This window comes from Pseudomonas sp. PIC25 (genome assembly GCF_002286785.1).
Lineage (GTDB): Bacteria > Pseudomonadota > Gammaproteobacteria > Pseudomonadales > Pseudomonadaceae > Pseudomonas_M.
In genome coordinates, this window is record NZ_MUJY01000186.1 from 1 (window position 1) to 54084 (window position 54084).

Annotated in this window: 58 protein-coding genes, 1 tRNA gene and 1 pseudogene (1 of these 60 only partly in view); 29 read left to right on the plus strand and 31 right to left on the minus strand. The window is 63.3% G+C overall.

Translation table 11 applies throughout. The features are described 5' to 3' along the window. Positions 1-133: 133 nt before the first annotated feature. On the plus strand, positions 134-325 hold the full coding sequence (locus tag BZL41_RS25640; protein ID WP_095601875.1) for a hypothetical protein: 192 nt from the start codon (positions 134-136) through the stop codon (positions 323-325). Between the two features lie 34 nt (positions 326-359). On the opposite strand, the gene BZL41_RS25645 is transcribed toward BZL41_RS25640, so the two are convergent. Continuing rightward, on the minus strand, positions 360-761 hold the full coding sequence (locus BZL41_RS25645) for a quorum-sensing-regulated virulence factor family protein (protein WP_084334728.1): 402 nt from the start codon (positions 759-761) through the stop codon (positions 360-362). A gap of 320 nt (positions 762-1081) precedes the next feature. On the opposite strand from BZL41_RS25645, the gene BZL41_RS25650 reads away from it, so the two are divergent. Together BZL41_RS25650 and BZL41_RS25655 are read left to right on the plus strand one after the other, a co-directional pair. Next, complete coding sequence (locus BZL41_RS25650) at positions 1082-2749, plus strand: OmpP1/FadL family transporter (protein ID WP_095601876.1); 1668 nt, start codon at positions 1082-1084, stop codon at positions 2747-2749. A 58-nt stretch (positions 2750-2807) separates the two neighbouring features. Beyond that, positions 2808-3554 carry a tRNA-uridine aminocarboxypropyltransferase gene (locus BZL41_RS25655; RefSeq protein ID WP_095601877.1) on the plus strand — a complete coding sequence of 249 codons (747 nt, stop codon included), beginning with the start codon at positions 2808-2810 and terminating at the stop codon, positions 3552-3554. Here BZL41_RS25655 and BZL41_RS25660 read toward each other — a convergent pair. Continuing rightward, positions 3528-4547: a DMT family transporter gene (locus BZL41_RS25660; RefSeq protein ID WP_371916571.1), complete on the minus strand. Its 1020-nt coding sequence runs from the start codon at positions 4545-4547 to the stop codon at positions 3528-3530. The two genes, BZL41_RS25655 and BZL41_RS25660, sit on opposite strands and share 27 nt — an antisense overlap. Before the next feature lie 162 nt (positions 4548-4709). Between BZL41_RS25660 and erdR the strand changes: the two genes are divergently transcribed. Continuing rightward, the gene (gene erdR / locus BZL41_RS25665; RefSeq protein WP_084334723.1) at positions 4710-5363 is read left to right on the plus strand and encodes a response regulator transcription factor ErdR; all 654 of its coding nucleotides are present in this window, start codon (positions 4710-4712) and stop codon (positions 5361-5363) included. A gap of 90 nt (positions 5364-5453) precedes the next feature. Next, the gene (locus tag BZL41_RS25670; protein WP_170837174.1) at positions 5454-5825 is read left to right on the plus strand and encodes a diacylglycerol kinase; all 372 of its coding nucleotides are present in this window, start codon (positions 5454-5456) and stop codon (positions 5823-5825) included. Positions 5826-5830: 5 nt separating this feature from the next. On the opposite strand, the gene BZL41_RS25675 is transcribed toward BZL41_RS25670, so the two are convergent. Then, entirely contained in the window at positions 5831-6757 is a 927-nt protein-coding gene (locus BZL41_RS25675) for a LysR family transcriptional regulator (protein WP_095601879.1), read from the minus strand. A 117-nt stretch (positions 6758-6874) separates the two neighbouring features. Here BZL41_RS25675 and fpr point away from each other — a divergent pair, with 117 nt between their 5' ends. Beyond that, complete coding sequence (gene fpr, locus BZL41_RS25680) at positions 6875-7651, plus strand: ferredoxin-NADP reductase (protein WP_095601880.1); 777 nt, start codon at positions 6875-6877, stop codon at positions 7649-7651. 497 nt (positions 7652-8148) lie between these two features. Here the strand turns inward: fpr and tsaA are convergent, their stop codons facing one another. The 7 genes from tsaA to dinB all read right to left on the minus strand — a co-directional run bounded on the left by tsaA (position 8149) and on the right by dinB (position 13901). Continuing rightward, positions 8149-8841, minus strand: coding sequence for a tRNA (N6-threonylcarbamoyladenosine(37)-N6)-methyltransferase TrmO (gene tsaA / locus BZL41_RS25685; protein ID WP_095601881.1), 693 nt, complete (start codon positions 8839-8841; stop codon positions 8149-8151). 42 nt (positions 8842-8883) lie between these two features. Further along, positions 8884-9081, minus strand: a complete 198-nt coding sequence (locus BZL41_RS25690; protein WP_095601882.1) for a hypothetical protein — start codon at positions 9079-9081, stop codon at positions 8884-8886. A gap of 48 nt (positions 9082-9129) precedes the next feature. Beyond that, positions 9130-9918 (minus strand): DUF2182 domain-containing protein, encoded by a 789-nt coding sequence (locus BZL41_RS25695; protein ID WP_095601883.1) that lies wholly within the window; start codon positions 9916-9918, stop codon positions 9130-9132. Between the two features lie 2 nt (positions 9919-9920). Then, positions 9921-10556 carry a DUF1326 domain-containing protein gene (locus tag BZL41_RS25700; RefSeq protein WP_095601884.1) on the minus strand — a complete coding sequence of 212 codons (636 nt, stop codon included), beginning with the start codon at positions 10554-10556 and terminating at the stop codon, positions 9921-9923. Between the two features lie 111 nt (positions 10557-10667). Then, entirely contained in the window at positions 10668-11438 is a 771-nt protein-coding gene (locus tag BZL41_RS25705) for an SDR family oxidoreductase (RefSeq protein WP_095601885.1), read from the minus strand. A 118-nt stretch (positions 11439-11556) separates the two neighbouring features. Then, positions 11557-12771 (minus strand): MFS transporter, encoded by a 1215-nt coding sequence (locus BZL41_RS25710; protein ID WP_095601886.1) that lies wholly within the window; start codon positions 12769-12771, stop codon positions 11557-11559. A 74-nt stretch (positions 12772-12845) separates the two neighbouring features. Continuing rightward, complete coding sequence (gene dinB, locus BZL41_RS25715; RefSeq protein ID WP_095601887.1) at positions 12846-13901, minus strand: DNA polymerase IV; 1056 nt, start codon at positions 13899-13901, stop codon at positions 12846-12848. Positions 13902-14045: 144 nt separating this feature from the next. Between dinB and BZL41_RS25720 the strand changes: the two genes are divergently transcribed. The 4 genes from BZL41_RS25720 to rimO all read left to right on the plus strand — a co-directional run bounded on the left by BZL41_RS25720 (position 14046) and on the right by rimO (position 19644). Then, positions 14046-14122: transfer RNA gene (locus BZL41_RS25720), tRNA-Met, on the plus strand. A 168-nt stretch (positions 14123-14290) separates the two neighbouring features. Next, positions 14291-16927: a bifunctional lysylphosphatidylglycerol flippase/synthetase MprF gene (gene mprF, locus BZL41_RS25725; protein ID WP_095601888.1), complete on the plus strand. Its 2637-nt coding sequence runs from the start codon at positions 14291-14293 to the stop codon at positions 16925-16927. After that, the gene (locus BZL41_RS25730) at positions 16927-18189 is read left to right on the plus strand and encodes a virulence factor family protein (RefSeq protein WP_095601889.1); all 1263 of its coding nucleotides are present in this window, start codon (positions 16927-16929) and stop codon (positions 18187-18189) included. The genes mprF and BZL41_RS25730 overlap by 1 nt, the downstream gene beginning before the upstream one ends. 129 nt (positions 18190-18318) lie before the next feature. After that, entirely contained in the window at positions 18319-19644 is a 1326-nt protein-coding gene (gene rimO, locus BZL41_RS25735; protein ID WP_095601890.1) for a 30S ribosomal protein S12 methylthiotransferase RimO, read from the plus strand. A 57-nt stretch (positions 19645-19701) separates the two neighbouring features. Here the strand turns inward: rimO and BZL41_RS25740 are convergent, their stop codons facing one another. From BZL41_RS25740 to BZL41_RS25750, 3 genes are all read right to left on the minus strand, one after another. After that, positions 19702-20103, minus strand: a complete 402-nt coding sequence (locus BZL41_RS25740; RefSeq protein ID WP_095601891.1) for an META domain-containing protein — start codon at positions 20101-20103, stop codon at positions 19702-19704. After that, positions 20100-20537, minus strand: a complete 438-nt coding sequence (locus tag BZL41_RS25745) for a hypothetical protein (protein WP_095601932.1) — start codon at positions 20535-20537, stop codon at positions 20100-20102. The genes BZL41_RS25740 and BZL41_RS25745 overlap by 4 nt, the downstream gene beginning before the upstream one ends. Positions 20538-20642: 105 nt before the next feature. Next, complete coding sequence (locus BZL41_RS25750) at positions 20643-23402, minus strand: response regulator (protein WP_095601892.1); 2760 nt, start codon at positions 23400-23402, stop codon at positions 20643-20645. A 168-nt stretch (positions 23403-23570) separates the two neighbouring features. Between BZL41_RS25750 and cysM the strand changes: the two genes are divergently transcribed. From cysM to BZL41_RS25775, 5 genes are all read left to right on the plus strand, one after another. Next, on the plus strand, positions 23571-24476 hold the full coding sequence (cysM, locus tag BZL41_RS25755) for a cysteine synthase CysM (protein ID WP_095601893.1): 906 nt from the start codon (positions 23571-23573) through the stop codon (positions 24474-24476). Positions 24477-24542: 66 nt separating this feature from the next. Further along, on the plus strand, positions 24543-25895 hold the full coding sequence (gene rlmD / locus BZL41_RS25760; RefSeq protein WP_095601894.1) for a 23S rRNA (uracil(1939)-C(5))-methyltransferase RlmD: 1353 nt from the start codon (positions 24543-24545) through the stop codon (positions 25893-25895). Between the two features lie 83 nt (positions 25896-25978). Continuing rightward, positions 25979-28222, plus strand: a complete 2244-nt coding sequence (relA, locus tag BZL41_RS25765) for a GTP diphosphokinase (RefSeq protein WP_084334689.1) — start codon at positions 25979-25981, stop codon at positions 28220-28222. 52 nt (positions 28223-28274) lie between these two features. Next, positions 28275-29108, plus strand: coding sequence for a nucleoside triphosphate pyrophosphohydrolase (gene mazG, locus BZL41_RS25770; protein ID WP_095601895.1), 834 nt, complete (start codon positions 28275-28277; stop codon positions 29106-29108). A gap of 65 nt (positions 29109-29173) precedes the next feature. Further along, a complete protein-coding gene (locus BZL41_RS25775; RefSeq protein WP_095601896.1) occupies positions 29174-29713 on the plus strand; it encodes a DUF2058 domain-containing protein in 540 nt (179 codons plus the stop codon). A 49-nt stretch (positions 29714-29762) separates the two neighbouring features. On the opposite strand, the gene BZL41_RS25780 is transcribed toward BZL41_RS25775, so the two are convergent. Together BZL41_RS25780 and BZL41_RS25785 are read right to left on the minus strand one after the other, a co-directional pair. Further along, positions 29763-30023 carry a Rho-binding antiterminator gene (locus tag BZL41_RS25780; protein ID WP_095601897.1) on the minus strand — a complete coding sequence of 87 codons (261 nt, stop codon included), beginning with the start codon at positions 30021-30023 and terminating at the stop codon, positions 29763-29765. Positions 30024-30046: 23 nt separating this feature from the next. After that, entirely contained in the window at positions 30047-30280 is a 234-nt protein-coding gene (locus BZL41_RS25785) for a thioredoxin family protein (RefSeq protein WP_095601898.1), read from the minus strand. Between the two features lie 110 nt (positions 30281-30390). Between BZL41_RS25785 and BZL41_RS25790 the strand changes: the two genes are divergently transcribed. Then, a complete protein-coding gene (locus BZL41_RS25790) occupies positions 30391-30948 on the plus strand; it encodes a MarR family winged helix-turn-helix transcriptional regulator (RefSeq protein WP_095601899.1) in 558 nt (185 codons plus the stop codon). 43 nt (positions 30949-30991) lie between these two features. On the opposite strand, the gene BZL41_RS25795 is transcribed toward BZL41_RS25790, so the two are convergent. The 3 genes from BZL41_RS25795 to purM are packed head-to-tail and all read right to left on the minus strand — an operon-like array spanning position 30992 to position 33425. Further along, complete coding sequence (locus BZL41_RS25795; RefSeq protein ID WP_084334677.1) at positions 30992-31708, minus strand: DUF3108 domain-containing protein; 717 nt, start codon at positions 31706-31708, stop codon at positions 30992-30994. 8 nt (positions 31709-31716) lie between these two features. Continuing rightward, entirely contained in the window at positions 31717-32367 is a 651-nt protein-coding gene (gene purN / locus BZL41_RS25800) for a phosphoribosylglycinamide formyltransferase (protein ID WP_095601900.1), read from the minus strand. Beyond that, entirely contained in the window at positions 32367-33425 is a 1059-nt protein-coding gene (gene purM / locus BZL41_RS25805) for a phosphoribosylformylglycinamidine cyclo-ligase (RefSeq protein ID WP_095601901.1), read from the minus strand. Before purM ends, purN begins: the two co-directional genes overlap by 1 nt. A gap of 193 nt (positions 33426-33618) precedes the next feature. Between purM and BZL41_RS25810 the strand changes: the two genes are divergently transcribed. The 4 genes from BZL41_RS25810 (at position 33619) to hda (ending at position 37060) form a co-directional block, all read left to right on the plus strand. Beyond that, entirely contained in the window at positions 33619-34638 is a 1020-nt protein-coding gene (locus tag BZL41_RS25810) for a DUF2066 domain-containing protein (protein WP_095601902.1), read from the plus strand. A 75-nt stretch (positions 34639-34713) separates the two neighbouring features. After that, positions 34714-35268: a CDP-alcohol phosphatidyltransferase family protein gene (locus BZL41_RS25815; protein ID WP_095601903.1), complete on the plus strand. Its 555-nt coding sequence runs from the start codon at positions 34714-34716 to the stop codon at positions 35266-35268. Then, the gene (locus BZL41_RS25820) at positions 35265-36359 is read left to right on the plus strand and encodes an AI-2E family transporter (RefSeq protein ID WP_095601904.1); all 1095 of its coding nucleotides are present in this window, start codon (positions 35265-35267) and stop codon (positions 36357-36359) included. The genes BZL41_RS25815 and BZL41_RS25820 overlap by 4 nt, the downstream gene beginning before the upstream one ends. Then, positions 36356-37060, plus strand: coding sequence for a DnaA regulatory inactivator Hda (hda, locus tag BZL41_RS25825; protein ID WP_095601905.1), 705 nt, complete (start codon positions 36356-36358; stop codon positions 37058-37060). The genes BZL41_RS25820 and hda overlap by 4 nt, the downstream gene beginning before the upstream one ends. Positions 37061-37106: 46 nt before the next feature. On the opposite strand, the gene BZL41_RS25830 is transcribed toward hda, so the two are convergent. From BZL41_RS25830 to arsC, 3 genes are read right to left on the minus strand one after another with little or no spacing between them, the layout of a single operon-like run. Continuing rightward, complete coding sequence (locus BZL41_RS25830) at positions 37107-37517, minus strand: DUF2069 domain-containing protein (RefSeq protein WP_095601906.1); 411 nt, start codon at positions 37515-37517, stop codon at positions 37107-37109. Continuing rightward, the gene (gene wrbA, locus BZL41_RS25835) at positions 37510-38115 is read right to left on the minus strand and encodes an NAD(P)H:quinone oxidoreductase (RefSeq protein WP_095601907.1); all 606 of its coding nucleotides are present in this window, start codon (positions 38113-38115) and stop codon (positions 37510-37512) included. Before wrbA ends, BZL41_RS25830 begins: the two co-directional genes overlap by 8 nt. Further along, the gene (gene arsC, locus BZL41_RS25840; RefSeq protein ID WP_095601908.1) at positions 38112-38465 is read right to left on the minus strand and encodes an arsenate reductase (glutaredoxin); all 354 of its coding nucleotides are present in this window, start codon (positions 38463-38465) and stop codon (positions 38112-38114) included. The genes wrbA and arsC overlap by 4 nt, the downstream gene beginning before the upstream one ends. A 119-nt stretch (positions 38466-38584) precedes the next feature. Here arsC and BZL41_RS25845 point away from each other — a divergent pair, with 119 nt between their 5' ends. Both BZL41_RS25845 and BZL41_RS25850 read left to right on the plus strand, forming a co-directional pair. Further along, entirely contained in the window at positions 38585-39805 is a 1221-nt protein-coding gene (locus BZL41_RS25845; RefSeq protein WP_095601909.1) for a virulence factor BrkB family protein, read from the plus strand. Positions 39806-39971: 166 nt separating this feature from the next. Further along, positions 39972-40169 carry a hypothetical protein gene (locus BZL41_RS25850; protein WP_143518160.1) on the plus strand — a complete coding sequence of 66 codons (198 nt, stop codon included), beginning with the start codon at positions 39972-39974 and terminating at the stop codon, positions 40167-40169. A gap of 48 nt (positions 40170-40217) precedes the next feature. Here the strand turns inward: BZL41_RS25850 and BZL41_RS25855 are convergent, their stop codons facing one another. Both BZL41_RS25855 and BZL41_RS25860 read right to left on the minus strand, forming a co-directional pair. Then, on the minus strand, positions 40218-40610 hold the full coding sequence (locus BZL41_RS25855) for a hypothetical protein (protein WP_095601911.1): 393 nt from the start codon (positions 40608-40610) through the stop codon (positions 40218-40220). Positions 40611-40731: 121 nt separating this feature from the next. Next, positions 40732-42123, minus strand: a complete 1392-nt coding sequence (locus tag BZL41_RS25860; protein WP_095601912.1) for a PilZ domain-containing protein — start codon at positions 42121-42123, stop codon at positions 40732-40734. Between the two features lie 29 nt (positions 42124-42152). Here BZL41_RS25860 and BZL41_RS25865 point away from each other — a divergent pair, with 29 nt between their 5' ends. Together BZL41_RS25865 and BZL41_RS25870 are read left to right on the plus strand one after the other, a co-directional pair. Next, positions 42153-42620, plus strand: a complete 468-nt coding sequence (locus tag BZL41_RS25865) for a TlpA disulfide reductase family protein (RefSeq protein ID WP_256578243.1) — start codon at positions 42153-42155, stop codon at positions 42618-42620. Positions 42621-42622: 2 nt separating this feature from the next. Continuing rightward, entirely contained in the window at positions 42623-42898 is a 276-nt protein-coding gene (locus BZL41_RS25870) for an acylphosphatase (RefSeq protein ID WP_095601913.1), read from the plus strand. Positions 42899-42923: 25 nt separating this feature from the next. Here BZL41_RS25870 and BZL41_RS25875 read toward each other — a convergent pair whose 3' ends face one another. Together BZL41_RS25875 and BZL41_RS25880 are read right to left on the minus strand one after the other, a co-directional pair. Continuing rightward, the gene (locus tag BZL41_RS25875; protein WP_095601914.1) at positions 42924-43877 is read right to left on the minus strand and encodes a hypothetical protein; all 954 of its coding nucleotides are present in this window, start codon (positions 43875-43877) and stop codon (positions 42924-42926) included. Positions 43878-43887: 10 nt separating this feature from the next. After that, entirely contained in the window at positions 43888-45603 is a 1716-nt protein-coding gene (locus tag BZL41_RS25880; protein WP_095601915.1) for a proline--tRNA ligase, read from the minus strand. Positions 45604-45717: 114 nt separating this feature from the next. Between BZL41_RS25880 and BZL41_RS25885 the strand changes: the two genes are divergently transcribed. Beyond that, entirely contained in the window at positions 45718-46125 is a 408-nt protein-coding gene (locus tag BZL41_RS25885) for a PaaI family thioesterase (RefSeq protein ID WP_095601934.1), read from the plus strand. Between the two features lie 62 nt (positions 46126-46187). Here the strand turns inward: BZL41_RS25885 and BZL41_RS25890 are convergent, their stop codons facing one another. Beyond that, positions 46188-47465 carry an OprD family porin gene (locus BZL41_RS25890; protein WP_095601916.1) on the minus strand — a complete coding sequence of 426 codons (1278 nt, stop codon included), beginning with the start codon at positions 47463-47465 and terminating at the stop codon, positions 46188-46190. Between the two features lie 763 nt (positions 47466-48228). On the opposite strand from BZL41_RS25890, the gene BZL41_RS25895 reads away from it, so the two are divergent. After that, complete coding sequence (locus BZL41_RS25895) at positions 48229-48657, plus strand: HIT domain-containing protein (RefSeq protein WP_095601917.1); 429 nt, start codon at positions 48229-48231, stop codon at positions 48655-48657. Continuing rightward, positions 48654-48860 (plus strand): SlyX family protein, encoded by a 207-nt coding sequence (locus BZL41_RS25900; RefSeq protein WP_084334641.1) that lies wholly within the window; start codon positions 48654-48656, stop codon positions 48858-48860. The genes BZL41_RS25895 and BZL41_RS25900 overlap by 4 nt, the downstream gene beginning before the upstream one ends. A 46-nt stretch (positions 48861-48906) precedes the next feature. Here the strand turns inward: BZL41_RS25900 and BZL41_RS29220 are convergent, their stop codons facing one another. The 5 genes and pseudogenes from BZL41_RS29220 to BZL41_RS25920 all read right to left on the minus strand — a co-directional run bounded on the left by BZL41_RS29220 (position 48907) and on the right by BZL41_RS25920 (position 52261). Further along, entirely contained in the window at positions 48907-49137 is a 231-nt protein-coding gene (locus BZL41_RS29220) for a cold-shock protein (RefSeq protein WP_256578244.1), read from the minus strand. Between the two features lie 54 nt (positions 49138-49191). Beyond that, positions 49192-49581, minus strand: a pseudogene (locus BZL41_RS29305) (cold shock domain-containing protein membrane protein); the annotation flags it as partial. A 97-nt stretch (positions 49582-49678) separates the two neighbouring features. Further along, positions 49679-50743: a GGDEF domain-containing protein gene (locus BZL41_RS25910; protein ID WP_095601919.1), complete on the minus strand. Its 1065-nt coding sequence runs from the start codon at positions 50741-50743 to the stop codon at positions 49679-49681. A 108-nt stretch (positions 50744-50851) separates the two neighbouring features. Beyond that, positions 50852-51322 carry a Dps family protein gene (locus tag BZL41_RS25915; RefSeq protein ID WP_084334635.1) on the minus strand — a complete coding sequence of 157 codons (471 nt, stop codon included), beginning with the start codon at positions 51320-51322 and terminating at the stop codon, positions 50852-50854. Between the two features lie 120 nt (positions 51323-51442). Continuing rightward, the gene (locus tag BZL41_RS25920) at positions 51443-52261 is read right to left on the minus strand and encodes an SDR family oxidoreductase (RefSeq protein ID WP_095601920.1); all 819 of its coding nucleotides are present in this window, start codon (positions 52259-52261) and stop codon (positions 51443-51445) included. Positions 52262-52511: 250 nt separating this feature from the next. On the opposite strand from BZL41_RS25920, the gene BZL41_RS25925 reads away from it, so the two are divergent. Both BZL41_RS25925 and aspS read left to right on the plus strand, forming a co-directional pair. Further along, a complete protein-coding gene (locus tag BZL41_RS25925) occupies positions 52512-52781 on the plus strand; it encodes an FmdB family zinc ribbon protein (RefSeq protein ID WP_095601921.1) in 270 nt (89 codons plus the stop codon). 44 nt (positions 52782-52825) lie between these two features. After that, a protein-coding gene (gene aspS, locus BZL41_RS25930; protein WP_095601922.1) for an aspartate--tRNA ligase crosses the window boundary here: on the plus strand, positions 52826-54084 show its 5' portion. The gene runs 517 nt beyond the window's last position; the window shows 1259 of its 1776 coding nt (coding positions 1-1259); the start codon lies at positions 52826-52828; its stop codon lies beyond the right edge, outside the window.

The following is a 54084-nucleotide window of genomic DNA, read 5'->3' on the forward strand; positions in this document are numbered from 1 at the left end:
ATCGGTGAGGAAGCGGAGTTTACGAGTTGTAAATGAGCATTCCGAACCGATTTTTAACGACGCATCACCGAGCGCAGGCACTTTTCGTACAGAGCCTAAGCAAGTCGGCGGCATTCGGAGACAGGGAGGGACCATGCCGAAGATCACTCTGGAGATCGATGTGCAGCTTTACCGCCTGCTGCAACAGGCAGCACGAGAAAGCGGCCACAGCCTGGAAGAAGAGTGCCTTCGTCGTCTGGAAAGCGAGGGGCGGCGCTCCCGTCATATCGAAGCCCTGCTCGCCGACCTGCGCGCGCAGGCCGAACCACAGCGCTCGCGGGGCTGAGAGCCCTACGATCTGGTTCTGAGCGCCGCGTGCGTCACTGCAACCCGCAATCCGCCTTGTTGAAGCGCTCGGTGGCCACCGGGCGATTGCTCTTGTATTCGCTGAACTGATAACGCAGCACCGCCCCCCTCGCCAGCAACTGGCGGTACCCGGTGTTGCGGCAGACGCTGGCGGCGAGCTGCTTGCGGACCGCTTCCGGGTTGGCGCGCATCTGCTCGGCGTGACTGGCGCGCACGCTCAGATGGTTGATCAGTTCGCTGCCTTCCACGGTGTAACCCTGGTCGAGAATGTCCTCGTTGATCGCTCGCGGCGTGCCGACGCTGCTTTCCTGCGCCACCTTCTCGAGCATGCTGTTCAGCTCGAAATCCTTGAGCGAGGCGGCCTGGACGCCGAACGGCAGGGCGAGGCAGAGGGCGAGGGTGGTAAAGCGACGCATGGGGTTCTCCTGAACGATTCGAAAGCCGTTTGACCGGCCGCAGCATTGTGCGTTCTCCGGCGGCGGATGTCGCCTGCCGGAAGGTGTTACCGATAGGGACAACACACTCTCCGGCCGTCAGGACGGGCACGACCAAAGATCGGGGAAAGCCTGCCGGCAGCGGACAGTCTCAACTGTGCGCCGTCCGTCGGCGTTGCACCCCAGGAGCCGCCATCCCCGCCGCGCAAGGCGGGACAAGGAGCGTTTTCTTCTCCGCCCAGCGGAGTGGCGGCCTATTGCCTGGCCGGTGCCCATTCCGCTCGTTGCAGGAGTCGAGAACAATGACAAGAACTCTCCAACCCCGTTCGCTGGCCTTTCTTGCCGGTGCTTTGCTGATTTTGCCGGCTGCCCACTCTCAGGCGTCGGGTTACCACTTCGGGTCTCAGTCCGTGTCGGCACAAGGCACCGCCCACGCCAATGCCGCCGAGGCCGCGGACCCTTCGACGATTTTCTACAACCCCGCCGGCCTGGCGCGCCTGCCCGGCACCCAGGTGACCGGCGGCATGAGCATCCTGCTGCCGCGCGGCGATTACGAGGATGACGGCAGCACCGATGTGTTCGGCAATCCGGTGGAAGGCGATGCGGGGTCTTATCTGCCGGATGCCGCCGCCGCGCCGAATTTCTATTTTTCCCGCCAGCTCAACGACAACGTCACCGTCGGCCTGGGCATCTTCGTGCCGTTCGGCGCCAAGCTGGATTACAAGGAGGATTGGAGCGGCCGTTATGGCATTCAGTCGGCCAGCCTGGAAACGGTCAACTTCAACCCGAGCATCGCCTACCGCTTCAACGAGCATCACAGCATCGGCTTCGGCATATCGGCGCAGTACATCCGCTCCATCCAGCGCGGCGCGGCGGACGTGAAAGGCGCTTCGCGCCAGTTGGCCGGACAGTTCGTCGATGAAAACTACAACGAGACCCGGCTGGCCGCGACGGTGCCCGGCCTGGTGGAACTGATCTACGGCGTGCCGGTGCCGGAGCAGATTACCGACTGCCAGGGCGTGGCCGACCGCGATGGCTTCGTCGACTGCGTGGCGAGCAATTTCGCCGATAACGTGGAGGGCGACGGCTACTTCCGCGCCAAAGGCGACGATTGGGGCTTCGGCTGGAACATCGGCTACCTCTGGGAACCCACCGAGAACACCCGCTTCGGCATCTCCTACCGCTCCAACATCCGCCACACCCTGGAGGGCAAGACCAAATGGAGCTTCGCCGATGTGAACGGCAGCGTACCGTCGCCGGATGTCGACCTGGGGGGTGGCCTGCTGCCGGATCGCGATGCCATCCACCAGATTTTCGACCCGGACAACTGGATCAACCCCGGCGATTTCGCCGCAGCGCGCCTGCATCCCAACTCCAACGGCAAGACCGCCATCGATACGCCGGAAATGCTCTCGATCAGCGCCTTCCACCAGCTCAACCGCAAGGTGGCACTGATGGCGGATGTCACCTGGACCCGCCATTCGCGGTTGGACGAGGTACGGATCGGCATCGATCAGGTGGCTGGCTATCCCTACTTCAATGGTGTCACCGAGGGCGACCTGGCGGTCCAGCAGGACTGGAAGGACACCTACAAGATTTCCCTCGGCATGAACTACCAGTACAGCGACGACCTGCTGCTGCGCACCGGGGTGGCCTACGACAAGTCGCCGGTCAGCAGCACCCAGCTACGTCATCCGGCCTTCCCGGATGCCGACCGCTACTGGCTGTCGTTCGGCGCCAATTACAAGCTGACCCCGGACACCTCGGTGGACCTGGCCTACAGCTTCGTGCAGTTCGACAGCGGCAAGATGGAATACACCGACAACTGCTCGCCGGCCGGCTGGGTGCCCGGCAGCGGTGGGCTGTACGAGGACAGCGGCGTGCGTTGCACCGGTAACGGCGGCACCTACAAGGGCGAGTACAAGACGCATATCCACTTCTTCGGGCTGGCGCTCAACCATAGCTTCTGAAGTGGGGTCGACATGGGCTCTGGTAGACTGTCGGCTTTTCCTCTCCGTGGTTTCGCCGATGTCCGCCGTGTTCCCCGATCGCTCCCGGGTCCATGCCGTTGCGCGCTTGCGCGCCGAGCGCCTGGCCCGTGCCAGCAAACCCTTCCTGGCGCGCGGTTCGCGGGGGGAGCGCTGTCCGGGCTGCCGGGTGCCGTCCAGCCATTGCCTGTGCGCCTGGCGACCGGAGGTGCCGGCGCGCTCCGGCGTCTGTCTGCTGATGCACGACGTGGAGCCGCTGAAGCCGAGCAATACGGGCTGGCTGATCGCCGACGTGGTGGCCGATACCGAGGCGTTCGGCTGGTTGCGCACGGCCGTCGATCCGGCCTTGCCGAGCCTGCTCGCCGATCCGCGCTGGCAGCCGTTCCTGGTGTTTCCGGGCGAGTACGCGGCACCGGAGCGGGTGGTGAATGAGGTGGTGGTGGATGAGGGGCGGCGACCGCTGTTCGTCCTGCTCGATGCCACCTGGACCGAAGCGCGCAAGATGTTCCGCAAGAGCCCCTATCTCGACCGCCTGCCTGTCCTGAGCCTGCAACCGGAGCAACTGTCGCGCTACCGGTTGCGGCGTTCGAAGCGCGACGATCATCTCTGCACCGCCGAAGTCGCCGCGCTTTGCCTCGATCTTGCCGGCGACCGGGACGCGGCCGAGGCGTTGGACGCCTATCTCGACGTATTCACCGATCATTACCTCGGCGCCAAGCATCGCTGGCCGGTCGACGCCCACGACGAAGCACACCGTCGTCTATCGGCTTTCCTGCCGACCGACTAGCTCAGGTGCAGAGGGCCGGGCGTCAGTGTCCTCGGGCTGTACCACGACCTTCTTCGGCCACAACTGGGCCAGCAGCATGCCGGCGAACATCAGGGCGCAGCCGACATAGCCTTTCAGCGGCAGGCTTTCGCCGAGGATCAGCGCGCCGGCGAGGGCGGCGAACACGGCTTCGAGGGACAGGATGATCGCCGCGTGGGACGCGATGGCGTGCTTCTGCGCCACCACCTGCAGGGTGAAACCGACGCCGACGGCGAGGATGCCGCCGTAGAGGATCGCCGGCATGGCCTGGCCGATGGCCGCCAGGTCGAACGTCTCGAAGACCAGTGCCAGCGGCAGGCTGAGCAGCGAGCAGGTGAGGAATTGCAGGAAGGCCAGGCTGATCGGGTCGTGCCGGCTGGCCAGCGCGCTGACCAGCAGCACATGCACGCCCCAGACCAGCGCGCCGGCCAGTTGCAGCCAGTCGCCGGACGCCACGCTGAAGCCTTCGCCGATACTCAGCAGGGCCATGCCGACCACCGCCAGGCAGGCGCCGAGCCAGGTGCCGAGGCCGGTGCGCTGGCCGATCAGCAGGCCGAGCAGGGGCACCATGATCACATAGAGACCGGTGATGAAGCCGGAGTTGGTCACGCTGGTGAACAGCAGACCCACCTGCTGCAGGTTGATGCCGATGGCCAGCACCACGCCGAGCAGCATGCCGTTCCACAGCAGCGGCCGGCTGAAGGCCAGGCGTCCGCCGGTGCTGCGACGGGCCAGGAGGAGCAGCGGGACCAGCACCAGGGCCCCGAGGGCAAAGCGCAGGCCGGAATAGAGGAACGGGCCGATGGCCTCCATACCCAGGCGTTGGGCGACGAAGGCGCTGCCCCAGATCATGGCGGTCAGCAGCATCAGGAGGTCGGCGCGCAGGGCTGGGTTTCGCATCGTTCTTCTCGGCGGGAAAAGCCGCTGACTTTGCCGCAAAGCGTCGAACTTGACCACCCCGTCACGTCTCGGCATGCTGGGCGCCGCTTCGTGGGCACGAATCGGCAGAAACGACCGGCACCGGTTGCGAGGACGGCCCGCCGCGAGGCGGCACGTATCTATGTGGAAGCGTTAGGCCGACAGAGCCAGCCAAATGACGGCATAATGACGCATACATAACAAAAAACAGGATCTGCCATGGCTGCTTACGAAATCCTGATTGCCGACGATCACCCGTTGTTCCGCAGCGCCTTGCAACAGGCGCTCACCCTGGGCCTGGGGCCTGATGTCCGTCTGGTCGAGGCTGCCAGCATCGCCGAGCTGGAGGCGCGCCTGGCGGAAAAGACCGATTGGGACCTGGTCCTGCTCGACCTGAACATGCCCGGTGCCTATGGCTTCTCCGGTCTGGTGCTGTTGCGTGGCCAATATCCGCAGATTCCGGTGGTAATGATCTCGGCCCAGGAAGAGGCGGCGGTGGTCGCCCGGGCGCGGGAATTCGGCGCCAGTGGTTTCATCCCCAAGTCCAGCCCGCTGGAAACCATCCAGCAGGCGGTGCGCGCGGTGCTCGACGGCGACGCCTGGTGGCCGCCTCAGGCCCAGGAAGAGGTGCGTGTGCCGGACGAAGCGAAGGCCGCCAGCGCCGGCCTGGCCAGCCTGACGCCGCAGCAGTTCCGCGTGCTCACCATGGTCTGCGAAGGGCTGCTGAACAAGCAGATCGCCTATGAGCTGAGCGTGTCCGAGGCCACGGTGAAAGCCCACGTCACGGCGATCTTCCGCAAGCTCGGCGTGCGCACCCGGACCCAGGCCGCACTGCTGCTGCAACAGATGGAGTCGATTCCCCCCGCCGGTTGAGCGCCTGCCCGGCAGCGTGGGAGATTTCACGCTTTTTTGACGCGGGCTGGCATAGGCTCCGGTCCCGTTCTCCCCACCCCCTGGTAGTCGTTGCGCATGTCGCCATTCAAGGGCCAGACCGGCCTCAAACGCATCTTCAATGCCACTGGTTATTCGCTGGATGGGCTGCGCGCCGCTTTCCAGGGCGAGGCGGCCTTCCGTCAACTGGTGCTGCTCAATCTGGTGCTGATCCCGTTGTCCTTCGTCGTCGAGGTCAGCCGTGGCGAGCGCGCGCTGCTGATCGCCGTGTGCCTGTTGGCGCTGATCGTGGAGCTGTTCAATTCGGCGGTGGAGGCGGCCATCGACCGGATTTCCCTGGAGCGCCACCCGCTGTCGAAGAACGCCAAGGATATGGGCAGTGCCGCGCAACTGATGACCCTGGGATTGATCGCGGCGGTCTGGTCGGTGATTTTGCTGGGATAACGCTCTCAGGCGATGGTCGGCAGCACGATCTGATCGCTACGTTTAACACCGGCGGTGAGCTGGCGGCACTGGTCGAGAAACTCGCGCATGGCCGCGGTCTGGTATTTCTGCCGGTGCCAGATGAAGTAGAACTGGCGGGTGAGGTCCAGTTCCGGGGTTTCCACCGGCACCAGGCTGCCGCGCCGGAAGGCGTCGCGCAGCGCCAGGCGCGAGATGCAGCCGATCCCCAGGCCCGACTCCACGGCCCGCTTGATCGCCTCCGTGTGCTCCAACTCCAGACGGATGTTCAGGGCAGTGGGGTGGTGACGCATGGCCTGGTCGAAGGTCAGGCGGGTGCCGGAGCCCTGTTCACGGAGAATCCAGGCCTCGCGGGTCAGTTCGTCGAGGCTCGCCTGGCCGCGGCTGGCCAGCGGGTGCTGGGGTGCGCAGAACACCACCAGTTCATCTTCCACCCAGCGCTGGATGTCGATGTCCGGGTGCTGGCAGTCGCCTTCGATCAGGCCCAGGTCCAGTTCGTAATGCGCCACTTGGTGAACCACGTGAGCGGTGTTGTGCACGTGCAGTTTTACCCGGCATTCGGGGTGCCGTTGCATGAAGTTGCCGATCAGCAGGGTGGCGAGGTAGTTGCCCACCGTCAGGGTGGCGCCGACCGCCAGGGAGCCGAAGCCGCTCTTGCCGTTGAGCAGGTCCTCGATCTCCTTGGCTTGGTCGAGCAGGGCCACGGCCTGGGGCAACAGTTGCCGGCCCAGGGCATTCAGGCTCAGGCGTTTGCCGGCACGGTCGAACAGTTGGCAATCCGACTGCCGCTCCAGTTCGGTCAGCGAGGTGCTGGCGGCCGACTGCGACAGGGCGAGCGATTCCGCGGCGCGGGACACGCTTTCCTGCTGGGCGACGGCGACGAATACCTGAAGTTGGCGCAGCGTGAATCGCATATCTATATAACCGATAACCTATATCTTAATAATCCATTTAACAGATATTGTGCGGGCTTATAAGATTGCGCGCAATTGTGCCTTTTCAGCATTAGCCTGTGAGCGAGGAAGCCCCGCATGAGCAACCTGAACGTCGAGCGTGTCCTCAGTGTGCACCACTGGAACGACACCTTGTTCAGCTTCAAGACCACCCGCAACCCTGGACTGCGTTTCGAGAATGGCCAGTTCGTGATGATCGGTCTGGAAGTCAACGGTCGCCCGCTGATGCGCGCCTACAGCATCGCCAGCCCGAACTACGAAGAGCATCTGGAGTTCTTCAGCATCAAGGTGCCGGACGGCCCGCTGACCTCGCGCCTGCAGCATCTCAAGGAGGGCGACGAGCTGATGATCAGCCGCAAGCCCACCGGCACCCTGGTGCTGGACGACCTGTTGCCCGGCAAGCACCTCTACCTGCTCAGCACCGGCACCGGCCTGGCGCCCTTCATGAGCGTGATCCAGGACCCGGAAACCTACGAGCGCTACGAAAAGGTGGTGCTGGTGCATGGCGTCCGCTACGTCAATGAAGTCGCCTACCGCGAATTCATCACCGAACACCTGCCGAAGAACGAGTACTTCGGCGAGGCGCTGAGCAAGAAGCTGATCTACTACCCCACGGTGACCCGCGAGCCGTTCGAGAACCAGGGCCGCCTGACCGACCTGATGCGCAGCGGCAAGTTGTTCGCCGACATCGGCCTGCCGCCGATCAACCCGCAGGACGACCGCGCGATGATCTGCGGCAGCCCGAGCATGCTGGACGAGACCAGCCAGGTGCTGGACAGCTTCGGCCTGAAGATTTCCCCGCGCATGGGTGAGCCGGGCGACTACCTGATCGAACGTGCCTTCGTCGAGAAATAAGCCTTTTCGTTTGGCTCTGTCTGCATTAAGTGTTGCTGGAAACTCCTGAGCCAAACCGATTACTGAGTTTCGCAGGCAGTCTTGTTTCGCCCCCCGGCGAGTTACTTCTGGCAGTCGCCCCAGAAGGTAACCAAGAGGGCTTGCCCCGGCATCCGAACTAGGCGTCCCCGCCCGGCTTCGCCGGGGTTCCCTCGCTCCATCGCCGTTCCGGGGGCCCGCCGTGAAGGGCCATCCCTGGCCAATCACGGCTCTCGCGGCATCCATGCCGCTCAACCCCCTACACGACGATTCCGCTCGGCCTCCTGACGGGGCGTCGGAGTTGGTCCCACCTCTTCTGCAATCTCTCTGGCAATGACAAAGCGTCAGGATCACTTCGCCACGCCGGGCGGAACGAATCTCCCCTCTCACCTTTAGGGAGAGGGGTTTGCCCCATACAGCTGTAAGCCTTGTGCTGGAGCGCTCCGTTTGAAGTTGCAAGAGCTTTTACTGAACCTGGCTCAGGCTTTCATCACATCCAGCACTCGGATCAGCCCCGGCCGGGGATAATGCCAGTGCACGTCCACGTCCCAGAGGCGGGCGCCGTAGCGTCTCTCCGGGCCGGGTTCCTGGTAGGCGGGGCGCGGGTCCTGGGCGAGGCATTGCTCGACCAGTGCCACCAGCGGTTGACCCAGGCGGGCCTGGTGTTCCTGTGCCTGGATCAGCGCCGCATCTTCCCACTCTACCTGGATCAGCGCCGGTGCGGCCTCGGCGATGCGGTTGCTGGCGTCCTCCACCCGGTCGGCATAGGGCACGTAGGGCTTGATGTCGAGCACCGGCGTGCCGTCCAGCAGGTCGATGCCGGACAACCACAGGCGGCCCGCTTCGACCTTTTCCAAGCGCACCACCGACTGGCCGATGCCGTTCGGGCGATGCGTCGAGCGGGTGGCGAACACCCCGAGCGACTGGTTGCCGCCCAGGCGCGGCGGGCGCACCTTCAAACGTGGCTTGTCTTCCAGCGCCTGGTGGAAGAGAAACAGCAGCCAGACGTGGCTGACCTGCTCCAGCCCCTGCACGGCTTCGGCCTGGTCGAACGGCGGCACCAACTCCAGCACGCCGCGGGCGGCGGGGGCCAGTTGCGGTTGACGCGGAATGGCGAATTTCTCCTTGAAGCAGGAACGAACGAAACCGATGGGCGTGACGGAGTAGGACATGGTTAGGCTAATGGCGGGAAACGCCGCCATGTTAACGGCGAATCAGTGTGGCTGGCAGCGCGGATTGCGGAACGGGCCGGCGACCTGTTCCCAGCCGGGGCCAGGGCTGGTCTGGGCACAGAACAACGCACCGTTCACCAGGCTGCGCCACTGATACCAGGGGGCCGGCGCGGCATTGCCGGGCTGCGGCAGGGCGAGCAGGGCGGCGATTGGTAGGGCGAGGCGGAACGGGCGGAGCATGCGGTACTCGACGGGAAGACTCACTGCGCCCTTATACCCAGCCGGCGGCTAGGGGAGCAAGAGCACCGCGCCCCAGCCGACCAACAGCAACCCGCCGGCGCGACTGAGCCAGAGGCCCAGGGGCAAGGTCTTCTCGAGCAGGACAAAGGCGCCGATCAGCGCGACCCACAGCAGGTTCATCACCCCGACGACGAACAACAACCCCATCAGCGCCCAGCAGCAACCCAGGCACCAGGCGCCATGCGCCAGGCCGAGATGCCAGCCACCGGTCACGCCGGGCCGCCAGCCGGTCAGCAGGAATTGCATCGGCCCCCGGCAGCGCTCCAGGCAGGCGGATTTGGCCGGCAGCCATTGCCATGCGCCGGCGGCGATCAGCAGCACGGCGGCCAGGGGCGTGCTGGCGCTACGCATCTGTACGTCCAGCAGTGCAAGGTGATCGAGGCCCCATTGCAGCAGGGTGGCGATCAGGCTGAAGCCACCCCACACCACCAGATAGGCGGCGCAGAACAAAACCAGCGCCCAGTGCCGCTGCGGCGACGGCATGCGCCGGCGCAACAGCATCTGGTAGAGCAGGAGCATAGGCAGGGCGCTGGGCAACATCATCCCCACCATCATCACCGCCCACATGGAGAACATCAGCGCGGCGTCGCCGACGCTCCACGGCATCGGCATGCCGGCCATGGCCACGTCGGCCATCCCGCCAGGGGCCGCCATGACCTCGGTCATCCGTTGCAGGATCACCCAGGCCAGGGCGAGCAGCAGGAACAGGCAGGCGACGAACACCAATTGTTCCTTCGACATCCCCCTGGCCGGCACCGCGGCCGGCTGCCAGGCCATGCTCAGCGCACCAGGCCGTGGCCGGTGAAGTGAACCCGTGCCAGGTGGCTGTGGCTGCCTTGGGACTGGTATTGCATGGCCCCGTGGGTTTCGAAGCTCCCGTTGGCGAACTCCGCTTCGATGAACTCGAAACCGTCCGGCAATACCAGGCGTGCCCGCTGCGGCGCTCCGGTCACCGGACTGCGGATCGGCTCGCCGCTGGCTTCCAGGACGCCCGGAATGCGCAGCCGGGCCAGGCGCTCGTCCACGTCGATGCTCAGCTCGATGGGCACGAACTGTGGTTCGAACATCTCGCTGATGGTGGTGCTGAAGATCTGGAACACGTTGGCGCCAGGCTCGCTTTCCTGGCCGGACAGAATGGTCAGCAAGGCTTGGCGCTGTGCCTCGTCGGCACGTTCGTCGACGAACGCCTGGCAACTGCCGTTGCCTTCATGGATGGCACCCGGCCAGGCGAAGGTGCCGGCCCAGCACAGACCATCCAAGTTGGTGTCGCGGAAATGGCCCTGCTCGATGCGCATGGCCACCACGGCCTGGCAATGGCCGTGGGTGGGGTGCGCACTGAATTGGCAGGGGCAGCCCCAGTTACAGTTGCAGGAAGCAAACTCGACGCCCTGCAGGCGCCAGTCCGCAATGCTCATGACTCACCTCCTCCGCCTGTGGCGAAAGTCGATGTGGGCCCCCCATCCAACAATGCTAGCGGAATGATGTCTCTGTGCCAGGTAAGCCGACCGGGGGCACGTGGTCATGCGCTACAGATGGAACCCGCCGTCGATGGGGATGATCGCACCGGTCATGTAGGCGCCGGCGCAACTCGCCAGGCTGATTGCCAGCGCGGCCATCTCCTTCTCGCGGCCCCAGCGTTTCATCGGGATCACGGCGGTGTCTTCGGCCAGTGCCTCGGCGTCGTTGGCGATGTGCCGGGTCATCTTGCTGGGGAAGCGCCCCGGAGCGATCACGTTGACATTGATATGCTCGCCGACCAGTTCCCGCGCCAGCATGCGCGACAACTGATGCAGCGCCGCCTTGCTCGGCCCATAGGCATAGGCCTGCTCGCCGAAGGAGGTGATGCCCGCCACCGAGCCGATGTTGATCACCCGCGCCGGATTGGCTTCGGTGGCGGCCCGGCGCAGCAGTGGCAGCAGTTGCTGGATGCAGCTGAAGACCGAAGTGACGTTGAGCTGCATGACCTTTTCCCAGCCTTTCGCCGGGTAGCTTTCCAGCGGCGCGCCCCAGGTGGTGCCTGCGTTGTTCACCAGGATATCCAGGCGCTCGACGCGGCTCGCCAGTTCGGTGGCCAGGGACTTGGCGCCTTCTTCGCTGGAAAGATCGGCGGCGAGGCCGATGCAGTCGCCGTAACGGCTCAGTTCTTTCGCGGTGATGGCGCAGTCCTCGGCATGACGCGCGCAAATGAACACCCGCGCGCCGGCTTCGAGAAAGCCCTGAGCGATCATCCGGCCGATGCCGCGGCTGCCGCCGGTAACCAGGGCGGTACGCCCTTCGAGGCTGAAATACGGGTGCATGGGGACTCCTGGGGATCGTGATCGAAGAGCCCATACCCTAGTCGGCTTCGCGCGGGAGCGAGTGGCTTATCGAAGCGAGGAATATCCGGCCATCGCCCATGCGAAGCCAAGGCACCTGTCAGCCTCGATAATGATTGGATAGCCAGTAAGCCAGCAAACCGAGCGCCGCCACAGCCGAGAATGCCGCGCCGGCGAAGAAGGTGACGGCCGGGCCGAAGGCACTCCACAGTGCGCCGGCGATCAGACTGGCCAGCAGCAAGGCGCCCCCGCTGACCAGGTTGAACAGCCCGAAGGCCGTGCCGCGTAGGTCTTCGGGCGCGGTATCGGCCACCAGCTTGGCCAGTAGCCCCTGTGTGAGCGCCATGTGCAGGCCCCAGAGCGCGGCGCCGAGCAGCACCTGCCAGACCCCGGTGGCGAAGGCCAGCAGCAGGTCGGCGACGATCAGCAGGCCCAGCCCCGCCAGCAGCAGCCCGAGCGGGCCGAAGCGATCGGCGGCGGCGCCGGCCGGGTAGGAACAGGCGGCGTAGAACAGATTCATCACGATCATCGTCAACGGCACGAAGCCGATCGACAGGCCGACGTCCTGGGCGCGGAGCAGCAGGAAGGCCTCGCTGAAGCGGGCCAGGGTGAACAGTGCGCCGAGCAGGACCACCAGCCAGAAGCGCAGCGGCAGCCGCCTCGCATCCGTCAGGTGCAACCGGGGCGCGGCCGTCTCCGCCGTTGAGGTCCGCTCCGGCTCCCGCACATAGGCCAGCAGCAGGCCGACCGCGACGAAGGCGGGCAGCACGGCGATCCACATCACCGCCTGCAGATCGTTCAGCCAGAGCATGAACAGCATCGCCAGCAGCGGACCGAGCAGCGCCCCCAGCGAATCGAGCCCCTGGCGCAGGCCATAGGCCGCACCGCGCAGGCGCGCCGGAACCAGGTCGGCGACCAGCGCATCGCGCGGCGCGCCGCGGATGCCCTTGCCGATCCGGTCGACGAAGCGCGCAGCGAATACCCAGCCGATCGAACCGGCCAGCGGAAACACCGGCTTGGTAAAGGCCGCCAGGGCGTATCCCAGCACCACCAGGGGTTTGCGCCGCCCCAGGTAGTCGCTGAGAGTGCCGGAGAACACCTTGCTGATGGCGGCCGTCGCTTCGGCGATGCCTTCGATCAGGCCGACGGTGACCATCGAGGTGCCGAGTACACTGACCATGAAGATTGGTAGCAGGCTGTGGATCAGCTCGGACGAGATGTCCATGAACATCGAGGCAAAGCCCAGCGCCCAGATGCCCGGTGGCAAGGCGCGCCAGGAGGCGGTTCGGGCCGGGGTGGCGGGGCGAGGGTCCATGGTCCGTCCGGTCGGAAAGGTCTCCCTGATTCAAGCAGAGACGGCGAGGTTGCGCCTGCGTCAGGACGGCGCGCTCAGCGCTCGAACAGTTCCAGTTGTTCGTGACGGCCACGCAGGTCGATCAACCGCACGCCGACGCCGAGCAGACGCACCGGGCGGGCGCCGCGGGCAAAGGCGGCACTGAGCAGCAGTTTGAAGCTCTCCAGGTCGCGACCGGCGCCGGCCTGTTCCAGGGTGGTCTGGGTGAAGTCATGGAACTTCACCTTCACGAAGGGCTTGTCTGGCCGGTAACTGTTGTCCAGCCGCGCCAGTCGGCCATGCAGCTCTTCCACCAGGCTGGGCAATTGTTCAAGGCAGGCGGCCAGGTCCGGCAGGTCATGGTCGTAGGTATTCTCCACACTCAGCGATTGGCGGCGGCTGTCCACCTGGACCGGGCGGTTGTCGATGCCGCGTGCCAGGTTCCACAGGCGCTCGCCGAAACTGCCAAACTCACGCGCCAGGGCCAGCTTGCTCCATTCGCGCAAGTCCGCGCAGGTACCGATGCCGAGGCGGCCCAGTTTGTCCGCCGTGACCTTGCCGACGCCGTGCAACTTGCTCACCGGCAGGGCGGCGACGAAGTCTTCCACTTGGTCCGGGGTGATTACGTAGAGTCCGTTGGGCTTGCGCCAGTCGCTGGCGATCTTGGCAAGGAACTTGTTCGGCGCCACCCCGGCGGACACCGTGATATGCAGTTCCGCCTGGACGCGTTGGCGGATGGCTTGGGCGATGCGGGTGGCGCTGCCGGAGAAGTGGGTGCTGTCGGACACGTCGAGATAGGCTTCGTCCAGCGACAGCGGCTCGATGATGTCCGTGTAATCGCGGAAGATCTGATGAATTTCCCGGGAGGCGGCCCGGTAGGCCTCGAAGCGTGGTTTGACGATCAACAGGTCGGGACAGAGCTTGAGCGCATGCCGCGACGACATCGCCGAGCGCACGCCATAGGCGCGGGCTTCGTAGTTGCAGGTGGCGATCACGCCGCGGCGGTCGGCCGAGCCGCCGACGGCGAGGGGGCGATCGGCCAGGCGCGGGTCGTCACGCATCTCGATGGCGGCGTAGAAACAGTCGCAGTCGACGTGAATGATCTTGCGCACGGAAACTCCGCAAAGCCCCGCCCGGCATGGGCTGGAGCCCGGCAGTGTAGCATCGGTGCGGTGCTAAGCGTCTGAACGAAAACAGTTTTTTCGACGATAACAGTTGACAGCCCGGCTTTGGGCTGTAGAATGCCGACCCACAGACGCGGGATGGAGCAGTCTGGTAGCTCGTCGGGCTCATAACCCGAAGGTCGTTGGTTCAAATCCAGCTCCCGCAACCACCTTCAAAAAGGCCACTCGATCGAGTGGCCTTTTTCATTTCCAGGACGGAAACGTCCAGTCGCGACGACACCGAATACCGCACAGCCCCCCGCAAAAAAATCGCTGGACAGCACTTGCAAGCCGCCTTGGCGCCCCCACTCTGAGCGGATCAGCTCATGAGGTCCTCGATGCGCGTCAATCCAGCCTCTTCGCAACAGCCCCCCCTCGATTCTCCCATTCCCCCTTCCTTGCCCCTGCGCGGTTGGCGGCGCTTGGCGACGTACCGGCAGCCGCTGGGACTGGCGCTCACGTTGCTGTTGTTCGGCCTGGCGCTGGTCGCCTGTTATCACTTGCTGGGCGAGGTGGACCCGCAGGCGTTGCGCGGCGCCTTGGGGGAGGTGCCCGGTACGGCGTTGGCCGGGGCCTTTGCCGCGACGGCGGTGGGCTTCCTGGCCTTGCTGGGCTATGAGTGGTCGGCGGCGCGTTACGCCGGGGTGCGCTTGCCGGTCGGCAGCCTCGCCCTGGGGGGCTTCAGTGCTTTCGCCATCGGCAATGCGATCGGTTTCTCGATGCTCTCCGGCGGTTCGGTGCGCTATCGCCTGTATGCCCGCCAGGGGGCCGGGGCGGCGGACGTGGCGCGGATGTCCGTGTTCGCCAGCCTGTCGCTGGGCTGTGTCTTGCCGGTGCTGGCGGCCATCGCGGCACTGGTCGATCTACCGGATGCCGCCGCGGCCTTGCGTCTGTCCGAGCCGGTACTGGCGACGCTGGCGATTGTCGTGCTGGTGGTGCCCGGTTCGTTGTTGCTGGCGATGCGTCGCTATCGGCTGTCCGAACGGCCGAATCCGGACAGCCTGCTGATCGGATTCGGCCGACGGACCTTGCGCCTGCCCGGCCTGCGCCTGGCCCTGCTGCAACTGGCGATCACCGCGCTGGACGTCTCCGCCGCTGCTGCGGTGCTCTATCTGCTGTTGCCGGAGGCTCCGCCGTTCGGCGCTTTCCTGGCGGTTTATCTGCTGGCGTTGGCGGCCGGGGTGCTCAGTCATGTGCCTGGTGGCGTCGGGGTGTTCGAGGCAGTGCTGCTGGCGGCGTTCGCCGGAACCCTGGGCTCGGCGCCGCTGGCGGCGGCCCTGCTGTTGTACCGGCTGATCTATGTCCTGCTGCCGTTGCTGCTGGCTTGCCTGTTGCTGTTGCTCAACGAGGCGCGCCGGCTGACCCCGGCCCGCCAGGCGATGCGGATCGCCTCCGGAATGGCGGCGCCGGTGCTGGCGTTGCTGGTGTTCCTGGCCGGCGTGGTGCTGTTGTTCTCCGGGGCGACGCCGGCCATCGATACACGGCTGGAACATCTGGGATTCCTGATTCCACACCGCCTGATCGATGCATCTCACCTCGGCGCCAGTCTGATTGGCGTGCTCTGCCTGCTCCTCGCCCAGGGCTTGCGCAGGCGCCTGTCCGCGGCCTGGGCCCTGACGCTGGTATTGCTGCTGGCCGGTGCGGTGTTGTCGTTGTTGAAAGGTTTCGACTGGGAAGAGGCCAGCCTGCTGGCCATGACGGCGGCGCTACTGGCTGCGTTCCGGCGCTCGTTCTACCGGCCGAGCCGGCTGCTGGAACTGCCGTTCTCGCCCATCTACCTGGTCGCCAGCCTGTGCGTGTTGGCGGCGTCGGTGTGGCTGCTGCTGTTCGCCTATCAGGACGTCCCGTACAGCCATGAACTCTGGTGGCAGTTCGCCCTGGATGCCGATGCGCCGCGTGCCCTGCGCTCGGCGCTGGGCAGCGCTTTGTTGCTGCTGGTGGTGGCGTTGACCTGGCTGTTGCGTGCGGCGCCGCCGGCGATCCTGCTGCCGGACGTGGAAGCGTTGGCCCGCGCCGCTGCCATCGTCAAAGCTTCCGACCAGCCGGACGGGGGTCTGGCATTGAGCGGCGACAAGGCCCTGCTGTTCCACCCGGATGGCAACGCCTTCCTGATGTATGCCCGGCGCGGGCGCAGCCTGGTCGCGCTGTTCGATCCGATCGGCCCGGCGCAGCAGCGCGCCGAGCTGATCTGGCAATTCCGCGACCTCTGCGACCGCCACCACGCGCGGCCGGTGTTTTACCAGGTGCGGGCGGAGAATCTACCTTTCTATATGGACATCGGACTGAGCGCCCTGAAGCTGGGGGAGGAAGCGCGCGTCGATCTGGCGCGCTTCGACCTCGACAGCAAGGGTATGAAGGACTTGCGCTATACCTGGAACCGCAGCCAGCGCGACGGGCTCGCCCTGGAAATCCACGAGCCGGGGCAGGCTCCGCTGGAAGCGTTGCAGGTGATTTCCGATGCCTGGCTGGGCGGCAAACAGGGTCGCGAGAAGGGTTTTTCCCTGGGGCGTTTCAGTCCGGCGTACCTGCAGCATTTCCGCATCGCGCTGATCCGCTACCAGGGCCAGCCGGTGGCCTTCGCCAACCTGCTGGAGACCGACGGTCGCGAACTGGCCAGCCTGGACCTGATGCGCGTGCATCCCGAGGCGCCCAAGTCGACCATGGAATTCCTCATGCTCGGCCTGATCCTGCATTACAAGGCCAGCGGCCATGCCCGCTTCAGCCTGGGCATGGTGCCGCTGGCCGGACTCCAGCCCCGGCGTGGTGCGCCCATGGCCCAGCGCCTGGGGGCCTTGGTGTTCCGTCGAGGCCGCCTGTTCTACAACTTCCAAGGACTGCGCCGTTTCAAGGACAAGTTTCAGCCGGACTGGGAACCCCGTTACCTGGCCGTGCCGGCAGGACTCGATCCGCTGGTGGCGCTGGCCGATACCGCCGCCCTGATTGCCGGCGGCCTGACTGGATTGGTGAAACGCTGATGCTCAAGCGCTATCGACATCACATTCTGGCGGCTAGCGTTCTGCTCGTGGTGGCCGCTGTGTTGCTGCTGTGGAGCCAGATGCTGCCGAACGCCCGCCTGCAGCACCTGAAGGTGGAGGACGGGACTGCCCTGGTGCAGGCCGATGCCGGCCGCCATCCGCAGATACGCGTGCTGCTTGCCGTGCCTGACGGCCAGGTGCTGGACGATACGCGCCTGCTGGCACTGGCGCACGATACTGCCGCGCGGATCGTTCAGGTGGCCGTGCCGGAGAACGATTGTGCGGCCCAGCAGCACCGCTTGCAGGCGGCGCTGAAACGGTTGGATGGAGCGCCGACGCTGGTTGCCGGCATCGGCCCCGGTGCAGCCCTGGCCTGGCGCTGGCTGGCCGGGCAGGACGACGACAAGGCACGGGCGTTGTCGGTGGGCTTTTCCCTGGAGCATCCGGATTGCGCCCAGCCGCTGCCGGAAAGTGCTGCGCACGGCCACTGGCTGGCTGCCTGGAACGATAACCCGGACGACGCCAGCGCGCGTTTCGTCCGGGGCCAGGCCAATGCCGAGACGCTGATCGGCGACTACGACACGGCCCTGCCGCAACTGCTGGAGGCGCAACTTCGCCGTCTGCTGCAAGGGCAGGGTAACGAACTGCCCGTAGTCGACGTCCCCGCTGCGCAGTCTTCCGACACCCTGACCCTGTTCTATTCCGGCGATGGCGGCTGGCGCGATCTGGATCGCGCCGTGGCCGAGGAAATGGCGAAGGGCGGCTATCCGGTGATCGGCATCGACAGCCTGCGTTATTTCTGGGAGCACAAGTCACCCGAGCAGGGGGCCGCCGACCTGGCCCGGCTGATGCGGCAGCACCGCCAGGCCGGTATGCGCCACTTCGTGCTGGTCGGCTATTCCTTCGGCGCCGATGTGCTGCCGGCCATCTACAACCGCCTGCCCGCCGCCGAGCGGGAGCAGGTGGATGCCGTGGTGCTGCTCGCCCTGGCCCGCAGCGGGAGCTTCGAGATCGAGGTACAGGGCTGGCTGGGCAGCACCGGGCAGGAAGCGGCGACCGTACCCGAGCTGGTCCGCCTGCCGCCGGCCCGGGTGCTCTGCGTGTACGGGCGCGAAGAAGCCGGGGAGAGCGGCTGCACCGATCCGGCCTATCAGGGGGAACGTCTGGCGCTACCCGGTGGTCATCATTTCGATGAGAACTATGCGGCTCTCGCCGAGCGTCTGATCCGGGCCATTCGGGCACGGACGGCCGGGGCGGACTGAGGGGAGTTGAGGCCGGCGTCGGAGCGTTCGATTTCCCCGTCGGAGAGGCTGGTCAAGCGAGAGACCTGCCGCTAGAATTGCGCACTTTTTGATCAGAGGCGCCTTGTGAGCGCCCCATCGAGGTTAGCCATGTCCACCCCCTCCACGCCGAAAGTCGGTTTCGTCAGCCTCGGTTGCCCCAAGGCTCTGGTCGATTCCGAACGCATCCTGACCCAGTTGCGCATGGAGGGTTACGAAGTCGTACCCACCTACCAGGATGCCGACGTGGTGGTGGTCAACACCTGTGGTTTCATCGACAGCGCCAAGGCGGAGTCGCTGGAAGCGATCGGCGAGGCCATTGCCGAGAACGGCAAGGTGATCGTCACCGGCTGCATGGGTGTGGAAGAGTCGGCGATCCGCGAGGTGCATCCGAGCGTGTTGGCCGTGACCGGCCCGCAGCAATACGAGCAGGTGGTCACCGCCGTGCATGAGGTGGTGCCGCCGAAAGCCGAGCACAACCCGCTGATCGACCTGGTGCCGCCGCAGGGTATCAAGCTCACCCCGCGCCACTATGCCTACCTGAAGATTTCCGAAGGCTGCAACCATAGCTGCAGCTTCTGCATCATCCCGTCCATGCGTGGCAAGCTGGTCAGCCGCCCGGTGGGCGATGTGCTCAGCGAGGCCGAGCGCCTGGTCAAGGCCGGGGTCAAGGAGCTGCTGGTGATCTCTCAGGACACCAGCGCCTACGGCGTGGACCTGAAGTACAAGACCGATTTCTGGAACGGCCAGCCGGTGAAGACCCGCATGAAGGAGTTGTGCGAAGCGCTGTCCGGCATGGGCGTCTGGGTGCGCCTGCACTACGTCTACCCGTACCCGAACGTCGACGACGTGATCCCGCTGATGGCCGAAGGCAAGCTGCTGCCCTACCTGGACATCCCGTTCCAGCACGCCAGTCCGAAGGTGCTCAAGGCCATGAAGCGTCCGGCATTCGAGGATAAGACCCTGGCGCGCATCAAGCAGTGGCGCGAAGTCTGCCCGGACCTGACCATCCGCTCCACCTTCATCGTCGGCTTCCCCGGCGAGACCGAAGAAGACTTCCAGTACCTGCTCGACTGGCTGACCGAAGCACAGCTCGACCGCGTTGGCTGCTTCCAGTACTCCCCCGTGGACGGTGCGCCGGCCAACGAGCTGGCCGACCCGGTGCCGGACGAGGTCAAGCAGGAGCGCTGGGAGCGTTTCATGGCCCACCAGCAGGCGATCAGCGCCGAGCGCCTGCAACGCAAGATCGGCCGGGAAATCGAAGTGCTGATCGACGAAGTGGATGAGCAGGGTGCCATCGGCCGTTCCTGGGCCGACGCGCCGGAAATCGACGGCAACGTCTACGTGGACAGCGACGTCGAGCTCAAGCCGGGCGACAAGGTCCGTGTGCGCGTGACTGCGGCGGACGAATATGATCTCTGGGCGGAAACCCTATAAGACTTCCGCCGTCATCCCGCCGCATGGTGCCGGATATCATCCGTTACCATGCGGTTGTCAGTTCTCCGGCAACAGCCGGATCGGCTTGCCTTCCGCTGGCCACAGTCGCAGTTGGCCGAGTGGCGAAACATCCCAGCGTTCGATCTTGCCGAGGGCGTCCAGAAAGTGCTGTTCCTGCTCCATCAGTGCGGGCGTGCAGAGCTTGCGGGTGCTGCCCGGAGCGCCGAAGCTGATGGCCGAGTCTTCCAGTCGATAGCTGCCGAACCAGTGGTTGCAACCGGCATTGCCGAAGGCGCGGCCGTCTTCGCCGAGGGTCAGGGTCAGGTAGCTACGGTCGAGCAGCGGCCGGTCGCCGATCCACTCCACCCGGTAGTTGCGTTCCTGCTCCAGTTTCACCGGATCGGCGGCGCAGCCCAGCAGGCTGGCGCCGATCAGGCCGAGTGCAATCGCGTGTTTCATGCCTTGTCCTCCTGACAGTTCGGGCAGAGATGACGGCCGGCGTCGTTCCGCCAGCCCAGTTCGGCGATGCGCGCTTCAGCGGCCGGTGCACGGGCCTTGTCGCCGAGCGCCGCATCGACGGCGAATTCGAAATCGAGCCGCGCACCGCAGCCGTCGCAATCGACCTGCCAGTTGAGAATGGCCAGCTCGCGGAAGGCGGGGCCCTTGGCCACGGCCATCCATTGTCCCGGCGGGTTGATCAGATGGCGGACCTTTTCCACGTCGAGGCGCAGGCAGAGATCGCGGCTGCCCTTGAGCGTGACCAGCAGGGTGTCGCCCGCTTGGATGGAGCCACCGGTACCGGTGACCTGGTAGCGGCCCGGCGCCAGCGCGCGGCATTCGTTCAGGGTGTGGGCGGGGTTTAGCAGGGTGTAGCGGAAATCGTGTTCGGCCATCGGGGTCTGCCATCTCGGCGAAATGGTGCGGAAAGGCGGCATCCTAACATTGTCGTCAGGTTCCGACGCGGTTCCTTGGCTGGCTGGCGGCGATTCCAGCCGGACTCAGGCGCCAATCTGCGCCGCCTCCTTGGCCAGCCGCACGATGGCGGCATCGAGATCGTCGAGGGCGGTCTTGTAGGCCGGGTCGTCCTGTTTCAGCAGGGTCTCGCTGCGCTGGCAGGCCTCGCGCAATTGCGGCACGCCGCAGTAGCGGGTGGCGCCGTGCAGGCGATGGACGCGCTCGATCAGGGTGGCGCGGTCGCCGGCGTCGCGGGCCTGGCGAATCGCCTGGCGGTCGGCGTCCAGGGAAGCGAGCAGCATGGCAAGCATGTCGGCGGCCAAGTCGGCCTTGCCGGCAGCCAGGCGCAGGCCTTCTTCGGCATCCAGCACGCTGAGGCTGGTTTCAACCTTGGGCGGTGGTTCCATGGGGCGCTCCTGGCCTTGGTTGCGCAGGGCGAGGCCGGTCCACTTGAGTACGACCTGGGCCAGTTGGCGCTCGCTGATCGGCTTGGTCAGGTAGTCGTCCAGGCCGCTCTGCAGCAGGGCTCGCTTTTCGTTGGCGAGGGCGTGGGCGGTCAGGGCGATGATCGGCACCTGACCATGGCCGTGTTCGGCTTCCCAGGCGCGGATCGCCTCGGTGGTCTGGCGTCCGTCCATGCCGGGCATCTGCACGTCCATGAAAATCAGATCGAAACGTTCCTTTTTCACCGCATCCAGCGCGGCATAGCCGCTGTCCACGGCGGTGGCTTCGGCGCCCATGTCGCTGAGCAGGGTCTGCACCAACAGCAGGTTGGCCGGGTTGTCGTCGACGCAGAGCAGGCGCGGAACCCGGTTGCTCGGAATCGACGAGGGTTCCTGGCGCACCGACTGGCGCGGGCTGATGAGATCAGACAGCGCCCGCTGCAGCTTGCGTGTGTAGGCCGGCTTGGCCTGCAATTGCGCATAGCCGTCGGGCAGTGCCTCGTGGTAGATCGCCTGCTCGTTGGTCGGGCAGAGCGCCAGGCATTTACAGCCGAGCCGCTCGAGATCGCGGATACGCTGGCTCAGCCGTTCCGGTGGCAACTCGCGCAGGTTCACGCCGAGCACCGCCAAGTCGAGGGGCGCATTGCCGTGACGCTGGGCGGCCACGCCGTCGATCAGGCTGTCCATGTCGGCGAAGATTTGCACCTGCAGGCCACAGTCTTCCAATTGATGTTGCAGGGCCTGACAGGCCAGTTCGTGGCTTTCCAGCACGGCCACGCGGCGGCCCAGCAGCGGTGCGCGAGGGTGGTCCTCGACGTCTTCGCGGCCCTTGGGCAGGCTCAGGGTAATCCAGAATTCCGAACCTTCTCCCGGTGTGCTCTCCACGCCGATTTCCCCGCCCATCTGTTCGATCAGGCGCTTGGAAATCACCAGGCCCAGGCCGGTGCCGCCGGCCTGGCGGCTGAGCGAGTTGTCCGCCTGACTGAAGGCCTGGAACAGGGTGCGCAGGTCTTCCTCGGACAGGCCGATGCCGGTGTCCTGCACGCTGATGCGCAGTTGGGCGCGGTCGTCGCTGTCGTCCTCCAGCATGGCGCGGACGGCGATGGTGCCTTCGCGGGTGAACTTGATTGCGTTGCTGATCAGGTTGGTCAGTACCTGCTTGAGCCGCAGCGGGTCGCCGATCAGCGACAGCGGTGTATCGCGGTAGACCAGACTGACCAGTTCCAGCTGCTTGTCATGGGCGGCGGGGGCGAGGATGGTCAGGCAGTCCTGCAGCAGGTCGCGCAGGTTGAAGGGGATGCTTTCCAATACCAGCTTGCCGGCTTCGATCTTCGAGAAATCGAGGATTTCATTGATGATGCCGAGCAGGCTGTCGGCGGATTTCTCGATGGTGGTCAGGTAGTCCTGCTGGCGCGGCGTCAGGTCGCTTTTCAGCAGCAGATTCGTGAAACCGAGGATGCCGTTCAGCGGCGTGCGTATTTCATGGCTCATGTTGGCGAGGAATTCGGATTTGATCCGGCTCGCTTCCAGGGCCTCCTTGCGCGCCAGGTCCAGTTCGATGTTCTGGATCTCGATGGTTTCCAGGTTCTGGCGGACGTCCTCGGTGGCTTGGTCGATGCTGTGCTGGAGTTCTTCCTGGGCATTCTGCAGCGCTTCGGCCATGCGGTTGATGCCGGAGGCCAGTTCGTCCAGTTCGTGGCTGCCGAGCAGCGGCAGGCGGGTCTCCAGGCGGCCGTCTTTGAGCTGGGCGACGCCTTGTTGGATACGCCGTAACGGCTCGTTGATCGAGCGGCTCATGCGCAGCGCCAGGAGCGCGGTGACCGCCAGCCCGGCGATGATCAGCAGCAGGCTGGTGAGCAGGCTGCGGTAGCCCCGCAGCAGGGTACCGTGGTGGGACATCTCCACCTCGACCCAGCCAAGCAGTTGTTCGCTGTCGGCGGCCTCCTGCCCGGCCACCATGCTATGGCGGCCATAGACCGGCAGGAGGAAGCGCGTGGCGTCCTGGACGCTGCGCATCAGCAGGCGGCTGCTGTCGCCGCTGGGGGTGTCGTTGAGCATGTTCGGGCCGGCATGCGCCAGGCGCTGGCGCTCCGGGGTGAGGAAGGAGACCGCCCGTACGTCGGGCTGCTCCAGCGCGTCGGCGGCGATTCGCTGCAACACGCGGTTGTCGCCATGCGCCAGGGCCGGAGCGGCGAGGGGCGCCAGTTGCTCGACGATCATTTCTCCGCGCTGCAAGAGTTGCGCCTGCAGGTCGGAGAGCTGCACCCAGGTGAAGTAGCCGCCGAGGACCAGCGCCAGCAGGCTGGTGGGCAGCAGGGTGAGCATCAGCACGCGGCCTTTGATGCCGAGATCCTTGAACACTGTCTTCCCTCGTCTGGTTCCGTGGTTCTGGCCGGCAGTGTAGCGGCTGGGCGGAGCTGGACAAAGAGCGGGAGCCGAGGGAAACAGACTGCAATCTTCGGCTGTTATGGTGCCCGCCGGTTTGCCGTTATCATAGTCGTCCCTCTGCCGTCCGGATTCGAAGACGCCATGACCCTGCAGTTTCCCACCATCGCCGATTGCGTCGGCAACACCCCGCTGGTCCGCCTGCAACGCCTGCCCGGGGAGACCTCCAATACCCTGCTGGTGAAGCTGGAAGGCAACAACCCGGCGGGATCGGTGAAGGACCGGCCGGCGCTATCGATGATCACCCGCGCCGAACTGCGCGGCGACATCAAGCCCGGCGACACCCTGATCGAAGCCACCTCCGGGAACACTGGCATCGCCCTGGCGATGGCGGCGGCGATCAAGGGCTACAAGATGATCCTGATCATGCCGGACAACATGAGTGCCGAGCGCAAGGCGGCGATGACCGCCTACGGCGCCGAGCTGGTGCTGGTCAGCCGCGAAGAGGGCATGGAAGGTGCCCGCGACCTGGCGGAAAGCCTGCAACGCGGCGGCAAGGGCAAGGTGCTCGACCAGTTCGCCAACGGCGACAATCCGGAGGCGCACTACCGGGGCACCGGTCCGGAGATCTGGCAGCAGACCCAGGGCCGCATCACTCACTTCGTCAGCTCCATGGGTACCACCGGCACCATCATGGGCGTGTCGCGTTACCTCAAGGAGCAGAACCCGGATGTGCAGATCGTCGGCCTGCAACCGCAGGAAGGGGCGTCGATCCCCGGCATCCGTCGCTGGCCGCACGAGTACCTGCCGAAGATTTACCAGGCCGAGCGCGTGGACCGCATCGTCGACATGGCGCAAGGCGAAGCCGAGGACGTGATGCGCCGGCTGGCGCGGGAAGAGGGCATCTTCTGCGGCGTTTCCTCCGGCGGTGCGGTGGCCGCAGCCCTGCGGTTGTCGAAGGAAGTGGAGAACGCGGTGATCGTGGCGATCATCTGCGATCGAGGCGACCGCTACCTGTCCACCGGCATCTACGACATCCCCGAGCATTGATCATGGCGACGCACGACCCGACCCGGATCGCGCCCGTGGCCCATCCGGGCCGGCAGGGTATCGTCCATGGCTAAGCGCAATGCCGGGCTGCGTTTCCAGCCGAGCGGCGGGGCGCGTACACCGCAGGTCCCGGTGGGCAAGAAGCAGGTCCTGACCATCGAGCGTCTGGCCCATGACGGCCGTGGCATTGCCTTCGCCGACGGGCGGACTTGGTTCGTCGCCGGTGCCTTGCCGCTGGAGCGTGTCGAGGCCCGCGTGCTTTCGGCGCGCAGCCAGATCGTCGACGCGCGCGCCGAGCGCATCCTGGACGCCGCACCGCAGCGTCGCCCCGAGCCCTGCGTGTATGCCGGGCGTTGCGGCGGCTGCACGCTCCAGCATCTGTCCCACGAAGAACAGCTCGCCCTGAAACAGCGCACCCTCGCCGAACAGCTCGCGCGTTTCGCCGAGTTACAACCCGACGAGTGGGCGCTACCGTTGGTCGGTCCGGAATTCGGCTACCGGCGTCGTGCGCGGATTGCCGTGCGCTGGGACGCCAAGGCCCGTCGGCTGGAGGTCGGCTTTCGTGCCGCCGCCAGCCAGGACATCGTTGCCATTGGCGAGTGTCCAGTGCTGGTACAGCCCTTGCAGCCGATCGTGCGCGCGTTACCGCAGCTACTGCGCCAGCTCGAAAAACCCCAGGCTGTCGGCCACGTGGAAGTATTCAGCGGCACTGCGGAAGCCGTGTTGCTGAGGCATACCGCGCCATTGCCGGACGCCGATCTGGCCCGTCTGCGGGGTTTCTGCGACGAGCACCGGACCCAGCTGTGGCTGCACGGCGCCGGCGAGCCGCAACCGGTCGAGCCGGGGCAATCCCTGGGTTATCGGCTGGAGTCGTGGGGGCTGCGTCTGGAGTACCGACCGGGCGATTTCGTCCAGGTCAACGCACCGGTCAACGAAGCGATGGTCAGCCAGGCGCTAGACTGGATGGCACCGAAAGACGATGAGCGGATACTGGATCTGTTCTGCGGCCTGGGCAATTTCGCCCTGCCGCTGGCCCGCGGGACGCGTGAAGTGGTGGCAGTGGAAGGCGTGGAGGCAATGGTCGAACGGGCGCGTGGCAACGCTGCGGCCAACGGCTTGGAGAACCTGCACTTTTTCCAGGCCGATCTGTCGAAGCCGCTGACCGGTCAGCGCTGGGTCGAGCGCGGCTTCTCCGCCGCGTTGCTCGACCCGCCGCGGGACGGTGCGCTGGAGGTGGTACGGCAGATCGGCGACCTGGCGATCGGGCGCCTGCTGTATGTGTCCTGCAACCCGGCGACCCTGGCGCGCGATGCCGCGGAGCTGGCGCGGCAGGGCTACCGGCTGAAGCGGGCCGGCATTCTCGACATGTTTCCGCAGACCGCGCATGTCGAGGCGATGGCGTTATTCGAGAGGGGCTAGGATGCCCCTGTAATCCGACCGGCCCGTAGAGGCAGGCGACAATCCGGCGGGCCCGAGGGCGCGCCGTAGGGGAAGGGTAAGTAATGGTACAGGTGAGAGCGCACCAGCCGATCAACACTGACGGCAGTATCAACCTCGAGTCCTGGCTGGATCATGTCCTCAGCCTGGACCCGGCGCTGGAGCGTGAGGCGTTGAAGGACGCCTGCGAGTTCGCCCGCGAAGCCGAGCAGCAGGCCAACGCCGCGCAGAACCTCTGGGTCGAGGGCACCTCCAGCTTCCAGACCGGCCTGGAGATCGCGGAAATCCTCGCTGACCTCAAGCTCGACCAGGACTCCCTGGTCGCCGCGGTGATCTACCGTGGTGTGCGCGAGGGCAAGATCACCCTGGCCGCGGTGCACCAGCGTTTCGGCCCGGTGGTGGCCAAGCTGATCGAAGGCGTGCTGCGCATGGCGGCGATCAGCGCCAGTCTCAACCCACGTCAGTCCATGGTGCTCGGCGCCCAGGCCCAGGTGGAGAACCTGCGCAAGATGCTGGTGGCCATGGTCGACGACGTACGCGTCGCTCTGATCAAGCTGGCTGAGCGCACCTGCGCGATCCGCGCGGTCAAGCACGCCAGCGAGGAAAAACGCCACCGCGTCGCCCGCGAAGTCTTCGATATCTATGCTCCCCTGGCCCACCGGCTGGGCATCGGTCATATCAAGTGGGAGCTGGAGGACCTGTCCTTCCGCTACTTGGAGCCCGAGCAGTACAAGCAGATCGCCAAGCTCCTGCACGAGCGCCGGCTGGATCGCGAGCAGTACATCACCAATGTCGTCCAGCAATTGCGCGACGAGTTGGATGCCACCGGCATCAAGGCCGACATCAGCGGGCGGGCCAAGCACATCTATTCCATCTGGCGGAAGATGCAGCGCAAGGGGCTGGAGTTCAGCCAGATCTACGACGTGCGCGCGGTACGGGTGCTGGTGCCGGAAGTGCGCGATTGCTACACGGCGCTCGGCATCGTCCACACCCTGTGGCGGCACATTCCCAAGGAATTCGACGACTACATCGCCAACCCCAAGGAGAACGGCTACCGCTCCCTGCACACCGCGGTGATCGGCCCGGACGGCAAGGTGCTGGAGGTGCAGATCCGCACCCATTCCATGCACGAGGAAGCCGAGCTGGGGGTGTGTGCGCATTGGCGCTACAAGGGCACCGACGTCAAATCCGGTTCCAGCCATTACGAAGAGAAAATCTCCTGGCTGCGCCAAGTACTCGAGTGGCACGAGGAACTGGGCGATATTGGCGGGCTGGCCGAACAATTACGGGTGGATATCGAGCCGGACCGGGTCTACGTATTCACTCCGGACGGCCACGCCATCGACCTGCCCAAGGGCGCCACGCCGCTGGACTTCGCCTACCGCGTGCATACCGAGATCGGCCACAACTGCCGGGGGGCGAAGGTCAACGGCCGCATCGTGCCGCTCAACTACAGCCTGCAGACCGGCGAGCAAGTGGAGATCATCACCAGTAAGCAGGGCTCGCCGAGCCGCGACTGGCTGAACTCCAACCTGGGCTACATCACCACCTCGCGGGCACGGGCGAAGATCGTCCATTGGTTCAAGCTGCAGGCCCGCGACCAGAACGTCGCCGCTGGCAAGGCGTTGCTGGAGCGCGAGCTGAACCGGGTCGGCCTACCGCCGGTGGACTTCGACCGGCTGGCGGAAAAGGCCAACCTCAAGACGGCGGAGGACCTGTTCGCCGCCCTCGGTGCCGGCGACCTGCGTCTGGCCCATCTGGTCAACATGGCGCAACAGTTGGTCGAGCCGGAGCGCGGCAACGAACAACTGGAGCTGATTCCGCGCAAACACGGCCCGCACAAGCCCGGCAAGCGAGGCGACATTCAGATCCAGGGAGTCGGCAACCTGCTGACGCAAATGGCCGGCTGCTGCCAGCCGCTGCCGGGCGACCCGATCGTCGGCTACATCACCCAGGGACGTGGGGTGACCATCCACCGGCAGGACTGCGCCACCGCGCTGCAACTGGCCGGACGCGAGCCGGAGCGGATCATCCAGGTCAGCTGGGGGCCGGTGCCGGTGCAGACCTATCCGGTGGATATCGTCATCCGCGCCTACGACCGTTCCGGCCTGCTGCGCGACGTCTCCCAGGTGCTGCTCAACGAGCGCATCAACGTGCTGGCGGTGAACACCCGCTCGAACAAGGAAGACAGCACGGCGCTGATGTCGCTGACCATCGAAATCCCTGGGCTGGATTCCCTGGGCCGGCTGCTGGCGAAGATTTCCCAGTTGCCGAACATCATCGAGGCGAAACGCAACCGCGCCTCCTGATCCGGCAGGCCGCGCCATACAGTGCGTGGCCTGCGTTTACCTCGGAACGCTTATGTACTCACTACCCGATCTGCTGTACCTGATGGCCCGCCTGCGCGACCCGCGGCACGGTTGCCCCTGGGATCTCAAGCAGTCCTACGCGACCATCGTTCCCTACACCATCGAAGAGGCCTACGAGGTCGCCGACACTATCGAACGCGGCGATTTCGAGCACTTGCAGGGCGAACTCGGCGACCTGCTGTTCCAGGTCGTCTACTACTGCCAACTGGCCCGGGAAGAGGGGCGTTTCGGCTTCGATGCGGTGGTCGATGGCATCACTCGCAAATTGGTTCGTCGCCATCCCCATGTATTCCCGGATGGCGACCTCTACGGCGTGGCGGACCGACACAGCCTGGAGGAGGCGGCGGTCAAGCAGCGCTGGGAAGCTCTGAAGGCGGAGGAACGGGCGGAAAAGGCCGAGGCGCCGGAGCAACTGTCGTTGCTGGACGATGTGCCGGCGGCGCTGCCGGCCTTGTCGCGGGCGGTGAAGCTGCAAAAGCGCGCGGCCCAGGTGGGTTTCGACTGGCCCGAAGCTTTGCCGGTGGTGGACAAGCTCCGTGAAGAGCTGGACGAAGTGCTGGAGGCCATGAGCGAAAACGACCCGGAAGCAGTGGCCGAGGAAATCGGCGATCTGCTGTTTGTGGTCACTAATCTGGCGCGTCACCTCACGGTCGACCCGGAGACGGCACTGCGAAGCGCCAACGGCAAGTTCGAGCGACGCTTCCGTTTTATCGAACAGGCATTGCGCGAAGCGGGTCGGCCCATCGAAGATTGCACCCTCGAAGAACTGGATACCCTGTGGAGCGAGGCCAAGCGGCAGGAGAAGGACACACTGGGCTGTGGCTGATACGGCGCGAGGTCCGATGCGGTTCGTTCGGCGATTCCAACTTTATTGAGACAAGCGGGTAGGTTATGAGTCTTTCCCTACGCGACCAGCTGCTGAAAGCCGGGCTGGTCAGTGAAAAACAGGTCAAGCAGGCCGGCAAGCAAAAGCAGAAACAGGAACGTCTGGAGAAAAAGGGCCAGGTCGAAAAGGACGATTCGCAGCGCCAGGCCGCATTGGCCGCCCAGGCCGAGAAGATCGAGCGCGACCGCGAGTTGAATCGCCAGCAGCAGGAGAAAGCGGAGCAGAAGGCCCGCACCGCCCAGATCAAGCAACTGATCGAGCGCTCCCGTCTGCCGAAGCTGACTACTGACGACTACTATAACTTCGTCGATGACAAGAAGGTCAAGCGCATCTCCGTGAACGACCTGATGCGCGACAAGCTCAGCCGTGGCTCGCTGGCTATCGTTCGGCATGGCGGCACCTACGAGATCATCCCGCGCGATGCGGCGGTGAAGATCCAGGAGCGCGATCCGCGCCGTATCGTCCTGCTCAACACTCCCACCGAGGAAGCGGATGAGGACGATCCGTATGCTGCCTACAAGGTGCCGGATGATCTGATGTGGTGAATGAAAGAAGCCGGGCAGTGCCCGGCTTCTTTTTTGCCTTTGGCTGGCGTTATTCCAGTTCGACCCGGCCGAAACGCGCGCCCTTGTTGCACGGCGTGATTGCCCGCAGGCGATCACGCCGCAGCCGGTGGGAGGCGCCTTCGACCTGAACCACCAGAAATTCCTCCTTGCTCGCCGTGGTTTCCGTGGTCACTGCTTCGGCTTCGAACGGCTCGCCGTCGTACAGCTCGATACGTAACCAATAGCGGTACAGGCAGGCGATCTCCAGGTAGTCGTGAAGATCGCAGGCCAGCGGTCGGTAATTGCTCACGAAGCGCCCTCGATAGCCTTGCTTTACTTCAGCGCAGCGAGGGCGGCGCCGAAGTTCAGGTGCAGCACCTGTCCATCGACGACCAGCGCCGGCACGGATTGCACGCCTGCTTGCTCAGCCTCGGTCATACGTTCCGGCTGCTGACCAAGGTGAACGACCTCCACATCGACTTTGCCCGTATCCAGCAGCGGCAACAGATTCCGCTCGGCCTCCACGCAGACAGGGCAACCGGCATGGTAGTAACGCGCATGGGACATGATCTTCTCCTTGATTAAGTATCGAATCGATACTGTTTTAAAAATAGAGTGGGCGTCGCTGCTTTGTCAATATTGTTTTTATTCGATACTATTTCCCTGTGGAGGTACCTATGTCCGGCCATGCCTTGTATGACTATCTGGAACGCCTGACCAGCTTGATGCGGGCCTGGTCTCGCGAGCACCCGCTGCTGGCCGAACTGCAGCCGGTGCAGGTGAGCGCCCTGCATTATCTTTCCCGTTGCAACGGCTACTCGAATACGCCGATGGCGGTTACCGAATACCTGGGGTTGACCAAGGGCACGGTGTCGCAATCGTTGAAAGTGCTGGAACACAAGGGGTTGATCCGCAAGCAGCCGGACCCCCAGGACAAGCGCAGCGTTCATCTGGAACTGACCGAGGAAGGGGCGGCACTGCTAGAGGCGCTCACCCCACCGGCATTCCTGCAACAGGCGGCCGAGGCTCTGGGACCGAGTGGGGAAATGCTGGATGCTTTGCTGAGGGAGCTGCTGGTGACCATCCAGCGGCAGCAGGATGTGCCGAGTTTCGGTTTATGCGGTAGTTGCCGTTTCCATGAGCGGCGCGAGGAGGGGCCGTTCTGTGGGCTGACGCGTCAACCGTTGGCGTCGGGAGCGGAGCGGCTGATCTGCCGGGAACACGGATCCGCCTGAGGCCGGGCAAAAAGAAGCCGGGCATTGCCCGGCTTCCTCGTCCTTACTTGCCACGACCTTTGACTGGCTTGCCGTCGACCGTGCCCTCTTCGAGCATGATCTGGTATTCCTTGCCGTCCTTCTCGACCTGATGCAGGCGAACCAGCAGGTAGTCCCAATCCTTGGCGAACCAGAGGATGGTCTTGCGGTTGCTCTGGGTCGGGTCACGCACGCGCTCGACCTTGAGCGCATCGACAGTGCCGGCCTTGGTTTCCACCTGCTCTTCGCCGAGGACGCGGAAATCGTAGGTTTCGATTTCGTCGCCATCGACCACTTGGTAGCTCATGCTCTTCTTGCCGTCGGCCACGTCGTGCTGCAGGACCAACTGATAGGTCGACTTGTCCTGCAGGCCGCGGTTGAGCAGCAACCGCACCGGATCACCGCGATCGCTGCCGAGCACCTGCTTCTCGGTCCAGTCGAAGTCCAGCTCGACCTGCTTGGCCTTGCCGAGGCCGCTGCGGTTGAAGCGGTAGTTGAGGGGCAGGAAGGTGTCGTTCTCGACGCGGAAGGTGCTTTGCTCGGTGAGGCTGGCCACCAGCATGGCGGCCTCGAAGCCGAGCTGCCAACGACCATCGTCGAGGCGCTTCAGGCTGCGCTCCGCGGTCCCGCTGATGGGCAGTTGCTTCCAATCGGCGGTATAGCTGGCGGAAAACGGCTTCAGCTCGAAGGCCTGGACAGGCAGCGTGAGCAACGCACAAACGAACAGCAGGGCACGACGCATAGAGTCTCCTAGGTTCGAATCAGATGACCGGTGGCCGGCAACGGCTGGCCATCCAGCATTGCGCCGTGCTCGCCCAGGCGCAGACGGCCCTCGGCGAACCAGCGCACGGCCAGGGGGTAAATCCGGTGCTCCTGTGCATGCACACGCATGGCCAGGCTTTCCGGTGTGTCACCCGCTTGAACCGGAACTATCGCCTGTACGACCAAAGGGCCACCATCGAGTTCCTCGGTCACGAAATGCACGCTGCAGCCATGCTCGGCATCGCCGGCTTCCAGCGCCCGCTGATGAGTGTGCAGGCCCTTGTAGAGGGGTAGCAACGAGGGATGGATGTTCAGCAGGCGGCCCGCATAGTGACGGACGAAACCGGGGGTGAGGATGCGCATGAAGCCGGCCAGCACCACCAGTTGCGGGGAGAACCCGTCAATGGCCTCGATCAGCGCCGCATCGAATGCCTCGCGGCCATCGAAGGCCTTGTGGTCGAGCACCTGGGTGGCGATACCGGCGTTTTGCGCGCGGGTCAGTCCGTAGGCATCGGCGCGGTTGGAAATCACCGCGCGGATGCGGGCCGGGTTGTCGTCGCTACGGGTGCTGTCGATCAAGGCCTGCAGGTTGCTGCCGGACCCCGAGATCAGTACCACGACATCGCAGCGTGCCGTCATCAGTGAGCTTTCAGATTGTTCAGCACGACCTGGGCGGCACCTTCGGCGGCCTGGGCGATCTGGCCGATCACCCACGGTTGCTCGCCCGAGGCACGCAGGCTTGCCAGAGTGGCTTCCACCTGGTCCTGTGCCACGCAGATGACCATGCCGACGCCGCAGTTGAGTACGCGGTGCATCTCATGCTCATCGACGTTGCCGTGCTGCTGCAGCCAGTCGAAGACGGCCGGCCGGGTCCAGCTGGCCACATCGATCACGGCCTGGGCGCCTTCGGGGAGGACGCGCGGAATATTGTCCAGCAGGCCGCCGCCGGTGATGTGGGCCATGGCCTTCACTGCGCCGGTATCCTTGATCAGCTTGAGCAGCGGCTTGACGTAGATGCGGGTCGGCGCCATCAGCAGGTCGGCCAGCGGTTTGCCGTCGAGCTGCACTTTTTCGATATCGGCACCGGCGACCTCGATGATCTTGCGGATCAGCGAGTAGCCGTTGGAATGCGGGCCGGAGGAGGGCAGGGCGATCAGGGCGTCGCCGGTGACCACCTTGGAGCCGTCGATGATTTCGCTCTTTTCCACCACGCCGACGCAGAAGCCGGCCAAGTCGTAGTCCTCACCCTCGTACATGCCGGGCATTTCGGCGGTTTCACCACCGACCAGCGAGCAACCAGCCAGCTCGCAGCCGGCGCCGATGCCGGTGACCACGGTGGCGGCCACGTCGACGTTGAGCTTGCCGGTGGCGTAATAGTCGAGGAAAAACAGCGGCTCGGCACCGCAGACCACCAGGTCGTTGACGCACATCGCGACCAGGTCCTGGCCGATGCTGTCGTGCTTGTTCAGGTTCAGCGCCAGACGCAGCTTGGTGCCGACGCCATCGGTACCGGATACCAGTACCGGCTGCTTGTAGCCGGCCGGGATCTCGCAGAGGGCGCCGAAACCGCCCAGGCCGCCCATCACTTCCGGACGTGCGGTGCGCTTGGCCACGCCCTTGATGCGTTCGACCAGCGCTTCACCGGCGTCGATGTCCACACCGGCGTCCTTGTAGCTAATGGAGGGTTGCTTGCTCATAGATCCAGGCCTATAGGGAAAATTCGGGATTCGACCGGTGCCGCCATGGCCGGTCTGCGAAGGCGCGCGATTTTATCAGGCTTGCCGGGCAGCGACCACCTGAGCCGGCCCGGTTGCCGGGTGGCGGGCGGCTGTTTAAGGTATAGCCCTTCTCGGGCGGCTCAAGGCCGCTCCTCAGCCGTCGAGACTCCCCATGCGCGTGATCCGCCTGCTTGTTCTTTGCCTGTCGCTATTCAGCCTGCCGACCTTCGCCGAAACGGTTGGCGATCTCTATCAGGTACGCGAACCCGTCGCCAGCCAGCAACCCGAGGAGCGCAACCAGGCGCTGCAGCGGGCATTGGATACGCTGGTGCTGCGTCTGACCGGCGATCCGGCGGCATTGAAGAGTCCGGCCGTGGCTGAGTTGCGCAAGGACCCGCAACAGTTGATCAGCCAGTACGGCTATGAAGGCGACGCTCTGGTGGTGGACTTCGATCCGGCCACCAGCGAGCGGTCCCTGCGCCAGGCTGGTCTGGCCTTGTGGAGCGCCAATCGCCCTGCGATTCTCGCCTGGTGGTTGAACGAAACCGCAGGGGGCGCCAACTTGGTCGGGGACGGGCAGGACAGCGCCGCACCGGTGCGCCGCGCCGCGCAACACCGGGGATTGCCGTTGCGTCTGCCGCTGGCCGATCTGAGCGAGCAGATCGTCGGGACGGCGGACAATCTTACCGCGGCCAGGCCCGACGCGTTGCGCGAGGCTTCGGATCGCTACGCCGCCGACGCACTGCTGGCGGTCAGGGCACGCGAAGACAGCGGCAAGTGGCAGGCCAACTGGCGTCTGTGGCTGGGCGATTCGCTGGAGCAGGGCTCGGTGGAGGGCGCCGACAGTGCCGCGCTGGCCGATGCCGTGATGCTCGCGGTGAGCGAACGCCTGGCACCGCGTTTCGTTGCGGCGCCGGGGGCGGCCAATGACCTGACCCTGGAGATCCACAAGTCCGACCTGACGCGCTATGCGGAATTGGAGCGGTTGCTCGAGCCCTTCGGTGCGCGGCTGAAAAAAGTCGAGGGAGATCGCCTGGTCTATCAGGTGCGCTCCAGCCCAGAGCAACTGCGTGCGCAGCTGGCGCTGTCCGGTTTGCAGGAGGTCCAGGCGGCCGACGCGCCGGTGGATGCCGGCCAGTCTGTAGCGCCGATGCAGCAGCCGGCGGCTCAGGTGCTGCGTTTCAGTTGGTAGTCGGCGTAGACTGCGCGCAGGTTTCCAAACGGCTGTGGAAGTTTCCGCTTCGCCAGGGTGTTGCCAAGGATTGCCATGCGCCAATTGCCGAATCTGCTGACGACGCTTCGCCTGTTGCTGACCGTGCCGATCGCTCTGTTGCTCCTGGCGGAGCGTTACGGGCAGGCACTCTCACTGTTTGCCGTCGCCGGATTTTCCGATGCCTTGGATGGTTTCCTCGCGCGGCGATTCGGCTGGACCAGCCGGCTCGGCTCGATGCTTGATCCTGTCGCCGACAAGTTGCTGCTGGTTACCAGTTATCTCTGCCTGAGCGTCACCCAGATTTTTCCCTGGTGGCTGGCGGCCGTGGTGCTCCTGCGCGACGCGGTGATCGTCGGCGGCGCGACCTTCTACCGCCTGCTGGTCGGCCCCTTCGAATTCCGTCCCACCTGGCTGGGCAAGCTGTCCACGCTGTTGCAGATCGTTCTGGTATTGGTCGTATTGCTGGAGCTCAGCTTGCTTCCCGCTTTCGCGCCGCTGCGTTGGCCACTGATCGTTCTGGCGCTGGCCGTCAGCCTGGCCAGCGGCCTGCATTACGTTTGGGTATGGGCCTGTAAATTTCACTCCGCAAGAAACGGACCTCTGGCATGACTGCATCGAACCGCTGGCTCTGGCTGGCCGGACTGTTTTTCCTTGGCTGGCTGGTTTACCTGCTTACGCCGATCCTTTCGCCGTTCCTGGTGGGCATCCTGCTGGCCTATCTGGGTGATCCGCTGGTGGATCGCCTGGAGCGCTGGAAGCTTTCCCGCACTTGGGGCGTGGTGCTGGTGTTCGTGTTGTTCAGCCTGGTCCTGCTGATCGGACTGCTGGTGCTGGTACCCATGCTGGGCAAGCAGTTGGTGCGTCTCTATCAACTCACGCCGCAGATGCTCGACTGGCTGCAGAACGCGGCACTGCCCTGGGTTCAGGCGAAGGCGGGGCTGCCCGAGGGTTTCTGGCGTTTCGACCGCCTCAAGGCCGCGCTGTCCGGCCATCTGGACAAGACCACCGATCTTCTTGGGGTGGTGGTAGCCCAGGCCACGGCCTCCAGCCTCGCGTTGTTGGGTTGGTTGGGCAACCTGTTGCTCATTCCTGTGGTCAGCTTCTACCTCCTGCGGGACTGGGACTTGATGATGGCGCGGCTGCGCGGGCTCCTGCCACGGCGCCAGGAGGGGCTGGTGGTACGCCTGATGGGCGAGTGTCACGAAGTACTCGGTGCGTTCCTTCGGGGGCAAATGCTAGTGATGCTTGCGCTGGCCGTAATCTATTCGGTGGGGCTGATGGCGATCGGATTGGAGCTGGGCCTGCTGATCGGCGTACTCGCCGGCCTCGCCAGCATCGTGCCCTACATGGGCTTCGTCGTCGGTATCGGTGCGGCGATTGCGGCAGCGCTGTTCCAGTTCGGAGGGGAGGCACTCTACCCGTTGATCGGTGTGGGCGTGGTGTTCATGGTGGGGCAGTTGCTCGAAGGTATGCTGTTGACGCCGCTGCTGGTGGGGGACCGGATCGGTCTGCATCCGGTGGCGGTGATCTTCGCGATTCTCGCCGGTGGCCAGTTGTTCGGCTTCACCGGCGTGCTGCTGGCGCTGCCGGTTGCTGCCGTGATCATGGTTTTGCTGCGTCATGTCCATGATTTGTATAAACTTTCGGAACTTTATGGAGAGTCCCCCAGCGGTTCCGAGGAGCCGCCTACCCCGGCATGAAACCGACCCAGCTTTCCCTAGGGGTGCGTCTGCGCGACGACGCCACCTTCGCCAATTACTACCCCGGTGCCAACGCCGCGGCGCTCGGCTATGTCGAGCGCCTTTGCGAGGCGGATGCCGGCTGGACGGAAAGCCTGATCTACCTTTGGGGCGGTGAGGGCGTCGGGCGCAGCCATCTGCTCCAGGCCGCGTGTCTGCGCTTCGAGCAGCGCGGCGAGCCGGCAGTCTATTTGCCGCTGGCCGAGGTGGTTCAGTACGGCCCCGAGATTCTCGATAACCTGGAACAGTGCGAGTTGGTGGGGCTCGATGATCTCGACGCCGTGGCCGGTCGTGCGGATTGGGAGGAGGCGCTGTTCCACCTGTTCAACCGACTGCGCGACAGTGGACGCAAGCTGTTGCTTGCGGCTTCGGCGTCGCCGCGGGAGTTGCCGGTGCAACTGCCAGATCTGAAATCCCGGTTGACCCTGGCGCTGGTATTCCAGCTCCATTCCCTGTCCGACGAAGACAAGCTGCGCGCCTTGCAATTACGCGCATCGCGCCGTGGCCTGCACCTGACCGACGAAGTCGGTCGTTTCATTCTGACCCGCGGTACGCGCAGCATGAGTGCGCTTTTCGAGCTGCTCGAGCGACTTGATCAGGCTTCTCTTCAGGCACAGCGCAAACTCACCATCCCGTTCCTGAAGGAAACCCTCGGCTGGTAAGGCCGGCTGGCGCGACGATCATATCGATCGTCACGCCTTCATCCGTTCAGCTTTCTCCCGCCAGCCGACGGTCGTACTGGAAGCGCCAACGCGTATAGAGCAGCGCCGCACAGAACAGGCTCAGACTGAACAGTGCTTCCAGCCAACCGAACAGCATCCGGCCTGGGTCGATCGCGGCGAGCACGCCCTGGATGAAGTAGATGTTGACCACGAAACAGGTCCAGGCATGCGCACGGGCATTACCGAGCAGTACGCCCGGCGCGACCAGCAGTAGCGGCAGAAGCTGAATGCTCAGTACGACCCAGGTCCTTGCGCCATGAAGGTCGGCGAACAGCAGGTTCCACAGAAGCAGCAGAGCGGCCAGGGCGATCAGGCTCGCCAGGCTTATTGCGCGACTGAAAGTGAGGCGTGGTTGCAGCCATTCCAGGGACGGCAAGGGTTTCGCTTTTCTAGCCACGGCCTTTCTCCAGCAGTGCCGCGGTTTGTGCGAGACGTTGGCCAAGGGCGCGGCAGAGTGCGATCTCCTGCTCGTCCAGCGGGCGTTTGCCGTCCGCTCCGGCGTGGTGGCTGGCGCCATAGGGCGTGCCGCCGCCACGGGTTTCCAGCAAGGCGGGTTCGCTATAGGGGATACCCATGGCCAGCATGCCGTGGTGGAGCAGCGGCAGCAGCATGGATAACAAGGTGGTTTCCTGGCCGCCATGAAGGCTGGCGGTGGAAGTGAAGACGGCCGCCGGTTTGCCGACCAACTCGCCGGTCAACCACAGGCTGCTGGTACCGTCGAGGAAGTATTTCAGCGGGGCTGCCATATTGCCGAAGCGGGTAGGGCTGCCCAGCGCCAGCCCGGCGCATCCCTTCAGGTCGTCCAGGCTGGCATAGAGGGCGCCCTCGGCGGGGATATCGGGGGCGACGGCTTCGCATTCCGTCGAAACGGCGGGCACCGTGCGCAGGCGCGCTTCCAGGCCGCCTTGCTCCACGCCGCGGGCAATCTGCCGGGCCATCTCTGCAGTGGCGCCGTGGCGGCTGTAATACAGGACCAGGATATAAGGCAGGCTCACGGAAGGATCTCCAGCACCTTTTCCGGCGGCCTACCGATCACGGCCTTGTCTCCGACCACCAGGATCGGACGTTCGATCAGCTTGGGGTGGGCCACCATCGCTGCGATCAGCGCATCCTCGCCGAGTGCGGGATCAGCCAGGCCAAGTGTCTTGTATTCGTCTTCGCCACTGCGCAGCAGTTGCCGGGCGGGCAGACCGAGCTTGCGCAGCAGTTCGCGCAGTTGCGCTTCGCCGGGAGGGGTTTCCAGATAGCGCACGATCGCCGGAGCCAGGCCCCGGGCTTCGAGCAGTTCCAGTGCACCTCGGGATTTCGAGCAGCGCGGATTGTGATAGAGCGTCAGATCGGTCATTTTGCGGATCGCATCTTGGCTTGAGAGATGGCTATTCTAACCGCGTCGACGCACGGGGCCGAAACCGTGCGTATCGTTGCCTCAGCGGAATGGCCGCTGACTGAAGCTAAGGAGAGGGAATGCGCCAACGCTTCGACGATTTTCTGGAATTCTGGCGCTATCTGGTTCAGCGTTTTCTGACCGACCGCGGTGCTCATAGCGCGGCGGCGCTGACCTATACCACGCTGTTCGCGGTCGTCCCGATGATGACCGTGACCTTCGCCATGCTGTCGGCCGTCCCGGCATTCCAAGGCATGAGCGAGGAAATCCAGGGGTTCATCTTCCGCAATTTCGTGCCGTCCACGGGGGTGACGGTGCAAGAGTATCTGCGCGCTTTCACCGCACAGGCCCGGCAACTGACCTGGATTGGCGTGGGCTTCCTGATGGTCACGGCGTTGATGATGCTGCTGACCATCGAGAAGGCCTTCAACACCATCTGGAGGGTCCGTCAGCCACGCCGCGGCGTATCCAGCTTTCTCCTTTACTGGGCGATCCTCAGCCTCGGGCCGCTGTTGTTGGGGGCGGGATTCGCGGTGAGTACCTACGTGACTTCGTTGTCGCTGCTGTCCGGGCCCGATGCACTGGTCGGGGCGAAGACGTTGCTGGGTTTCATGCCGCTGGTTTTCAGCGTCGCGGCCTTTACCTTGTTGTATGCGGCAGTGCCGAATGCGCGGGTGCCGATCCGCCACGCGCTACTTGGTGGTCTGTTCACGGCGGTCCTGTTCGAGGCCGCGAAAGGGCTGTTCAGCCTCTATGTCAGCTTGTTTCCGGGCTATCAGCTGATTTATGGCGCTTTCGCCACGGTGCCGTTGTTCCTGTTGTGGATCTATCTGTCCTGGCTGATCGTGCTGTTCGGTGCGGAACTGGTCTGCAACCTGTCCTCGTCACGCCAATGGCGACGGCGTGCTCTGCCGCGATTGCTGGTGGTGTTGGGCATTCTCAGGGTTTTCCTTCAGCGACAGCAGCGCGGCCATCCGGTGCGTCATGCGGACGTGCAGCGCGAAGGTTGGCCCCTGCCCGAAGACGAATGGGAGGAAATCATCGATTTCCTGGAGCGCGAGAAGCTGGTCTGTCGTACCAGCGCGGGTGCCTGGGTATTGTGTCGTGACCTGAGCCATTACAGCATGGCGCAGCTCCTGCGTCATAGCCCGTGGCCTTTACCCAGGCCGGAACAGCTCCAGGCGCATCTGAACGAAGACTGGTATCAGCCCTTGAAGGTGGCGTTGCAACGTTTGCACGAGGTGCAGGGAGAGTTGTTCGGTACCAGTCTGAGCGAGTGGTTGCACGCTCACGATGAGTGACAAAAAACGTCAGTTTGCGGCGTGGCTCCGGTGCTGCTCGCGAACGGCAAGGGCTGGAAGGCTCGAAAAACCGTAGGAGTGCATGCTGGCACGCTTCTGGCAAAACCCTATTGGGTTTGCGATCGTTCTGCTGGCGGGGCAGGGATTAGCTGAGGGATTTCGGTTTATGAGTGGTGCCAAGGACAAAGTGATTCATCTGCATCGGAGAGATCCCCAAGAGGCGCTGGAGCGGCTCAATCGGATCACCGGGCTGAAATTCGTCCATTGGCCTGAATCCTTGGCCGGGTTGGCGGTGCAAGAGTCCGAGACAGCATTCGACGATCAGCCCGCGCCGCCGCCAGTGGTGAGCATTTCCAGAGGCTGAAAAGCACAACCCCGCGAAGGACGCGGGGCGAAGGTTTACAGAAGGGGCTCAGGCAAGGGCTTGGCGATTGTCCGCTTCGGCCATTTCCACGGCCTGGACAAAGAGTTCTTCGACGATGAGGCTTTGCACGGGCACTGCCGAGCGCAGTTTTACCTGCATATCTTCGATCTTCAGTTTCACCGGCAACCGAGCGATGCCGGAGAGCAGAATCTTGCCATGGGCATTGGTTGTGCCATGGTCGACGTTGACTTCACGCTGCTTGTCGCCGTCGCGGTAGGTCACCAGCAGGGAGACCGGCAGATTGGCCAGGCCGGGCAGTTGCACCCAGGAGGCAACGTTGTATTCGGCGACGCGGCCTTCATAGGCCGTGACTATCAGGCGAGCGGCATTGACGATTCGGGATGGCACGGGGCCGATCAGCTTGTCATGGGCTTTGGACATGGTGGGCTTCCAGGCTGATAGCGATCGTAGGAACGGGTGTGGCGAAATTATAAGCAGGCCTTCGGCGATTAAACTGTGCGCTCAGGCAGCGCTTGATGTGATATGTCTCGCAGTTCCCGCATCAAGCGAGGCGCAACGGGTGCCTTTCGACGAGCGGCGTCGACAGGTTCGATGTCGGTAAAGCCAGGGTCGCCTGACTCGGAGCGCTGCTGAGTTGAAGCCAGAGCTGTTCCCCTTCTGAGAACTGCCCTCTGGATAGCCATAAGCCATGATGCCAGGCGCTGCCTGCGGGGGTGCTTTGCAATATGCCCGGATGCGTTTGTGCGCTGGGCGCACGGCGCAACCAGACCGGCCGTGCCAGTCCTTTCAAATAGCGTAACCCCAGATGCAAACCCTCATCGTTGATGTGGCGCCAGCGCACCAGGGCCAGGCTGCTCGTTCCACTGCTGCCCAGCAACAGGACGAGTTGCCCCACGGGAATCTGTGCGGCTTGCGCTACCTGACAGAGCAAGCGGGCGCCGCCTACGCTCGCATCGACGAGACGGGCTGAAGATAGGCTAGGTCGTTGTTCCAGCAGTTGCGCATGAATGGCGGCCAAGCCGATGGCCAGGTCGCATGACCCTTGGCTCTCGGTGCGGGGATGCTGGCGTTGCGGGCGCCCCAGCCAATGGGGTCTTACCCGTTCGAGTAATGCGTGTTCCGCCGAGCTGCGCAACGGGGCCGGTTCATTCAATGCCACTGCCAGTGCACCAGGCTCGAATCGACGAAGAAAGCTGCTGTCCTGTGGCGGATGATCATCCATGACGAAGGGACGTGCCTCGCGCAGATCGATGGTCGGCCCTTCGGCTTCCTCATCCCAGGGAAGCAGGCGAGCGAGATCGGCGAGGGGCGCGAGAGCCTTGAACAGCAAAAGGCATTCGCCTTCGGCCAGGTGAAAGGGATTGCTCAAGGCGAGCAGCAGCCCCTGTTGGTAGATGCCTCGCAGGCTGCTGGCAGCGGTCGGCTGGAAAGCGGCGGCAACCTGCTCATCCAGGCAATCGTGGCGTTCAGCCAGGCAGTAGAGCTGGTGGCTGTCGCGCCACGACGTCGGGGAGGGTTCTTGGTAACGCTCGTAATGACGAAGCTGGCTTTGCCCAAGAAAATACTGGGCCGTGTACAGGCACCAAGCCAGATGGGGGCGCGATGGCGCCCGGCCTTGCAGCATCTGCAAGAGCAGACGCTTGAAGCCGGCGGCCAGTTCGTCGCAAAGACCGACGAGCAAGGGGCAGGAAGAAGATCCCGCCATGGATGCATAATGACGATATTCTTCGCTGACGTTTTGCAGGCCCCGCTGCCTTTCAAGTAAGGTCATGGCGCTGCGGTTGTGCCGCGACAGTAGATCCAATACCTGCCGCAAGCCCTGCTCAGGGCGTTGTCGACGAGCCTCGGCGAGTGCTGCGTTGAGTTGGGTCAACGGGACGCAGTTTTCCTCGAGGAGGTCCGGTACCTCGATACGCAAGGTATCCTGCCTCATGTCAATCACGCAGGAATGAGGACGAATGCATGGGAACGCAACTTCGGGTTTTCATGGGAATAGTCGCCGGGTTGCTTCTGAGCGGTTGTGCCGAGGACCTGGGCCTCGATCAGCATGGGCGAAAGGTAACGGCTGCCGAACTGGATGGCCAGTGGTTGGTGATCAATTACTGGGCGGAATGGTGCAAGCCCTGCCGAAGTGAAATTCCTCAGTTGAACCTGCTGTCCGAGCGGATGGAGAGCCAGGGGGTCGTTGTTCTGGGGGTCAACTTCGACGGACTACAAGGTACAGAGCTGGCCAGATCCAGCGATACGATGAAAATCGATTTCCGCGTTCTGGCGAAGGACCCTTCCGAACGCTTCCAACTGCCACGCAATGAAGTACTGCCGGTGACCTATCTCGTTGATGGGCAGGGGCGAATGCGTGAGCGACTGCTGGGGGAACAGACTGCGGCGGGGCTCATCGCCCGGCTGAAAGAATGGCGAGGCGAGGGTTGAACATGGCACGCATCTGTTTACATGGTTTCGTCAGCGGCCGAGTGCAGGGCGTCAGTTATCGGCAGGCGACTGCGAGTCAGGCTGAACGTCTGGACCTCGATGGTTGGGTGCGCAACGTGCCTGACGGGCGGGTAGAGGTGTTGATCGAAGGGGAAGAGAATGCTGTCCAGGAATTGGTTTCCTGGCTGGAGAAAGGGCCGGCGAAGGCCAAGGTCGAAGCGGTCGAACTGGAGCAGCAACCGTTGCAGGGTATCGCCGGTTTCATCGTGCGCGTCTGAGCGTTGTTATCGCGACGCTCGTCGTTCACTGATCTTCGCCGGGGTCGGCCACCAAGCGGCCGTCCTGAGTCAGGGCCTTCAAGAATTCCTGTTGCAGCTCCGGGTCGTTCCGGGTTAGCTCGATGAGACTCTGCTCCAGTTCGCTGGCTTCTTCTTCCAGGCCTAGCTCGGAAAGACGTCGGACTCGGTGTACCCACTGGTCGACATCATCGTCTTCCAGATCGTCGAAGATCAGCGCATGGGCTTCCTGCAACTTGCCACGCAAGGTTCGGCTGACCAATAACGTGGCTTCCGCGCGAACTCCGTCCTGAGGGTCCTCGACACTGAGCAACAAGGTGCCCAGGCGGTTTACGTCGTGTTCAGCGAAAGGGCCATCGAGCAGATTGAGGCGTAGAACGCCGTTACGATCCGTCAACAGCTCATGGGTCTGCTCCCCGGCCTTGATCAGCACAGGGCGCTCTGCCCAGGGCAGGCTCGAGTACTCCATGCGCTTGTCCTGCTGCTTTTCGTCCAGCTCGGCCAGATTCTGCTGGGAGCGCCCGTTGGACTCCACGTTCATGAACGGATTGAGCCCGGCAAAACCGTAGCTGATCCAATCCTTGGTCGCGGTGTCCGGCAGGCTGCCGAGCATGACTACGTTGAGCGCATTGGCCCCGATGCCCGCTACCACGGCCACCGCGCCCAGGGGTATCTCGTAGAACTCGCGCCAGGGTTGATAGGGCGTATAGCGATCGTAACGGCGCGTAACTTCGAAAGCGGTGACTTCGAAAGTCTTTTGTTCGTGGATGCGAATCCGCCGCTGCGGCAATTCGAGCACGCGTGGCTCGCCGACGTCGATCTGCAGGCTGTGGTCCAGCAACTTGCGTTCGACTCGCTCTTCATGCTCGCTGCGCTGGGGAAGATGATTGGCGCAGCCGCTCAGGAAGAGGGTGCCGCAAAGCGCGGCACCGGCAAGGCGTAAGGGACTTCGCTTGAACATGGTTTCTCGATCAGCGACGAATACGGGCGGAGAGGAACGACAGCACTTCATCGACCGGGACCGAGTGGGCATCGGCTTCGCGGCGGTTCTTGTACTCCAGCTTGCCTTCGGCCAGCCCTCGATCGCTCACCACGATGCGGTGCGGGATACCGATCAGCTCCATGTCGGCAAATTTGATGCCGGGGCTGGTTTTCTTGTCGCGGTCGTCCAGAAGGACTTCGAAGCCGGCGGCAGTCAGGTCCGCGTAAAGCTTGTCGGTGACCTGCTTCACTTCTGCGGTCTCGTACTTCAAGGGCACCAGGGCGATCTGGAACGGAGCCAGGGCGTCCGGCCAGAGAATGCCGCGCTCATCGTAATTCTGCTCGATGGCAGCCGCGACCACACGGGAAACGCCGATACCGTAGCAACCCATGATCAGCGTAGTGGGCTTGCCCTGCTCGCTGAGGACATTGAGTTTCATGGCCTCGCTGTATTTGGTGCCGAGCTGGAAGATATGCCCGACCTCGATGCCGCGCTTGATCACCAGGGTGCCTTTGCCGTCCGGGCTGGGGTCGCCGGCGATCACGTTACGCAGATCGGCGACCACCGGCAGCGGCAGGTCGCGCTCCCAGTTGACGCCGAAGTAGTGTTTGTCGTCGATGTTGGCGCCGATGGCGAAATCGCTCATCAGGGCGACGGAGCGGTCGACGATGCAGGGCAAGGGCAGGTTCAGCGGGCCAAGGGAGCCGGCACCGGCGCCGATAGCGGCACGCAGCTCGGCTTCCGAGGCGAACACCAGAGGGCTGGCTACCTGTTCCAGGTTGGCCGCCTTGATCTCGTTCAGCTCATGGTCGCCACGAACGATCAGGGCGATCAAGGTGCCTTCTTCGGCGCCGCGAACCACCAGGGTCTTGATGGTCTTTTCGATCGGCAGGCCGAATTTCTCCACCAAGTCGGCGATGGTCTTGGTGTTCGGTGTGTCGATCAGGCGCAGTTCTTCGCTCGGCGCCGGGCGTTCCGTCTCCCGGGGTAGTGCTTCGGCTTTTTCGATGTTGGCGGCGTAGTCCGAGCTGTCGCTAAAGGCGATGTCGTCTTCGCCGGAGTCGGCCAGTACGTGGAATTCGTGGGAGCCCGTACCGCCGATGGAGCCGGTATCGGCCTGCACCGGGCGGAAATTCAGACCGAGGCGGGTGAAGACATTGCAATACGCCTGATGCATGCGGTCATAGGTTTCCTGCAAGGATTCCTGGCTCAAATGGAAGGAGTAGGCATCCTTCATGACGAACTCGCGCCCGCGCATCAGACCGAAGCGCGGACGAATCTCGTCACGGAATTTGGTCTGGATCTGGTAGACGTTGAGCGGCAGTTGCTTGTAGCTGTTCAGCTCGTTGCGCATCAGGTCGGTAATGACCTCTTCGTGGGTCGGGCCGACACAGAAGTCGCGCTCATGGCGGTCCTTCAATCGCAGCAATTCGGGACCATACTGCTCCCAGCGCCCCGATTCCTGCCAGAGCTCGGCGGGCTGGATGGCCGGCATCAGCACTTCGAGCGCGCCGGCGGCATTCATTTCCTCGCGGACGATGGTCTCGACCTTGCGGAGAACCCGTAAGCCCATCGGCAGCCAGGTATAGAGGCCCGAGGCAAGTTTGCGGATCATGCCGGCGCGCAGCATCAACTGATGGCTGATCACCACGGCATCGGAAGGCGTTTCTTTGAGAGTCGAGAGCAGGTACTGACTGGTACGCATGTTTGGCCGTTCTGTCGGTTGCGAGGCTTTTGCTAGGCCGGCATTGTACGGTGCCTATTCGGATGCGTATAGGATGCAGGCAGGTCACGGGAGAGGGAGAGACAAGTGACGATATTGACTGCTGAGCAAGTACAGGCCTTGATCCGCGCGGGATTACCAATGGCCGAGGATATCAACCTGTGCATCGATCGGCTGGATGCACAGGGTGTGCTGGCGCGGGTCCCGTTCAGCGCCAAGTTGGTGCGTCCCGGCGGCACTCTTTCCGGGCCGACCATCATGGCGTTGGCGGATGCCGCCATGTATGCGGTGGTGCTGGGGCGTTTGGGGCGAGTGGAGATGGCGGTGACTTCGAACCTGAATATCAACTTCTTGGTCAAGCCTAGGCCGGTGGATCTATTAGCCGAAGCTACGATTCTGAGATTGAGCCGACGACAGGCGGTGTGCGAAGTTTCCCTTTTCTCTCTGGGGGCTGAGGATGAATTGGTTGCGCATGTTACCGGGACATACGCGCTACCGCTTTGAATAGAGAAGAGCCCGGCAAGTGCCGGGCTCTTCCTAGGGTGCCACTGTTTGATGCTGGGAGATTACAGCACTTCCAGCGGATACTCGACGATCAGGCGGAAATCGTTGATGTCGGCATCGTACGAATCATTGGCACGGTAAATGGCATTACGAACACGGAAGGACAGGTCCTTCGCTGCGCCTTCCTGGATAACGTATTTGGCTTCGATATCCAGCTCGTGCTCTTTCGCGTCGCTAGCTTCGCCGACATCAATATTGTCACCGGTGACATAGCGAGTCATGAAACTCAAGCCCGGAATGCCATAGGTAGCCATGTTGATGTCATAGCGTGCTTGCCAAGAGCGCTCATCCTTACCCAGGAAGTCGGAGTACTGGACGGAGTTGGCGAGATAGATGGCGCCGCCACCATCGATACCGTAGTTATAGCCGGTATCGCCGGAGGAGCGCTGGTGTGCCAAGGTGAACTTATGGGCGCCAATGCTATAAGCAGCAGCCAAGCTCCAGATTTTGTTATCCAGTTCGCCAGCCAGGGCCCGGCCTTCGTCATCGCTCTTATAGAAGTTGAAGTCGAAGTTCAATGCCTGGTCTTCTGCCAGCGGCAGGTTGTAGTTCAGGTTCAGATATTTCTTTTTCCAGAAATCTTCTACGTCCGAAGCGTAGAGACCTGCGCTGAAGTCGTCAGTAAAGCTATAGCTCCCACCGACAATGTTGGCAGACTTCAGGGTGCTATCAAAATCGCCCTGAGTAACAGTGTCTCTACCAGTGGCAGTCTGGCTGCTCAACGCGGTGAAACGGCCCGCAACCAGTTCAAGTCCTTCGATCTCGTTGCTGGTTAGCAGGGTACCGGTAGCCACTTCCGGAAGAATACGGCTGTCGTCGGTGGAGAATACCGGAGTATCAACCATCTGTTTGCCATATTTCAGAACAGTGTCGGAAATACGGAACTTGATGGCGGCGCCTGCTTCGGACTGGGTGTCATCGCCACGGCCATCATCTGTTTTCGCAAATTGGCCGGTACCATAACGACCTCTGCCGCTATCTAGTTTGATGCTGCTCAATGTATGTGCATCAACGCCGACACCTACGGTGCCTTGAGTGAAACCCGACTCATAAAGCAGGCGGATGCCGAGGCCGGTCTCTTCACGGTATCCGTTGTCACCAGTCCCCGCTGCATTCGGGCGGTCACGGAAATCGCGGTTCATGTAAAGAACGCGGTTGAAGATTTTGAAGTTGCTGTCTTCGATGAATCCCTTGGATTCGGACTGGCTGGACGCTACTGCCATTTGAGTGGTGCCCGCGGCCACGGCCAGGGCGATTACGCTCCACTTCATCACTTGCATCGTGATTGCTCCTTTGGTTTAGAAGATTCTGACTGCCCGGTTGATTATTATTTGGGCAATTCTTTCTTTTTGTGTCGGCGCTAACTTATAGCACGCGGACGGTTAAGGCGATAGTTGCAATCTATTCCTTGCGAATTCTTCACAGCGTTGTCGCAATTTCGCATGAAGGGTGTCGCAAATTCATAGATTTTGACTTGCATCCTTTCCCGGCAGGCTGTTGGGCCTGTCAGGTGCTGTTCTTCGGAAGCTCCTTGGTAATACGTGTCAGCGAGTCGTCGCCAAAGCCTTGTCGTGGATTAGCAAGAACCATGCGCAAAATAGGGTCGTTGGGCAACCTTTGGCATTTTTTCGAAAAAACTGCTGCTGAAGGTGGCTATTGCTTCAACCTTGTCTCGACTTGTTGGACGAATGGCGGCTTTCCGGTGGGGTTGCGTACTGGAGGCGAGGCTGATAGCGAATGGCAACTAGCGTTACCGGGGAAACTTGCAGTGGGTGGGACGATTACAGGCGGTAACGGGTGCCGTAACGCGTCCAATTCTGTGCAAGTCGACTCCTCCGTCGGTTCTAAAGAGAGGTAAGAGTGCGCGGATCGTGAGCGTTGGCGAGGTAGGGCTGCCCTATTTTGGAGCGCTGGTGGGGCGGTTGCATGGTTTCACTCCATGGGTGGCTTGGTTATGCTGCGCGGCCCGATGGCCTGGCTGCTTGTCGCTCGGGGCTCAAAGGCTAAGCTCAAAACAATCACCAGCCGAACAGGAGATGTCGCATGTTCGTCTTGGATTCACGCTTACAGCAGGACACCGTCTCGATTGGCGATTTCCCCTTGTGTCGCCTGCTGCTGATGAATGACGCCAATTATCCCTGGTTCATTCTCGTCCCTCGTCGGGAAGAGGTCAGTGAGTTGTTCCAGTTGGATGCTGCCGACCAGTTGGCGCTGTGGCGGGAAACCACTGCCTTGGCGGAGACGCTGAAAGATACCTTTCGGGCCGATAAGATGAATGTCGCCGCGTTGGGTAACGTGGTCGGTCAATTGCACATGCATGTGATTGTCCGTCGTCGGGATGATGCGGCATGGCCTGCTCCTGTCTGGGGGCGGCATCCTGCGAAACCGTACGATGCGAAACAGATCGATGAGATCCGTGCCAAGCTCCGTCTGGTCTTGACGGAGGATTTCCATTTTGGGGGTGAGTCATGAGTCTCGAAATACGAATCACCGACTTGGAAACCCGGTTGGCGTTCCAGGATGACACCATCCAGGCGCTCAATGATGTGCTGGTCGCTCAGCAGCGTGTGCTTGAGCGCCTTCAGTTGCAGGTTGAAATGCTGTCGAAGCGTCAGGACGAGTTGCAGGGGCAGTTCGGTATCGATGAAGACGAGGCACCACCGCCTCATTATTGAGTTGCTAAAAGAAAAAGGCCGCTGATGCGGCCTTTCTTCATTGTGCTTAGCGACGACTGGGCAGCGCTGCGATTACATCCTCTGCCTGCAGGCCTTTGTCTCTTTGCATGACGGAGAACTCCACGCGCTGGCCTTCTACCAGAACCCGGTGGCCCTCGCCGCGAATGGCACGGAAGTGGACGAAGATGTCTTCGCCGTTATCCCGAGAAATGAAGCCGAAACCCTTGGAGGTATTGAACCATTTGACCGTGCCGGTCTCTCGATTGCCGTCGGTGATTGGGCTGTCCTGTCGGTAGACAGGGCCCGGTTTTGCGGTGATGGCAAGATTCAGCAGTACTGCTGCAATCGCCGGCGCCAGGCCGAAGAGGATGGCGGGCTGGCCGGCGATGTAAGGGAATGGTACGAGCAGGACGATTGTCTGCAGTACCACCGCCAGGACCAGCAGGAGAGAGGTCAGGATATGCCAGGGCGTGGGAGCGGGTTGGTTGGCCGAGGGTTGCGCTGGGACGATCAGCAGGTTGAGCAGGCCGAACAGTGCCAGGTAGATCGCATCGGGTTGCTGCAGGTAAGGCAGGGCTTCGCTGCGCAGGCTGGGAATAAAGGACAGCAGCAAGGCAACTGCGCCCGTCAGGAGATGGACGATTTTCAACATGGGCAATGAACTCACTTTGCGAAAGGTATAGAAAGCGCGGCTCGTACTTCCTCCGATGAAGAACGACATGGAGGTGCGCAAAAGACCGGCCTATGTTCCCGCTCATCCGCAAGGAGGGGCGGAAACACGAGGCGTATTTAACAGTAAAAGCGCGGGGTTGCTCAAATCATGCGCTGAGCGCGGCTTCCGAAACGGGGGGGTGAATCTGGTTGCGACCGTTCCGCTTGGCTTGGTAGAGCGCATCGTCGGCGCGGGTGATGAGGCTTTCCAGATCGTCGCCGGACTCTGCCAGGGTGATGCCGAAGGAGGCCGTGATGGTATCCAATATCTGATCGGTACGACGGACCTTGACACGCAATGCCTGGATCTTGAGGCGTAGCTGCTCGGCGAAGTGCTGGGCGGTTTCCATGTCGAAGCAGTCGCGCAGAATGACGCAGAACTCTTCGCCGCCGTAACGGGCTGCCATGGCACGTGGAGGAAGCAGGTCGCGCAACAGTTGGCCGACATGTTGGAGAACGCGGTCGCCCAGTGGGTGGCCGTACTGGTCATTGAACTGCTTGAAGTGGTCGATATCGAGCATTACCAGTGCCAGCCCGTGGTGGTCGGCGTTCAGTGCTTGTTCGAGCAGGCGGGTGAAGGCATGCCGGTTGAAGACGTGAGTCAGGCTGTCGAGCGTCGCGGCCCTTTGGGCGCGTTCCAACTGGTTGCGCAGGTTCTGGATTTCCGTCTGGGCTGCGCGCAAGCGATAGAGAAACTTTTCCTGCTGCTCCTGCATCAGCTGTGTGCTTTGTTGCAGTTCGTTGAGCACGTTGGGCAGATCATCAATGATCGGCTCATGCAGGGCGGCGAGGCCTTGGCTCAGGCTGGCCTGATAGGCCTGGCTGCCGGCCACGCTGCGCGAAACATCGCCCTCGATGTCGTCGACCAGTTCGAGAACTTGCTGTTGCCCTGCGCGAGTCTCTTCCAATTCTCCCCGGATGATGTAGTCGCGGAAGAGCTTGGCAGCGGTTTCCGGAGGGAAGCTGGCGAAATCCTTGACGATCTTGTCCAGACGCCTGTTCAGTTCGGGCTCCTGACCTTTGCAGTAGGTATACCAGAGCGCGTAATGAATGGGATTCGGCGGAATGTCGTGACGCACCATGTGCGGTACCGCCTGTTTCAGGAGTTCCGCCGCCTCTCGGGTCTCTTCCGGGTACAGCTCAAGAATGGAGGGGGCTTTCGGCTGGCTCATGGATGTCACTGGTCGGTCGGGGTTGCCTGAGAATAGAACAGTCGGTGGCGCGTCGCCTAGGCGGGGTGAGCGCCAAGATGGCCTTTTGCCGCGCCACCGGACGACTGGTTAGGCGTCGAGCAGGCTGCGCAGCATCCAGGCGGTCTTTTCATGGATCTGCATGCGTTGGGTCAGCAGGTCGGCAGTGGGCTCGTCGCTGACCTTCTCGAGCAGCGGGAAAATACCGCGGGCTGTGCGGATCACCGCTTCCTGGCCCTGGACGAGCTGCTTGATCATGTCCTGGGCGGAGGGCACTTCCTCTTCCTCCTTGATGGAGGACAGGCGGGCATAGGCGGCATAGGTTCCCGGAGCGGGGAAGCCGAGGGCGCGAATGCGTTCGGCGATGGAGTCTACGGCCAGGGCCAGTTCGTTGTACTGACCTTCGAACATCAGATGCAGGGTATTGAACATCGGGCCGGTGACGTTCCAGTGGAAGTTATGAGTCTTCAGATACAGGGTATAGGTGTCCGCGAGCAGTCGGGACAGGCCTTCGGCGATGGCTTTGCGGTCCTGTTCGGCAATGCCGATGTTGATTTCCATGCCATTTCTCCTCTCTGTTTGCTTGAAGCGATACGGATAGAGCCTAACACAGGGTGGGCTGGGCTAATCCTTGGCGTGTGTCAATGAAGCTCTGTTTAGAAGGTGCGGTTGTCTGGATGTTCATCGCTTGGGCAGCAATCTGGCAAGCAGGCGAGGATAGGCGGCGGGAAGCAGCCGTTGCATGCGGTCGAGCAGGCGGGCATCGGCACCGATGAGGATGCGGGGGTTGTCCGCCTTTATGCCTTTGACGATGGCTTCGGCTGCCTGTGCGGCGCTAGTGCGAGCCAGCCGCTCGAAGCGCTCCGCGGCGCGACCGGCATCCCGGCAGCCATCCACGCTCTGGTAGAAGCGTGCGGCGCGAGCGATGTTGGTCTTGATGCCGCCGGGGTGGACGCAGCTGGCTGAGACGCCGGAGCCATGGATTTCCTGGCGCAGGGCTTCGGTAAAACCGCGAACGGCGAATTTGCTGGCGTTGTAGGCGCCCTGGGTCGGAATGCCAATGATGCCGAAGATGCTGGAGAGATTGACGATGTGACCGTCGCCGTTTTTCAGCAGATGGGGCAGGAAGGCCTTGGTGCCATGTACGACTCCCCAGAAATTGATGCCCATCAACCATTCGAAATCGTCGTAGCTCAACTCCGCAATGGTTTGCGTTACCGCGACCCCGGCATTGTTGATGATCAGCTGGGCACGGCCATGCTGGTTCAGTACGTCATCGGCGAATGAGTAGACGGCACTTCGATCGGAAACATCCAGGACATGCAGGCTGACGGCCTGTGTGTGGTCTCGGATCGCTGCTGCGGTGGTTTCCAATCCTCGTGCATCGATATCGGCAAGGGCCAGGTGGCATCCTTCCCCGGCCAGGCGTTCGGCCAATGCCCGGCCGATACCTGAGGCAGCGCCAGTGATCACGGCTACCTTGCCGGAAAGTGTCTGCATGATCGCTCCTTGGGGGCGGGTGATGAGCCCGTTCTGGTGGGTCTGGCTTTCCATAAATGAGCTGAGCGTCTCGGCTCGGTGGCGAGGGTAGTCACAGTAGCGTTCGGGTACAACTGATAAGTGCATTGGGAGAAGCGGGGTGGGATGGGCTGGCGGCTGCGTCGAATCGATTAACCATATATAATCCCGCCCCTTGCCGCGGGACGCGGGCTCGCGGCGTTGTTTCTTTATACGATGCTGGAGCGATCCGATGCCTATTTATGAGTATCAGTGCGGGTCCTGTGGCCATCAGCTGGAAGCCATCCAGAAATTCAGCGATGCGCCATTGGTCGATTGCCCGACCTGCGATAAGCCTGAATTGAAGAAAATGCTTTCGGTGCCTGGATTCCGCTTGAAGGGCGGGGGCTGGTACGAGACCGATTTCAAGACTGGCGCGAAGAAGAATCTGGCCGCTGGCGACAGTGCTCCAGCCTGCTCCGGCAATGGCTGTGGCGCCTCCGGTTGCTCCGCCGCCGATTGAGCGGCACGACGAACTCAAGACTCACGAGAAGCGAAAACACCATCATGATGCGCAGCCACTATTGCGGCCAACTGAACGAGAGCCTGGATGGGCAGGAAGTCACCCTTTGCGGTTGGGTACACCGCCGTCGCGACCATGGCGGGGTAATCTTCCTCGACATTCGTGACCGCGAAGGCCTGGCCCAGGTGGTATTCGATCCGGATCGCGCGGATACCTTCGCCACCGCCGACCGGGTGCGCAGCGAATACGTGGTCAAGATCACCGGCAAGGTGCGTTTGCGTCCGGCTGGAGCGGTCAATCCGAACATGGCTTCCGGTGCCATCGAAGTATTGGGCTACGAACTGGAAGTGCTGAACCAGGCAGAAACGCCGCCGTTCCCGCTGGACGAATACTCCGATGTCGGTGAAGAAACGCGTCTGCGTTATCGCTTCATCGATCTTCGTCGGCCGGAAATGGCCGCCAAGCTGAAGTTGCGCTCGCGCATCACCAGCAGTATCCGTCGGTATCTGGACGAGAACGGCTTCCTCGACGTGGAAACGCCGATCCTGACCCGGGCGACACCGGAAGGCGCGCGCGATTATCTGGTGCCGAGTCGTACCCATGCCGGCAGCTTCTTCGCTTTGCCGCAATCCCCTCAGCTGTTCAAGCAGCTCCTGATGGTGGCCGGCTTCGATCGCTACTACCAGATCGCCAAGTGCTTCCGCGACGAGGACCTGCGTGCTGATCGCCAGCCGGAATTCACCCAGATCGACATCGAAACCAGCTTCCTCGATGAAAGCGACATCATGGGTATCACCGAGAACATGATTCGCAAACTGTTCAAGGAGGTGCTCGACCTGGAGTTCGGTGCGTTCCCGCACATGACTTTCGAAGAAGCCATGCGCCGCTACGGTTCGGACAAGCCGGACCTGCGTATTCCGCTGGAGCTGGTGGATGTCGCCGATCAGCTCAAGGAAGTGGAGTTCAAGGTGTTCAGCGGTCCGGCCAACGATGCGAAAGGACGTGTCGCTGCATTGCGCGTACCGGGCGCTGCGAACATGCCGCGCAGCCAGATCGACGACTACACCAAGTTCGTCGGAATCTATGGCGCCAAGGGGCTGGCCTACATCAAGGTCAACGAGCGCGCCAAGGGTGTAGAGGGGCTGCAGTCGCCGATCGTCAAGTTCATTCCGGAAGCCAATCTCAACGTGATCCTCGATCGCGTCGGGGCGGTGGACGGGGATATCGTATTCTTTGGCGCAGACAAGGCGAAGATCGTCAGCGAAGCCCTGGGTGCCCTGCGTATTCGCCTGGGCCACGACCT

Excerpts from the sequence above, each read along its gene's own strand:
- BZL41_RS25895 (WP_095601917.1), top strand. The coding sequence starts at position 48,229 with ATGTTCGTCTTGGATTCACGCTTACAGCAGGACACCGTCTCGATTGGC.
- rlmD (WP_095601894.1), top strand. The coding sequence starts at position 24,543 with ATGGCTAAGCGCAATGCCGGGCTGCGTTTCCAGCCGAGCGGCGGGGCG.
- fpr (WP_095601880.1), top strand. The coding sequence starts at position 6,875 with ATGAGCAACCTGAACGTCGAGCGTGTCCTCAGTGTGCACCACTGGAAC.
- BZL41_RS25920 (WP_095601920.1), bottom strand. The coding sequence starts at position 52,261 with ATGCAGACACTTTCCGGCAAGGTAGCCGTGATCACTGGCGCTGCCTCA.
- BZL41_RS25910 (WP_095601919.1), bottom strand. The coding sequence starts at position 50,743 with ATGAGCCAGCCGAAAGCCCCCTCCATTCTTGAGCTGTACCCGGAAGAG.
- rimO (WP_095601890.1), top strand. The coding sequence starts at position 18,319 with ATGTCCACCCCCTCCACGCCGAAAGTCGGTTTCGTCAGCCTCGGTTGC.
- purN (WP_095601900.1), bottom strand. The coding sequence starts at position 32,367 with ATGACGGCACGCTGCGATGTCGTGGTACTGATCTCGGGGTCCGGCAGC.
- relA (WP_084334689.1), top strand. The coding sequence starts at position 25,979 with ATGGTACAGGTGAGAGCGCACCAGCCGATCAACACTGACGGCAGTATC.
- BZL41_RS25850 (WP_143518160.1), top strand. The coding sequence starts at position 39,972 with ATGAGTGGTGCCAAGGACAAAGTGATTCATCTGCATCGGAGAGATCCC.
- BZL41_RS25890 (WP_095601916.1), bottom strand. The coding sequence starts at position 47,465 with ATGCAAGTGATGAAGTGGAGCGTAATCGCCCTGGCCGTGGCCGCGGGC.
- BZL41_RS25675 (WP_095601879.1), bottom strand. The coding sequence starts at position 6,757 with ATGCGATTCACGCTGCGCCAACTTCAGGTATTCGTCGCCGTCGCCCAG.
- BZL41_RS25810 (WP_095601902.1), top strand. The coding sequence starts at position 33,619 with ATGCGCGTGATCCGCCTGCTTGTTCTTTGCCTGTCGCTATTCAGCCTG.
- BZL41_RS25775 (WP_095601896.1), top strand. The coding sequence starts at position 29,174 with ATGAGTCTTTCCCTACGCGACCAGCTGCTGAAAGCCGGGCTGGTCAGT.
- BZL41_RS25785 (WP_095601898.1), bottom strand. The coding sequence starts at position 30,280 with ATGTCCCATGCGCGTTACTACCATGCCGGTTGCCCTGTCTGCGTGGAG.
- BZL41_RS25645 (WP_084334728.1), bottom strand. The coding sequence starts at position 761 with ATGCGTCGCTTTACCACCCTCGCCCTCTGCCTCGCCCTGCCGTTCGGC.
- BZL41_RS25795 (WP_084334677.1), bottom strand. The coding sequence starts at position 31,708 with ATGCGTCGTGCCCTGCTGTTCGTTTGTGCGTTGCTCACGCTGCCTGTC.
- BZL41_RS25745 (WP_095601932.1), bottom strand. The coding sequence starts at position 20,537 with ATGGCCGAACACGATTTCCGCTACACCCTGCTAAACCCCGCCCACACC.
- mprF (WP_095601888.1), top strand. The coding sequence starts at position 14,291 with ATGCGCGTCAATCCAGCCTCTTCGCAACAGCCCCCCCTCGATTCTCCC.
- tsaA (WP_095601881.1), bottom strand. The coding sequence starts at position 8,841 with ATGTCCTACTCCGTCACGCCCATCGGTTTCGTTCGTTCCTGCTTCAAG.
- BZL41_RS25875 (WP_095601914.1), bottom strand. The coding sequence starts at position 43,877 with ATGTTCAAGCGAAGTCCCTTACGCCTTGCCGGTGCCGCGCTTTGCGGC.
- BZL41_RS25705 (WP_095601885.1), bottom strand. The coding sequence starts at position 11,438 with ATGCACCCGTATTTCAGCCTCGAAGGGCGTACCGCCCTGGTTACCGGC.
- BZL41_RS25915 (WP_084334635.1), bottom strand. The coding sequence starts at position 51,322 with ATGGAAATCAACATCGGCATTGCCGAACAGGACCGCAAAGCCATCGCC.
- BZL41_RS25690 (WP_095601882.1), bottom strand. The coding sequence starts at position 9,081 with ATGCTCCGCCCGTTCCGCCTCGCCCTACCAATCGCCGCCCTGCTCGCC.
- BZL41_RS25820 (WP_095601904.1), top strand. The coding sequence starts at position 35,265 with ATGACTGCATCGAACCGCTGGCTCTGGCTGGCCGGACTGTTTTTCCTT.
- BZL41_RS25650 (WP_095601876.1), top strand. The coding sequence starts at position 1,082 with ATGACAAGAACTCTCCAACCCCGTTCGCTGGCCTTTCTTGCCGGTGCT.
- BZL41_RS25655 (WP_095601877.1), top strand. The coding sequence starts at position 2,808 with ATGTCCGCCGTGTTCCCCGATCGCTCCCGGGTCCATGCCGTTGCGCGC.
- BZL41_RS25855 (WP_095601911.1), bottom strand. The coding sequence starts at position 40,610 with ATGTCCAAAGCCCATGACAAGCTGATCGGCCCCGTGCCATCCCGAATC.
- mazG (WP_095601895.1), top strand. The coding sequence starts at position 28,275 with ATGTACTCACTACCCGATCTGCTGTACCTGATGGCCCGCCTGCGCGAC.
- BZL41_RS25900 (WP_084334641.1), top strand. The coding sequence starts at position 48,654 with ATGAGTCTCGAAATACGAATCACCGACTTGGAAACCCGGTTGGCGTTC.
- BZL41_RS25845 (WP_095601909.1), top strand. The coding sequence starts at position 38,585 with ATGCGCCAACGCTTCGACGATTTTCTGGAATTCTGGCGCTATCTGGTT.
- BZL41_RS25870 (WP_095601913.1), top strand. The coding sequence starts at position 42,623 with ATGGCACGCATCTGTTTACATGGTTTCGTCAGCGGCCGAGTGCAGGGC.
- BZL41_RS25700 (WP_095601884.1), bottom strand. The coding sequence starts at position 10,556 with ATGAGCATTGCGGACTGGCGCCTGCAGGGCGTCGAGTTTGCTTCCTGC.
- purM (WP_095601901.1), bottom strand. The coding sequence starts at position 33,425 with ATGAGCAAGCAACCCTCCATTAGCTACAAGGACGCCGGTGTGGACATC.
- erdR (WP_084334723.1), top strand. The coding sequence starts at position 4,710 with ATGGCTGCTTACGAAATCCTGATTGCCGACGATCACCCGTTGTTCCGC.
- hda (WP_095601905.1), top strand. The coding sequence starts at position 36,356 with ATGAAACCGACCCAGCTTTCCCTAGGGGTGCGTCTGCGCGACGACGCC.
- BZL41_RS25710 (WP_095601886.1), bottom strand. The coding sequence starts at position 12,771 with ATGGACCCTCGCCCCGCCACCCCGGCCCGAACCGCCTCCTGGCGCGCC.
- BZL41_RS25660 (WP_371916571.1), bottom strand. The coding sequence starts at position 4,547 with ATGCCGAGACGTGACGGGGTGGTCAAGTTCGACGCTTTGCGGCAAAGT.
- BZL41_RS25860 (WP_095601912.1), bottom strand. The coding sequence starts at position 42,123 with ATGAGGCAGGATACCTTGCGTATCGAGGTACCGGACCTCCTCGAGGAA.
- BZL41_RS25865 (WP_256578243.1), top strand. The coding sequence starts at position 42,153 with ATGGGAACGCAACTTCGGGTTTTCATGGGAATAGTCGCCGGGTTGCTT.
- BZL41_RS25880 (WP_095601915.1), bottom strand. The coding sequence starts at position 45,603 with ATGCGTACCAGTCAGTACCTGCTCTCGACTCTCAAAGAAACGCCTTCC.
- cysM (WP_095601893.1), top strand. The coding sequence starts at position 23,571 with ATGACCCTGCAGTTTCCCACCATCGCCGATTGCGTCGGCAACACCCCG.
- BZL41_RS25695 (WP_095601883.1), bottom strand. The coding sequence starts at position 9,918 with ATGGCCTGGCAGCCGGCCGCGGTGCCGGCCAGGGGGATGTCGAAGGAA.
- BZL41_RS25640 (WP_095601875.1), top strand. The coding sequence starts at position 134 with ATGCCGAAGATCACTCTGGAGATCGATGTGCAGCTTTACCGCCTGCTG.
- BZL41_RS25740 (WP_095601891.1), bottom strand. The coding sequence starts at position 20,103 with ATGAAACACGCGATTGCACTCGGCCTGATCGGCGCCAGCCTGCTGGGC.
- BZL41_RS25790 (WP_095601899.1), top strand. The coding sequence starts at position 30,391 with ATGTCCGGCCATGCCTTGTATGACTATCTGGAACGCCTGACCAGCTTG.
- arsC (WP_095601908.1), bottom strand. The coding sequence starts at position 38,465 with ATGACCGATCTGACGCTCTATCACAATCCGCGCTGCTCGAAATCCCGA.
- BZL41_RS25815 (WP_095601903.1), top strand. The coding sequence starts at position 34,714 with ATGCGCCAATTGCCGAATCTGCTGACGACGCTTCGCCTGTTGCTGACC.
- BZL41_RS25925 (WP_095601921.1), top strand. The coding sequence starts at position 52,512 with ATGCCTATTTATGAGTATCAGTGCGGGTCCTGTGGCCATCAGCTGGAA.
- BZL41_RS25730 (WP_095601889.1), top strand. The coding sequence starts at position 16,927 with ATGCTCAAGCGCTATCGACATCACATTCTGGCGGCTAGCGTTCTGCTC.